Raw genomic sequence first — 56,739 nt, 5'->3', positions numbered from 1 at the left:
CCACCAACATTTCCCACCCTTCGGCAAGCCGGGCCAAGACCCGCGCTTCCCCGCCCCATTTCGCCAGTGCGGCAAGCAACGGCTCACCGCTCGGCCGATCATCAGCGGGCTTGTCCAGAACCTCTCGCCACCATGTCAGCCGCATCTGCGCCAGCATCGGTTCGCTTGCGGTTGCGACGATATGCGCGAATCGGCGATCCAGCGCGAAGAATCCGCCCCAGAATGAACGCGATGCGGCAGGTGCGAAGGTCAGCGAAAGGCGCATCGGCGGCGGAAACGATGCCAGCGTCTCCTCCCAAAACCCCCGATTGTCAGGCGTATCGCTCACTAACATTGCGTTAACCATGTTCCTTCAAGGGGTGATTACCAGAAACCGCCTAGATTCAGGGTGAAACTATCATTTCAGGCGTGCGCCAAAGGCACATCTGGACCTTAATTTGCAAGGGAGCAATCGATGGTCCTCCAAGCTTCGACCCGCAAGGCCAAGACATTTCTTAAGCGTTTTCGCAAGGATACAAGCGCCAATGCGCTGATCCTGATGGCCTTCGGTGCTCCGATGATCGTCGGCGGCGGCGGCTTTGCCATCGACTTTACCCAAATGTACCTGTGGCAAAGAGAGCTTCAGTACGCAGCCGACCAAGCCGCGCTGGCCGGGGCATGGGAACTTGCTGAAGACCCCAACAGCCTGGAGTTCCAAGCACGCGGCCTTCGCGAGTTTCAGGCGAACGAGGCGGTGACCAAGGGCATCAGCACCAACCCCAACATTTTCATGTCGGATTATGCCGGGGAAACGAACAACGCGGTGACGGTCGAAGTCAGCGCGACCCGGATGCTTCCTTTCACCAGCTATTTCACCGGCAGGGCAAGCACCGTATCGGTGCGCAGCCAGGCAGCCTTCAGCGGCGGCCTTGTCTGGACCGAATGCCTGAAGGCTGTCGACCCCGAAGCTGCGGGCGCGATTACGTTCAACGGTAACGCCCTTTTCACCGCGGGTTGCGGCATCGCCGCGCTTTCGACTTCTGCGCGCATCTGCGCCAATCAGGACGATGGATCGACCGGCTACATCGACGGCGAATGCATCACCTATTGGTACGGCGAAGACGCCATTGAAGCGAACGGCACGCCGACCATTCAGGCCGGTACCATCGTCGCCGCAGGGACCATCGATGACGAGATCGAGGAACTGAGTGACGACGAAATCGTCGAGAACTTCGACGGCCTGTACGATCAATTTGCCGACCTTGTGCCGCCGATCGAAGCCGTGGGCGACACTCCGGGAAGTTATACCTGCAAGACCACCGGCAAGGGTAAGAAGAACGACAACGGAAACGCGCCGCAAATCGGCGTGGCCACACCGGGCGTCTATCCGGGCGGCATTACCGTTAGATGCGATACGGTGTTCGAAGCTGGCATCTATGTAATCGACGGCGGCGAACTCTCGATCGGCGGCAACTACAGCACACTGGCGAACGGCGTTCTGTTCATCCTGACCAATGAGGCCGGCCTGAAAATCAACGGCACATCCCAGAATGGCGAAAGCAACGACATCAACCTTCAAGGCATCACAAAAGATACCCTGATGGGTCAGCCCTACAACCTCAGCGAAGAGTATGCCGGCAGGCTCGAAGGCATGTTGATCTATGAAGATCCGGAATCGGAAGGGAACAATCCTACCGGCGAAGGCAACGGCAACATGATGAACGGCACGTCCGACACATGGGTCAGCGGCACGATCTATATGCCGAAAAGCACGCTGTCGCTGGGCGGAACCGCGCAGGTCGCGAACATCTGCCTGACGATCATCGCCAACAAGATCAAGCTGTCGGGCACCACCGACCTTACCAGCTTCTGCCCGAATGACGGCCCGACGCACGGCGAGTTCGTGTTCCAGGGCTCCGTAAAGCTGGTTGCGTGAGGCTTGCCATGAAGTTCCTCAAACGCCTTTGCCGCGATGAACGCGCATCGACGCTGATCGAAACCGCGTTCGTGGCGCCCGTACTCGTCGCGATGACGCTTGGCGGGGTAGAGATCAGCTCGATGGTGGCGCGCCAGACCGAGCTGCAGACGATTTCCGCCAATGCCATGGAAATCATCATGGCCTCTGCTCCGACAAACCAGGTAGAGGCCGATCAAACCATGGCGGAGGTCAAGGCCTATATCGCCCAACGCAGCGGCCTGACCGCGTCTAACGCGGGCCCCGAGATCGGCGAAGGGCAAGCGACCGTCTACATGCGCTGGCGCTGCGGCAACAACAGTGAACGCCAGGCCGAAAAGGGATGCGCGAACGAGGCGCAGACCGAAAGCGTGTTCCTCGTCATCTATATGCGCGACAGTTACTCGCCCGTGTGGACCGAATACGGCATCGGCAGCAATTTCGAGTATAAAGTCAAACGATCGGTGCAAATCGGATGAGCAAGCAAGGCTTCCTGAACCGCTGGCGCAAGGACGAAACCGGCACGACCATTATAGAAGTCGCGATCCTGTTTCCCGTGTTGATCTCTATGCTGATCGGCGTGTTTCAGGTCGGCCTCTATCTTCAGGCGCAGAATTCGGTGCGCAGCCTGGCTGGCGAGATGAGCCGGTATATGGCCGTCGAAGCGCAGAAGAACAACGTGCTGACCGACTCGCAGATCGAGATCAAGGCCTTCACGCTCGCCGTTACGGCACCCTATATGCTGCAGGCGGACCGCTTGCAGGTTTATATCGACGATTCTCCGACCCAGGACATGGATCGCGTGCGCAAGATCGACGTCAACATGATCTATGACGTGCCCAGCCTGCTCGGCTTTTCAAAGGTTCCGGTCCTGACACTGGACTATACGCGGACGGTCTTCGTGCCCGCTCCGCCACCGCCCGAGGATGAAGCCGTTGGAACCGGCGACGGCACAGATGGCGGTGTCGATGGAACGCCGGACAATCCCATCGGCACCTGACACAAAAAAGGGCGGGAATTCCCCGCCCTTTTTCATTGGCAAATCACTTCCGCTCAATCGCGGTAGCAGACCTTTTTCACCGCCTCGATAATGCGCGGCGTATCGATCAACGCCGCCTTTTCGAGATTCGCGGCATAAGGCAGCGGCACGTCTTCGTTGTTTACCCGCATCACCGGCGCGTCGAGGTCGTCGAAGCCCTGCTCCATGCAGATCGCGACGATTTCGCTGGCGATAGAACACGTCGGCCAGCCTTCTTCGGCCACGACCAGACGGTTCGTCTTCTTCAGGCTGGCCAACACGGTTTCCGCATCGAGCGGGCGCAGCGTGCGCAAGTCGATCACTTCGGCATCGATCCCCTCACCCGCCAGGGTCTCGGCGGCTTCCAGCGCAAGACCGACACCGATCGAGTAGGACACGATCGTGACATCGCTACCTTCGCGCATGATCCGCGCCTTGCCGATGGGCAGAACCCAATCGTCAACCTCGGGCACGTCGAAGCTCTTGCCATAAAGCAGCTCGTTCTCAAGGAAGACCACCGGGTCCTCGCTCCGGATCGCGGCCTTCAGCAAGCCCTTACCGTCCGCCGCATCATAGGGCGCAATCACGACAAGACCGGGAACGCTGGCGTACCACGGGCCATAGTTCTGCGAGTGCTGCGCACCGACCCGGCTGGCCGCGCCGTTGGGTCCGCGAAACACCACCGGACAGCGCATCTGGCCGCCCGACATATAATTCGTCTTCGCCGCAGAGTTGATGATGTGGTCGATCGCCTGCATCGCGAAGTTGAAAGTCATGAACTCGACAACCGGGCGCAGACCGCCCATCGCCGCACCGGTGCCGATACCGGCAAAGCCGTACTCGGTAATCGGCGTATCGATCACGCGCTTCGGCCCGAATTCATCGAGCAGGCCCTGCGTCACCTTGTAGGCACCTTGGTATTCGGCCACTTCCTCGCCCATTACGAAGACACGGTCGTCGGCGCGCATTTCCTCTGCCATCGCATCGCGCAGGGCTTCGCGGACGGAGGTCGACTTCATCGCCGTGCCTTCGCGCACTTCGGGATCCTTGGCGATCTTTGGCGCGGCCTTGGCGGGATTCGCTGGCTCTGTCGGCGGCGTTTCCTTGTCTTCCGCCTTGGCCTCGGCTGGCGCATCTGAAACGTCGCCGCCATCGCCGTTCAGCACCGCGATGACGGTGCCGACCTTCACGTTTTCGCTACCCTCGGGCACCATGATTTTCCCGACAGTGCCTTCGTCGATGGATTCGAATTCCATCGTGGCCTTGTCGGTCTCGATCTCCGCAATGACGTCGCCGGGCGAGATTTCGTCGCCTTCCTTGACCATCCACTTGGCCAAGGTGCCTTCCTCCATCGTCGGGGAAAGTGCGGGCATTTTCAGTTCGATCGCCATCAGTAGCTCTCCACCAATACGTCGGTGTAGAGTTCGGACAGCCGCGGTTCGGGCGAGCTTTCCGCAAAGTCTGCCGCTTCGCCAACTTCGGCGCGGATCGCCTTGTCCATGTCCTTCAACTTGCCCTCGTCAACGCCGCGCTTGACCAGTTCGGCCTTCGCCGCCTCGATCGGGTCGTGCTTGTCGCGCATTTCCTTGACCTCTTCCCGGCTGCGATACTTCGCCGGGTCGGACATGGAGTGGCCGCGATAGCGGTAGGTGTTCATTTCCATCAACACGGGGCCGCCGCCGCCGCGCACGTGTTCCAGCGCGACTTGCGCAGCGCTGCGCACCGCAAGCACATCCATGCCGTCGACATCCATGCCGGGAATGCGGAACGCGGTGCCGCGACGGTGGAATTCGGTTTCCGCACTGGACCGCGCGGTGCTGGTGCCCATTGCATACTGGTTGTTTTCGATGACGAAGATGATGGGCAACTGCCACAGCGCAGCCATGTTGAAGGTCTCGTAGACCTGCCCCTGGTTCGCCGCACCGTCGCCGAAATAGGCGAGGCACACGCCGCCGTCTTCGCGATACTTGTGCGCGAAGGCGAGGCCTGCACCCAGCGGAACCTGCGCACCGACGATGCCGTGGCCGCCGTAGAACGCGTGTTCGGTGCTGAACATGTGCATCGAACCGCCCTTGCCGTGGCTGATTCCGGCTTCGCGCCCGGTCAGTTCGGCCATGATCACTTTCGGATCGATACCATAGGCCAACATGTGCCCGTGGTCGCGATAGCCTGTGATGACGCTATCCTTACCCTCGGCCAGCGCGGACTGAAGCCCGACGGCAACCGCTTCCTGCCCGATATAAAGGTGGCAGAAGCCGCCGATCAGACCGAGGCCGTAGAGCTGACCCGCCCGTTCCTCGAAACGCCGGATAAGCAGCATCGTTTTATAGAATTCGAGAAGTTCATCGTCCGAGGCCTTATACGGCCCAACTTTCTCATACTTTTCCTGCAACGAACGCAGGGCGAAATCGGGATCATCCGCAGGCGAAGCGACAGCGGCCCGCGCCGGGCCGCTCTTCGATTTCCGTGTAACCAATCGAGCACCTCAAAATCTTGGTTTCGCGTGCCGAAGAGGGAGAGTGCACGCGTTCCGTAACGACGACTACAAGACCAGTTGCCATTTCTGCAAGCGCGAATGGCGCGAATGCAGATGCATTTCGCTCAATCGTCTCGCGAAACGACCACCTCGTCCGGGTGCGCCACATTCAGGTTGCTGCGCAGCAATTCGCCGACAAGGTCGGGGTCGGCGTTGTTGGGATCAAGCAATTCGACCCGGTTGGCGATCCGCTCCCGCTCTGCCCGAAGCTGCGCCAGTTCGGCATTGCGCTTTTCGAGCACGGTCGCGGATTCGCTCCACGCGCGCAGTCCGGTCGGCCCGACAAGAGCCATCGCGCCAAGAAAGATCAGCGCGCCAACAGCCACGACCCGCCCGAAGCGACGCTTCGGCAGGTGTGGACGGGCAACAACCCGCCGACGCTTTCCCAGCTGCAAGAAATGGTTTCCGGCCATTAAGGATGGGAATCATAAAACGCGGTTCGCCGCAAGTACGCGATGCACGAAATTCGTTACGGTGGATAAGAATTGCGCTGTGTTGAGGCGGTTGGGCGGTTTTCGGACTGCCTTTGCTGGTTCCAGCTTGCCGACGACAGGATTGTCCTTCGCTTCACAACGGACGTCTCCGGCGCGTTGCGCCTTCACCTGCGAACCTGGGCCGATCCGTTATGACCCACCAAAAACTAAACCGCCCCCGGATGGAGACGGGTTTGCCCTTGGTGCGCCGAACCGGACAATAGTGGGCACTCAGATCTTTGGAGATTTTCAATTGCCCTGCCCCGTTGATGTCTGCTTTGCGCCATGTGTGGACGGCTCTCGGTTGGCAAGGGTTTGGTGAGCTTTTGCGGGGGCTGGCCGGTGCGGCCATGTGTCCGGCCCTCAGCCAGGTCCGGCGGCTGCCTTGCACGGCACTGCGGATAACTGCCATGGCGCCGGCGAACAGCGTCTGCTGCAGATAGTGGTTGCCGGCCTTGGCGACCGAGACCATCCGCCACGCCAGCATCCAAGCCAATAACCTCAACTTCCGCCATGACACTTCTCGTCCGAACAAAGCGGAGCAGATCACATCTGACTCCACCGGGGGTGAAGATTGCTCCAGTGCATCAATCTCGGACGTTCGACACAGTCTTGGAAGATGCTGGAAACAGGGTTTTCTTTCTCGATCGCGGCGCACGCTACAATGAATCTGCGACAGCGGTAACGTGGTCAAGGTTTCAGGATTAACGGCAATCCCGCTACAATCATGACTACTTCGTCGGCGCTGGCAGCTATCTGTTGGTTTAGCCGTCCAGCTTCGTCTCGAAAACGGCGGGCAAGACTGTTCTCAGGTACGATACCGCAACCGACTTCGTTAGAGACCAGCGCCACCGGGCGCCTTGATTGTGAGATGGCTTCGCATAGCTCCCTTGCCGGAACCGGCCTGTCGGTCAGGATCAGGTTTGAAAGCCATAAGGTCACGCAATCGACGAGGATTGCGTCGGCGTGCCGATCCGCATCAGCGATTGCATTCACCAGGTCGATAGGAGCATCGATGGTATGCCAGCGGGGCCCCCTGTCACATTGGTGACGCTCTATGCGTTGTTTCATTTCGGTATCGAGCGGTTGCGCCGTCGCGATAAAGGCGAGCTCGCCGGCATTTCTTTCGATGCGTTGCTGGGCGTACCGGCTTTTGCCCGATCGTGCGCCGCCAAGGACAAGCAGACTGCTCACGCGCCTGGACCCCGTGCCAAGGCGATCAGCCCGTCGATATCGAGCGAATTCTCAAGGACCTCAGCAATGACGTTCAACGCCGTGTCGACCCGACTGCCGTGTTCGCCGCCGTGGGATCGCGCACCGATCCATGCCAGCAGAACCTGCCGCAATGCGCCCGAAGCCAACATGCCGTGACAATAGGTTCCGATTACCGTTCCATCGGCGCTCTGCGCACCGTCGGGGCGCCCATTGCCCAGCATGGCGAAATGTCGGGCGGTATCGGGACCCGTGGTGCGGCCCATGTGTATCTCGTAACCGTCGAAAGTCGCATCGAAAGCCTTGCCGCTAACCTGCATGACGCGCTTTTCTGCGCAGAGGACGGTCTCGACGTCCAGAAGCCCAATTCCATCGGCATCGGCCACGCACCCCTCGACCCCGTCGGGATCGCTGATCTTGCGGCCCAACATCTGGTAACCTCCGCATATTCCCAGGATTGCGCCGCCACGCCGGTGGTGGGCGATGATATCGATGTCCCAACCCTGATCGCGGATGAAGGCGAGGTCGGCGATCGTGGCCTTGGATCCGGGCAGAACAATCAGGTCGGCGACAGGAATCGCAGTTCCGGGCGGGATCATTGTCAATTCGACCCCGGGTTCGGATTTCAGAGGATCGAGGTCGTCGAAATTCGCGATACGCGGCAGGATCGGGCAAGCTATACGCTTTCGTCTGGGGGTTGGCCCTGCCGCGCGCTCTAATACCACCGCATCCTCACTGGGCAGGTGATGTGCCCTGTCGAGCCACGGAACCACGCCGTAACCTCGCCAGCGCGTCAGTTCCTCTATGGCGGCATAGCCATCGTTGAATAGCGCCGGATCGCCGCGGAACTTGTTGATGATGAAGCCGCGTATCATTGCTTCGTCTTCAGGCGCGATCACGGCCTTCGTTCCGGCCAATGCGGCGATTACTCCGCCGCGATCAATGTCGCCCACCAGAACGACGGGAACACCTGCTTTTCGCGCAAAACCCATGTTGGCGATGTCGCCTGCGCGCAGGTTGATCTCTGCCGGTGAACCTGCACCTTCGACGATTACCAGATCGCAGCGCGCGCAAAGGCGGGCATGACTTTCCATTACAGCGCCCAGCAGATGCCCGCGCGCTTCGCGAAATGACGAAGAGCCCAAGGTGCCGCGCACCTGCCCATGCACCACGACTTGCGATGTTCGGTCTGCCTGCGGCTTCAGCAGGACGGGATTCATGTCGACATGTGGCTTAACGCGCGCGGCGAACGCCTGCAGCGCCTGTGCGCGTCCGATCTCTCCCCCCTCGGGCGTCACTGCGGCGTTGTTGGACATGTTTTGCGGTTTGAACGGTAGGACCGATATTCCGCGATTGGCCAAGGCCCGGCATAGCCCCGCGACCAGCACCGTTTTCCCGACATCGGACCCCGTGCCCTGCAACATCAACCCGGCCATGCCGATACTCCTGCGATGATCCAGAGCAGCGCACATGCCCTGACATAGATACCGATTGCCTTACGCAGATGCCGGGCGCCTGCCTGCAAGCCTTGGCCTATGACGGGCCTCTCGTAGCGGACGCCGTCGTAGCTGATCGGCCCGGCCAGCGTTATGCCCAGCGCTCCCGCCATGGCCGCTTCGGGCCATCCGGCGTTGGGCGATGCGTGCTTGCCACGATCGCGGTGCATTATGCGCCAGCCGCCGCCACCGCCCAGACAGATGAGGGCGCCTGCGATGCGGGCAGGCAGCCAGTTTGCCAGATCGTCGCACTTTGCCGCGGCCCAGCCGAAGTCACGCCACGGTTCCTCGATATGTCCGATGAGGCTGTCTGCGGTGCTGAGGGCCTTGAAAGCCCAGATGCCCGGCAGTCCCAGCAACGCCAGCCAGATCAGGGGCGCGACCACACCATCGCAAAAGCTTTCGGCAAGGCTTTCGATTGCGGCACGCGATACGGCCGCCTCGTCCAGTTCGGCGGTGTCACGCCCCACGATATTCGCGACGGCACACCGTGCTCGCTCAAGGTCGCCGTTCTCAAGCGCGACAAGAACAAGCCGGACATGATCCAGCAGGCTGCGTTGTGCGATTGCCGGAAAGACGAGGATCGCAGTAGCGAGCCAACTGTAGGAACCTAAAATGTATGCTGCGATCAGTTCGGATACCCATGCTCCGGCGCCTGCAAACCCCATGACCAGCACGAGCGTCGCTGCACCGCCGATGCGGCGCATGTTTGGCGTGCCATGCGGCTTGTTCCATCGACGCGCCCCCGCGTCGATCACGCGGGCAAATGCTCCCACCGGATGGCCTATGCGCCGATAGAGCCATGCGGGCCACCCTAATGCTGCATCAAGCGCCATTGCCGTGAATGCCACCGGTTCAGCCATGGGCCAGCACCGTGTGGACACGATCCAGAGCCGTGCGATCGGCAGGGATGCCGAAGCGGAGCCAATGATCGTTATCGCAAAACGGGCGGGTCAGAATCTGGTGGCGCGCAAACCGTTCGAACAGCTCGCCGGCCCGTTCCGTTTCGACCAGTCTGAATAGCGGAGAGCCGCCAGTCGGCACAAGCCCGTGTGCCAACAGGACTTCGTCCAGAGCCCTTGCTCGCAGCGGAAGATTTGCACGTGTCGCGGCGATCCAACCACGATCCGCATAAGCCTTGGTCCCTATCTCGATCGCGGGAGCCGAGATCGGCCATTCTCCCAGAAGGTGCCGAAGCACGGCGGTAATAGGCGGAGGCGCGATGGCGAAGCCAAGCCGGACGCCAGCAAGCCCGAAAAACTTGCCGAACGAACGCATGACGACAAGATTTCGCTCATTGCTCACGAGACCGGCCACGCTCGTATCCGGTGCAGGGTCGGCAAATGCCTCGTCAACGATGAGCCATCCGGCCATTGCCTCCTGATCGCCGAGCCATTTGCGCAGCGTCTCGTGCTCCACGACGCGACCGTCCGGATTGTTGGGATTGGCTGTCAGCAGGGCGTCTGCCTTGCTCTCGCAATGGCCGATCTGGCCCGGTTTGCTGACTGCAAAGACTTCTGCATGGGTGCGATAGCAAGGCGGCAGATATCGGCCCGGAAGATCGATAAGGTTTCCAAGCAGGCGCAAGCCGATTTCGCTGCCCGGAACCGCGCAGCACAGCGCCGGATCAACGCCGAAGTACCGGGCCGCGACCTCCTCCAGTCGGGCGAGAGACGATGGTGCGGGCAAGGCCTGCCAATCGAACCGCAGAGGCTCTGGCATTGGCCAGGCTACGGGATTGATCCCGGTCGACAGATCGAGCCACGGCAGGTCGCCATCCCCAAATTGCGCACGCGCGTCATCAAGCCTGCCACCGTGCCAGCGGAACCCATCGTTCATGACATTGCCACCCATGCCAGCAGCAGGGTCGTCTCCACAATCTCGATCCCAGCGCCGTGGCTATCGCCCGAGATGCCACCAAGGCGGGATCGGCACCACAATGCCCAAGCTCCGATGGCGGGAATTGCGACCACCAGCGAAGGTAGATACCAAGCCATTGCCGCGGCAAGTACGCTCCAGATAGCAAGGTGATGCCAACCTGTGGCGGCGGCGAACATCGTGCCCATTCCCTTGTGAAGAGGCGGCAGCAGCAGTGCCCAGGCGAGCGGACCGATCCTTGCCGCGCAGCAGATCGCGGGCAGAACCCAAAGGCCGCCGCGTTCGGCAATCAGGGACAGCAGGATCAGCTTGGCCACAAGCTGCATTGTGATGGCAACGACACCGAAGCTGCCGACATGCGGATCGGCCATGACAGCCGACAGGCGCGTCGGGTCCTTGTGCGAGGCCCCGGCCGCGTCGGCCACGTCAGCCAGACCGTCCAGATGCAGCGAGCCGGTGATCGCGGCCCACGCGGCAACTCCCAGAAGAGCGGCAAGCAACGGTTCGACCGACTGGCCCGCGAAAGCTGCGCCCCAGACGACTGCGCCGATGACCGCGCCCGTCACAGGAAACCACCGCATTGCAGCGCCGGCGTCATGGGTATTCGCACTGACCGCGGGCAGCGGTATGCGGGTCATGAACTGAAAGGCGATGACGAGAGATTTCACGTTCGCAGTCCCGTCACCTGTCCCGACAGCGGCGCGCCCGCGTCATCTTCGCGCCAGATTCGCGCCAGATACGCAGGGAGACGACGGCACCGTATGGCAGGTCGAACGCCCATACACCGCGATGATCAAGGCCCGTCAGAACCGATATGGCCGCTCGCATGGCACCGCCATGCGTGACCACGAGGGTCGATCCGCCGATCGCGGAAATCGCGGAAGAAACCCTCTCTTTGAGCTCGCCCCATCTCTCTCCGCTGGGCGGCGGGTTGGCATCGGGGTCGGACCAAAAGCTTTGCAACTGGCCCTGTTCAATCGCGGCCGGATCCAGCCCGTCCCACGCACCGAAGTGGAGCTCGCGCCAGCGCGGATCCAATGCGAACGCGATGCCGCGGGCTCGTGCGATGGCAGCTGCTCCGGCTTTGGCCCTTTCGAGATCGGAGGTTGCGACCGCATCGAAGTGCAGCGCCTTCGACCGGGAAACCAAAAATGCCTGGGAGCCGGGCACGGCCGGTTCGTCGCCATGACCAAGCAAAAGCCCCGGTCGCAGCGGCGGACCGTGGCGCATGAGATGAAGTTTAAGCGAAGTCATGGCACACCGGCCACGGCCGCCTCGGCAAAAGTCGCCATCCGGTCATGCGCCGAAAGCGCGGATCTTACGATCTGGGCGGCAACCGCTGCACCGGATCCTTCGCCCAGCCGCATGTCCAGCGCGAGCAGGGGTTGGAGGCGCAAGGCAGCAAGCAAGCGGCCATGCGCACCTTCGCCGGATTGATGTGCGGCAAGGCAATGATCGACGATCCCCGGTACTTCGCGTGCCAACGGGGCAATGGCCGAACATGCAATGAACCCGTCAAGCATGACCGGAATCCGCTTCTGTCGCGCGGCCAGCATAGCACCGGCCATGGCCACGATCTCGCGTCCTCCCAACCGCCGCAGAGCTTCGAAAGCGCTGGTGCAATGCTGCTCGTGCAGGACCAGCGCTCTGGCCACCAGATGCCGTTTGCGAGCAAACGTAGCGTCGTCGACGCCCGTGCCCCTCCCGACCCAGGATGCCGCGCCGCCGCCGAAACTGGCCGCGCAAAGCGCCGCGGCGGGAGTCGTGTTGCCGATGCCCATTTCGCCGGGCAAAAGCAGATCGCATTCACCGGAAACGGCTGCCGCGCCGCTGTTCAGCGCATCCAGGCATTCCCCTTCGGACATCGCCGGACCATACGAGATGTCAGCCGTGGGGCGGTTAAGATCGAGCGCGATGACGTCTAGGCTCGCGCCGCAGGCGTGGGTCAGCGCATTGATTGCAGCCCCTCCGTCTCTGAAGTTGGCTACCATTTGCTCGGTGACTTCTGGCGGAAAGGCGCTGATCCCCTGCACGGCGCAGCCATGGTTGCCCGCGAATATCACCGCTGCGATCCGGTCGGCCCTGGGGCGCGGATTGCCCTGCCACTGCGCCATGAAAACGGCGATCTCTTCCAGCCGACCCAGCGAACCGGCGGGCTTAGTCAGTTGCGCCTGCCGCGCTTCTGCAGCGGCACTGGCGGACAGGTCCGGCGCGGGCAGGCTGTGAAGGGCATCGGTAAAGGCGTCGGCAGTGGCGAAGAAGGTCATGTCACGATTCCCCCTTCGGGAGGAACGCGCACGATGAAGTGTCCCTTCACGCCCTCGGGCCAGTCGGCATAGCGCACCTGCCCTTCGGCGCTGGCGTCGTGGTTCAGGGCATAGTCCAGAATTGCCCGCGCGCTTTCGCCGTCTGGTGCGAAATCGCCAAGCACGTAACCGATCTTGCCGGGCGCGCGAACATGTATGGTGCAATGGCGCGAACAGGCGAAGAGGCAGGCCATTTCCTCGATCGCGATGCGGGCGTAGCGGCTTTCCGCTATTTGCAATTCTCGCAATTGCGCGGCCAGCAATGCACCGCCGCGCTGCCCGCCGTCGTCGTCCCGCCGGTCGGCAGACAGGCGGCACGTGCTGCAAACCACGACCGATGGCCCGTTGCTGGTACGCGCAAGCATCAGAAACGGGCCCTTGCGCCGAGATAGGCGCTGCGGCCCAGCGCGGCGTACCCGCTTGCCGTCGCGTAATCGGTATCGAAAAGGTTCTCGACCCGCCCATAGAGCGAAAGGCTCTCTGCCAATGTCACTTCGGCGCGTAGATCCGTCAGCCAGTAATCGCCGAGCATGATCCCGCCCGACCGGTCGAGGCTCTTGCCCGCGTAACGAAGGGCAAGGGACAACGAATGCCCTGCAGACGCTGCGTAGCCGAGCGCTGCGTTGGCAAGATAGCGCGGAACGCGGGGCAGTTGTTCGCCCTCGCTCGCTCCCACGCTCCGGTCTTCCGCGTCGATCCAGCTGACATTGCCGTTTGCGAAGACCGGGCCGAACTGCGCGGAACCGGCTACTTCCACGCCACGGGCACGGCTGCGGTCGATGTTGGCGTAGTATCCGAACCGTTCCACCTCGGTCCCGGGAATGAAGCACTGCACGGGCGGGGTGCCGGTGGTGGGGCAATAGGCAAAATCGATGAGGTTTTCGCTTTTCCGCTCAAAATAGGTGACGGAAACGAAGGCGCGGTCATTGGCCAGACGCTGCTCGATCCCGGCTTCCCACCCCTTTGCGCGTTCAGGTTGCAGATCCTCCGATCCGTATTGCGTGAACAACTGGTAGAGCGAAGGCGCCTTGAACCCTTCCGAATAATTGCTGCGCACGACGGTGCCACCATCTCCGGGCGCGAAGCTGGCGCCAAGGCTGACAACCGTATTGCCGCCAAACAGCGAATGGTCGTCGTGACGAACGCCGCCTTCGGCCGTGAACCCTTGCGCCGGTGTCACGCGCGCCTGTGCATAGATGCTGTCGATATCGGCTTGTGCACGCGTTGCGCTGACCGGATCGGTAGTATTGCGGGGCGATGCGGTTCGCATCCGCTGTTCCTCCCGCTCCGCTCCGAATGCCACGTCGATGGCATCGGAAATGTCCAGTCCGCCCTGATACTCGTAACGCCGCGTTCGGCCCTGCGCATCGAAGGTTTGTGCGCGGACCGTGCGATCGGGATCGAAATTGTCGCGATCCGTCCGGTTTTCGATGAAGGCGAAGCGGTTGTTGAAGCGCCCGTCCAGAAAGGCCGCTTTCAGCCCGGAATAGGCAGACCATACTTCGGTCAGTCCGTAGGCTCGGCTGTCGCCTGAGAATCCGTCGAAATCATTGCGCCCGCTCGCATAGTATCCGCGCAGGTCGAGCGAAAGGTTCGGCGTGAGCCTTGCCGTCAACGTGCCGCTGCCCGATTGGCGACGGTATCCGTCGCGCTCTGTTCCCGTGTCGCGGGCGGAAATGCCGTCGGTGGTGAACGTGCTGCCCGCGATGCGCCAGTCGATAGCCTTGCTGCGGCCGCCTGCTCCGGCACGGGCGCTCAGCGTATTGCGTGATCCGCCTTCGATCGCAACGCGCCCTTCCAGCGGCGCGTCGGGACGGGCGCTGACGACGTTAACGACGCCCCCGATGGCATTGCTTCCCCACAGTACCGACTGCGGACCGCGCAGGATTTCTATCCGTTCGATGTCGTCGGCAAAAAGGCCGCCGAAATCGGCGCCGCCGTCCGTGGTGGAGGCATCGGAAAGGCGCATGCCGTCGATGACCAGAACGCTGTGCCCCGCATCGGCACCGCGCACGCGCAGTGACGTGGCCGCACCATAGCCGCCGTTGCGGGACATGCTGATGCCGGGGGTGCGGACCAGAATGTCGGTAATGGAAATTGGCTGTTCAGCCTCGATCTCATCAAGGTCGAGCACGGTTACAGACGATGCGACACGGTCGATTTCCACCGGCATGCGAAGCGCGGCTACGACGATTTCGTCCGAAGCCGTGTCTGCCTGAGCGGCAGGTGTAATCGAAAGTCCGGCGGCGATGGCCGGGATGGTCAGGAAACGGTATTCGGGCATGAACAATCCCCACAAGTGACAAGACGCCACGCGCGGATCGCACCGGGGGAACAGCCTTTACGCAGCACGCACAGGCCATCCCGCCCGGCACGCGCCGCGCGAGGCAATGGCTGTCGTTTCGCGAGGGAACTTCCCCGTTCGGCCGGCACACCCTGTCCGGACGAAGAACGACGGCGTCAGGCAGGTCTCCTGGCTTGCGGGTCGATGCCGGTTCGGCCGCCTTCTCGGGGCTTTTGAAACCCCAATGGCATGAAGGCCGATGGCTCTCCGCTCACAGTTGCAGGGGCAGCCGCGGTCTTGAACCGCGTTCCCTTTGAATCCCCTTGCGGGGAACCTGTCGCTTGGCGCGGCGGGTAGGCGAGCGAATGCGATATGACAAGCCACTTATGCTTGCATGGCGCGCGCGCCGCGCCTATCGACAGGCGCGTAACGGGTGCCCGCAAGGGCTTAATCGGGAAGTCCGGCAGGGTGGTTCAGGTCATCCGCATCCGGCACTGCTCCCGCAACTGTGACTGGTGAGCGTTTCGCCATTATGCCATTGGAAAGAAGCATTTCTTTCCGAGAAGGCGGTGATTTCGCGTTGAACCGGTAAGTCAGGAAACCGGCCCGTTGCCGTCGTTCTTCGCCCGGGCGGGATGTACCGGACGAACTAGGGGCCGATCCCTTGCTGGACGACACGTGTGTGTGCGTTGAAAGGGAGGGCCGCGTCATTCGGCACTCGCAAAGAATGTTGCGCGCCACGATTTGTCGTCGTGGCCTTTCCGTCCCGTCGCTTTGCGCGGCGGGCAACGCATCGTTGTATCCGAAATGGAGATCGATGATGACTGCCTTGCTTACCCAATCCGCGCCGCGCCCTGCCATCCGGCGGTTCGATGCGATACTGTTCGCCGTCCTCGCCACCGTGATGCTGGCGACGCGGCCCCATTCGCTCAGCGAATATATCCACCTTCCAGAGACCAGTCTCGCAAGCTTTCTTGTGGCTGGTTTCTACATTCGCTCGCACCTTGCTTTCCCCGCGCTCTTCGCACTGGGTTTCGCGATCGACGTCGTGACGATCAACCTGATGGGCGGTTCGGACTTCTGCTTTACCGCTGCCTACTGGATGCTGCTGCCCGCTTATGGCGTAATGTGGATGGCCGGCCGGTTCGGCGCCGCTCGCATCGGCATTACCCCGGCTCGCTTGCCTGCGCTGATTGCAATCCTGTGCGGTGCGGCGCTGATATCCAACGCGTTTTCCAGCGGCGGTTTCTATGCGTTGAGCGGCCACTTCCCCGATGCAACCATCGCAGGCTGGCTGCCGCGGCTAGAGCGGTATTTCCCCGGCACGCTTATTGCCACGCTGAGCTGGGCGGGCATCGCGGCGGTCGCGCACATCATGGCCGAGAGGCTGGCTGGATGGACCGTTCCGGACAGCAGCCGGTGACCGGCGCCGACAAGAACGCGATCAACCTCCGTCACAAGACCCGCACCGCAAAACACAAGCAGGTCGTGGACAAGCGAATCGCCGCAGCCAAGGTCGACAAGGGCTTGCTCCTCGTCATCACCGGGAACGGAAAGGGCAAGTCATCCTCTGCGTTCGGCATGGTGGCCCGCACTTTAGGCTATGGCCTCAAGGCCGCGGTGTTCCAGTTCATCAAGGGCAAGGAGGAAGTGGGCGAGCGCGCATACTTCGTCCGTGATCCGAACATGCGCTGGGAACGCTGCGGTGAAGGATTCACCTGGGAAACGCAGGATCGGGACCGCGACATCAGCGCCGCACGAGCCGGTTGGGAAAAGGCGAAAGAGGCTCTGGCCGATCCGACAGTCCATCTCGTCGTGCTCGACGAACAGACCTACCTGGTGAATTACCGCTACCTATCCTTGGAAGAGATCATGCCCGCGATAGAGGCGCGCCCGGCGATGCAGCATGTCGTCATCACCGGGCGCGCCGCGCATGACGTGTTCGTCGAAGCCGCCGATACGGTCAGCGCAATCCGCGATGTGAAGCACGCCTTCCGGGCAGGAGTAAAAGCCCAGCAGGGCATCGATCTGTGAGCGGGGCGGTGCAATGTCCTGCACTGCTGGTCGCGGCAACAGCATCAGGTCAGGGCAAGACGACGGTCACCGCTGCGTTGGCCCGTCGTTATCGCAATGCCGGGCTGCGGGTGCGCGTCTTCAAATGCGGGCCTGATTTTCTGGACCCCAAGATTCTTGAGCAGGCTAGCGGACACGCTGTCTACCAGCTCGACCTCTTTATGGTTGGCGAGGATGAGTGCCGACGCCTCCTATTCGAAGCGGCGAACGAGGCCGATATCCTTCTGGTCGAAGGGGTCATGGGCCTATTCGACGGTGATCCATCGAGTGCGGATATCGCCGCGCGCTTCGGCTTGCCAGTTCTGGCCGTCATCGACGCTTCGGCCATGGCTCAGACTTTCGGTGCAATCGTACACGGGTTGAGCGAATACCGCGACGACGTCCACGTCCATGCCGTGATTGCCAACAAGGTGGCAGGCAGCAGACATGCCGATATGCTCCGAGAGAGCATGTCGAAGACTGTGCAGTGGTTGGGCGCGATAGAACGCGACGCCGTCCCTGTCGTGCCATCCCGGCATCTGGGACTTCTGATGCCACGTGAGATCGAAGATATCGACCAACGCCTAGACGATTGCGCCGAAGCGTTACCGGCGAGCGTAGATACTCTTCCACCGCCTGCGACATTCGAGGGCGGTCTATCCCACAGTTGGTTCGGCAACGAGTTAAAGGGGGTGCGCATCGCTATCGCCCGCGACGCATGTTTTGCCTTTATCTACCCCGACAACGTGAACCTACTGGTTGAGTTGGGGGCGGATTTATACTTCTTTTCTCCGCTGGCGGACGACAGGGTGCCAGAGTGCGATGCAATCTGGCTGCCCGGCGGGTATCCGGAATTGCATGGCGAAACCTTGTCGGCAAATCACGGATGGCAACGTGATCTTCAGCGACACCATGCGCAGGGAAAGCCGATCTTGGCTGAATGCGGCGGCATGATAGTCTGCACTGAGGAACTGGTGACCGTGGAGGGGACCAAGCATCCGATGATTGGCATCATGCCGGGCCGTGCAATTATGCAGAGGCGGCTGAGCGGTCTAGGCCTTCAGGAACTCACGCTACCCCATGCCAAGCTTCGCGGGCACAGCTTTCACTATTCGCGGCTAAAGACAAATCTTGATCCCTTCACTCATTCGCGCAATCCGAACGGTGGTCGTGACGAGGCAGTGTACCGCCATGGGTCGCTTTTAAGCAGCTATATTCATCTTTATTTCCGATCCGATCCGGCGGTGATGGCTGAGATGTTCTCCGGGCGCTTTTGCGCCCCATGATCTCGCACGTTCCTTGGTCGAAATCCATGCCCGAAAGCTGCCGTTCGTTCACGATTGAGCTGGTGGCAATTTTGCGCCTCCACTCCGGTTGTTCTGCCTCGCGGCCCATTTTCTGAAAGGCGGACATCAGGTTCGCTGAGCCTTGAGCACCGGCGCAGATAGCTTGTCCGGGCTGATCCGGGGCAGCTAGCAACCTGCCTTCGCCTACTCGCCCAATTTTCCCCAAAGAGGTGCGTTGTCGGCATAGCCAGCGGAGCCGAGCGGTGAGGATTCCCTCTCGGCGACACTGTGAGAGGCGGTCCTCATGCGCGATGTCCTGGCCGAAGAAGAATTTTCAAACTGGTTTGCACGGTTCCTTCCGGATCCCTTTGCCCGCCATCTCGCGTGTTTGCACACGCCGGCGGATTTGAGCGATCGAACCGATGGGCGGCTGGCGCATCTGGATGGTCTCAACCTGTCGCGAGCATTGGCTGGCGACATTCGCCCGCCTGGCATTGGAGCTTGACGATGAGGCCCCTTTACCCAGCGATAGTCGTGGCAACTTGAATTCGCCAAGATCGCGAGCCAGAATGCGCTTGCCGGCTTGGCACTTCTGAAAGGGACGGGATGCGACCGCTTGATCGGGCTACGAAATGAGCGGACCGCCATCAGTAAGTGACGGCGAGTCCGTGCGGCGGCTTAATATCAATCTTCTATATCCGCTCGATGCAATCCTCCATGCCCCGACTTTAACAGAAGCCGGCCGCCGCGTACGGCTTAGCCAGTCGGCGATGAGCCATGCGCTCCGCCGCCTGCGAGAACATTTCAGCGACGACCTTGTCATCCATGCGGGCGGCGAACAGCAACTCACCCCGCTTGGCCTCGCGCTCAAAGGTGAGGTACGACGAGTGCTACGAGACGTAGATGGGGTATTCAATTACGCGCTGTCCTTCGATCCGCTAACAAGTTTGGGCACTGTCACCGTTGCCGCTTCGGATGTCGTGGAGCAGATGTTGTTAGGGCCGGTCGTCCGACGGCTGCTGGCCGCTGCCCCCGGTCTTTCGGTCGACGTCATTCCACTCGATTTGTCGGCACCCCATCAAGCGCTCAATCGAGGGGCCGACCTGCTTCTGCTACCACAAGACGTTGCATTGGCGGAACTCGAAACCTTGCCCATCCTGACGGAACATGTGTCCTGCATGATTTGGACCGGCCATTCCTCGCTGGCCGGACAGTACGAGATTGATGACGCAGAATACCGTGCCGCACGCCATGTTGTGGCTCGTGACGAAAGGACGCCGGTTCTCACCGTCAACCCGCACACAGTCGAATTGCTGAACGCGCGCCGTATCGCCATGCGCACCAGTTCGCAGGCCGCATTGCCCGCCATCGTCATCGGCAGCGATCTCGTCGCTACTGGCAGCGTCTGGCTTTTTCAGCACTTTGCCGAAACAATGCCGGTGAAAGTGCTTTCGGCTCCTTTCGAAAGGGAGGTAACATTGATCGTCGCGCAGTGGGCCGCGCACCGGCGGCGCGATCCGATGGTGGCGTGGTTTGTCGAACAGATTGAAAGCTATGTTGCGCTCTTCACCAACACCGCCAGGAAACAAGGTGATCGATCGCGTTCATGACGTCCATGAGCACTTCGAATTTGCCTGCACCTCGAACGCTGCATAGCCTTTCCACGACGGCACGATCCCGCTGGTAAGCCAAAGTCGGGCCACAGCTATAATAACGCCGTCGTTCAGGGGGGCGCGGCTGCGGTCGCACCCGAATTGAGAAGCGACTGCCTTTTCTGCCGCAAGGCAGCATCGTCCAGTAACCGGTGTTCCGCTTTGGCGGGCGGGTGCTTGCACTCGCACGGGGCTGTCGTTTGGCTATCAAGGAGGTCTATCCATGTTGCATATGACTGCCAGAATCCACTCTCTGCTCGGGGCCGCAAGCCTTGGCATCATGGCTGCGGCCGCCACCGCGCCGACGTCCGCCATGGCGCAACAGGCCGCGTCAATCGACTTGCCCGCCATGCCCCTGGCCGATGCGCTGCGCACGATTGGCGAACGGACCAACACCCCGGTGGATTTCGATCCCGACGCGGTTCGCGGCGTGACCTCGCAGCCCGTCAGCGGCGCCATAGGCGCAAATGCCGCGGTACGCGCCGCCATCCGAGCCACGAATCTTGCTGTGCTCCCCGATGACAATGGTGGATTGACCGTCGTCAACGGCATTGTAGTCAGGGCACGCCGTGACGAGGCCGAAACGAGCATCCTCGTGCGCCAGACCTCCACCTCGGACCGCAACGGCCTCAGCCTGCGCGATCAGCCGCGCAACACGCAGGTCATCTCCGCCAAGACGATCGAGGAGCAGCAGGCGCTCAACATTACCGACATCCTGCGCAACGCGGGCGGCGTGTCGGCGCAGTTGAACAACCCGAACAGCGGCGCGTCGTACACCGTGCGCGGCTTTGCCGCCTCTGGCCTCGTCAACGGCCTGTCGACCGGGTCGCAGTATGGCGTAAACGCGGGCGCGGACCAACCGATTGCCAATATCGAGCGGGTTGAAGTCCTGAAAGGTCCCGATGCCCTTCTGGCCGGGTTCGACAACCTGGGCGGCAACGTCAACGTGGTGACCAAGAAGCCGAGCGCCGACCCGCGGCTCGCGGTCAGCCTCGACGTCGGCTCCTTCGGGCTGGTGCGCGGCGTGATCGATGGCAACACCGCAATCACCGACAATGGCAAGCTTTCGGCCCGCGTCATTGCCAGCAAGCAGACGATGGATCACAATTATGGCGGCTACACTGGTAACGATGACGCCTTGTTTGCCCCGACGCTGCGTTTCAAGGACCGGCTGACCGATATAATCTTGGGCGCAAGCCTTTCCGAATCAGAGACGGGGATCGGGGCATATACCCTGTTCGACCGCACCACGGGCGAAATCGTCGAGCGCGATCCTTCGATCCCGATCTATTCGCCCGACGCCGATCTGGAGGCGAAAACCGCACGCTTTTATTTCGACCTGACGCGCCAGATCGTCCCCGGCATCGAGATCGTCGCGCGCGGATTGCACGACGACGTCACGCTTTTGGCGCAAGCGCCGTCGCTGGGGTACGGTCGCAACGGGCTGACCTTGGCGTACAGCGGCTCTCAGCAAAAAGGCAAAACGGATTCCTTCGATGGGTTCGTCCGGGTCACGGCGGATATCGGAGATTTCCTGAACGCAAAGTTCAACGTCGGATACAATTACAGCTCCGGCACGACCGTACAGCGCAGCGGCAGCGACTATATTCAAATCGTCAATCCGCCGCTTGGCGAGAATACCACTGTTCCGGTGATTCCCTTCCCACCACTGGGTGATCCTCTCTTCGAGAGCAAGGGCAAGCAGGAAGCGGTCTACGGCCAGGCACTGCTCGATTTCGGGATGGTCAAGCTGATCGGCGGCCTGCGCAAGAACTGGTTCGAAACGTCGATCACGTTCCTGATCCCCGGCATCCCGCCGGGCGTTCCGCAAAAAGAGAACGGCATTACGCCCAATGCGGGTATTATCTTCGACGCGACTGATTGGTTGTCGCTTTACGCCAACTATTCGCGCGGCGAACAGGCGGTATTCACGCAAAGCCTGAATGGCGACATCCTGCCGAATATCGAGACGACCAACAAGGAAGCGGGCGTCAAGCTTGACCTGTTTGGCGAAAGGGCGACGATCAACGCGTCCTACTTCGATATCCAGCAGGACAACACGATAGACTTTAGAGGACCCGCGATCGGCTTCGTATCCGCCCCTGGTCAGCGCGGGCGCGGTTTCGACGTCAATGTCGCCGGACAGATCCTGCCGGGCTGGACCGTTCTGGGCTCTTATACGCACACTAATTTCAAGTTGCTGACGGTAACGTCCTTCCAGACGGACGTGGCGCGCCAGCCGCAGGATACCTACAGCCTCTACACGACCTACCGCACCCGCCTGTCGGACGATATCAGTGGCGGGTTCGCAGCGGGGCTTTACGGTCGGTCAAGTTCCTATGCCGATCGGCTGGGACAGTATGTCGTGCCGGCGGCGCGGCAGGTCGACCTGAACGCTTTCGTCACCGTTGCCGGGTTCGACGTGAACCTGGGCGTGCGCAATGTGTTCGATCGGCGCAACTACAACACCACTTCCACCGATACCTACGTTCCTGTGGACGAGCCGCGCAACGTTCGGCTTTCCGTTACCAAGCGCCTCTTCTGATCGGGTATACCTGACGGATGATGCCGCAACCTGCCAATGTCGAGGAGACCCGCCGCGAGGCGGTGACGTGACCCCCAGCTTTCCCCCAGCTGGGATTAGAGCCGGGCGGTTGTTTTGCGCATAAGCGCGGTTGAAGCAATGGCCTGCGTAGCGGAGCCCGTAGGGCGTAGCGAAGCAGGCCATTGCTTATTCAGTTCGGCGGCGAACGCCGCCGGTGTTGCGTAGCCAAGCGATGAGTGCGGTCGCTCCCGGTTGTAATCATCCACCCAGGCAGCGATCTCGACACGGGCATGGGCCATGCTCAAGAACAGCGTCTCGTTGAGCAGTTCGTCCCGCATGCGACCGTTGAAGCTCTCGACATAGCCGTTCTGCATCGGCCTTCCGGGCGCGATATAATGCCACTCGACGCCGATCTCGCCGCACCATGCCAGCACGGCGTTGCTGGTGAGCTCGGTTCCGTTGTCGCTGACGATCATGCCGGGCTTGCCACGCTGGGCGATCAGCTCGGTCAGCTCGCGAACGACACGGCGACCAGAGATCGACGTGTCCGGCACCGCTGCCAGGCACTCCCGGGTCACGTCATCGACCACGTTGAGCACACGGAACCTCCTGCCCGACGCCATCTGGTCGTGCACGAAGTCGAGGCTCCAGCGCTGGTTCGGCAGGGCCAGAACCGGAGCAGGAGATCTGGTCCCGACAGCACGCCTGCGGCTGCGTCGCCGCCTCACCGCCAGACCCTCCTCCTTGTAGAGCCGCTGGGTCTTCTTCCGGTTGATCATGATCCCCTCACGGCGCAGCAGGATATGCAGACGGCGATAGCCGAACCGGCGGCGCTGGTTGGCCAGCTCGCGCAGCTTCTCACGCAGACCCGCATCATCGTCCCGGGTGGAACGGTAACGCACGCTCTTGCGATCGGCATCGATGACACGGCACGCCCGCCGTTCGCTCATCCCGTGGCAGGCCCGGAGATGAGCCACAGCTTCCCGCATGGCGGCGGGCGTCAGAACTTTTTTGCCAGCAGATCCTTCAACGCCACGTTGTCCAGCATCGTGTCGGCCAGCAGCCGCTTGAGCTTCGCGTTCTCGCTCTCAAGCTCCCTCAGCCGCCGGGCCTCGGACACCTCCAGCCCGCCATACTTCGACTTCCAGTTGTAGATCGTCGCTTCCGACACCCCGTGCTGCCGGGCCAGGTCAGCGGTCTTCGCGCCAGCCTCGGCCTCCTTCAGCACGCCGATGATCTGCTCTTCTGTAAACCTCGTTCGCTTCATCTCGTCCGTCCTTCTGTCAGGGCCGGACTCTAATCGAGACTGGAGGAAAATCAGGGGGTCACGTCACCGATAGCATCGTTTCGGCCAGCATCATGAAGCGAGGCGTAATGCCCGCTCCTGAAAGCGTCAGGCTCTGCGATCCCGTGGCGGTCTGACTGTCTATCACCCCAGCCTTAGCAGAAGCGTGGCCCCCGAAATTCATGGCGATGTATCCGACGTACCCCCCGCACTGTCCGTATCCGATACCGTGAAACTGGTGTCGTTGGCAGCAGAAACCGTCACTCGGTAATAGGCTGGAGATGCCGAACTGGCTGGCTATACAATAGCCCCGGTGGAGGAAAGAACGCCCACTTTCTCGACCGGATTGACGTTGTTAAACGCCCTGTGCCCGCTTCCGCATTGGCTTATCGTCGACCCGTCATAAGATGCATACACCCGTGAAGCGGAGCAAGCCAAGATGGCTGAACTGGCTAGCCAGTATTTGGCTAACGCTGCGAATCCTGTTTTGGCTAACAAAGCAAAAGGCACTGATAATGCGCCATAAATTAGGCATTGTGGTGCGCCCGACAGGATTCGAACCTGTGGCCCCCAGATTAGGAATCTGGTGCTCTATCCTGCTGAGCTACGGGCGCCCCGCAAGCGCGTTTAGTCTGCGCGTGTCAGCCTGACAACCAGTTGTATTGCAGGCTTCAGTTTACCGCGTCGGGCGGGGTCAGCGGGAATAGCAGCGGAGCGATCTCGACGCCCTCGTCGATCAGGTCCTCCACCTCTTCGCGCGTAGCTTGGCCGTGGATCGCTTCCGCATCGCGCTCTCCATAATGGATCGCACGCGCCTCCTCGGCAAATTCACCGCCCACCCAGCGGGATTTTTCCAGCGCCGCCTTCTGCACTTCGGCCAGTTTGGCAAAAACCTCGCGCACTTCGGGCGTGATATTGGCGACCGGTGCGGGCGGCGATCCCGTCATGGGCACGGATTGCGAATCCGGTGCCGGATCGGGCCGTCTGATCGGGGCCTCTACAACCTGATTGCCTTTACGCCCGACTGCAGGGGCCATCACAGCCTTGCCGACATTGGGCGAGCCGCATTCTGGGCAGCAGAGCAGGCCCATTTCGTCCTGACGCGCGAAATCGTCCGAAGAGCGAAACCACGCCTCGAATCGATGGCCGCCATCGCGGCAAGAAAGATCGAATACGATCATGATGCCTGCGACTTAGGGATTTCGCGGCGGTTGGCAAGACTGGGAAGCTGGCGACGCACTTCGGCGATCCGGGACGGGTCGATCCGGGCAAAGCCGACGGCCGGCCCATTGCCGCCCATGTCCAGCACAACCGTACCCCAAGGATCGACGACCATCGAATGCCCATAGGTCTCGCGCCCGTCTTCGTGCCGCCCGACCTGCGCGGCGGCGATAACATAGGCGCTGGCCTCAACCGCGCGGGCGCGGAGCATCAGTTCCCAATGTGCCTTGCCGGTAGGCACGGTAAACGCAGCAGGCAGAGCGATTGCATCGCACCGCGCATCGCCCAGCGCGGCAAACAGCGCGGGAAAGCGAATGTCATAACAGACCGCGAGGCCCAATCGGCCGATCGGCGTCTGCGCCGTGACCACCGCCTTACCGGGTTCGTAGGCGTTCGATTCGCGCCAGCTTTCGCCGGTATCCAGATCCACATCGAACATGTGGATCTTGTCATACCGCGCGGCGATTTTGCCTTCGGGCGTCACGAGAAACGAACGATTGGCGAAACGCTCCCCTTCGCCGCGCACGGCTAGCGATCCGATGGCGACCCAAATCCCCGCCGCTTTTGCAGCATCGCTTACAGCCGCAAGAACAGGATCGGCGTTCTCGTCTACGATATGCTGGCTGCCCCGCTTACGGTCACGATCCAGCAATCCCGACATCTCTGGCGTGAACAGCATCTGCGCCCCACCCGCCTTTGCCTCTTGGATCGCAGCGACAAGCGCCTGCGCATTGGCGGCAGGGTCGATCCCGGTATTCGCCTGATACAGCGCAATCGTGACAGGTGCGTCGGCCATCGCCCGGGTCAGAGCCCCAGCAGCGGATCGAGCTCGCCCGCCCGATCCAGCGCGGCCAGATCGTCGCTGCCGCCAATTGCCTTGTCATCGATAAAGATCTGCGGAACCGTGCGGGCACCCGGCTTTCGCTCGACCATCTCGGCACGCTTGGCGCGGTCCATCGTGGTGTCGTATTCGGTGAATTCAACGCCCTTGTTCTTCAATAGCGCGATGGCGCGGTGGCAATATGGGCACCCGAACTGGGTATAGATCTCGATCTTTGGGGCACCTTCGGTTGCGGCCACGCTGGGTCCTTTCTGCAATTAATTTCCTGGGCTCTTGCGGGTTTCAAAACCCTCTTGAACCGATCTGTTCCTGACACCACATGATCATCGGCAGGGCACGCCGCAAGGGTGCTTTTGCCAGTTCGCAGCCGATTGGCCGGATGCCCACGGGGTCTGGCGACACGATCGGCAAACCAGTGAATTGCTTCTGTTGGAGGATTTGCAAGATGAACCGTTTTGATTTCACCCCCTATCGCCGCACCACCGTCGGGTTCGACCGGCTGTTCGACCTGCTCGAGAATACGGGCCGGGCCAGCCAGGGCGACAACTATCCGCCGTTCAACATCGAACGTCGCGGCGAAGATACCTATCGCATCACCCTCGCCCTCGCCGGCTTCAAGCCAGAGGATATCGAGATTACCGCACAGCAGAACCTGCTCGTCGTCCAAGGTCGCAAGGCCGAGGAGGCCGAACAGGGCGAGTTCCTGCATGTCGGCATCGCACAGCGCGCATTCGAACGCCGCTTCGAGCTGGCCGATTTCGTGCTGGTAAAGGACGCGCAACTGGCCGACGGCTTGCTGGTGATCGACCTTGAACGCGAAGTGCCAGAGGCGATGAAGCCCAAGACCATCGCGATCAACGGCACCAAGCCGCTGAAGGTCGTCGACGGCAACAAGGGCGAAGACAAGGCCGCCTGAGCCTGTCCATCCTTACGTAAACAAGAGGGCGCGGCCATTGCGGTCGCGCCCTTTTTCTTTGGCGATTGATGTAAAGCGCGTGCCCGCAAAGAAATGGGGGCGGATCCGAAGATCGCGCCCCCGCGACGTCACCGCCGCCTTGCCCCTCAGAATGACTATCCGGGTCGCAGAAAGACAGTCACCCCGGGGAAGCAAGCCCTTATAACACTCTTACCATTCTTCCGCGATATCTATCAGCGCTTCGCGGTCCAGAATGGTAACTCTGCCCTGATTTAGGGCAACTATGCCGCAATCGACCCATGCCGAAAGCTGGCGATTGATCTGTTCGCGGGACATACCCGCAAAGTTGCCAAGCTCGCCTTGACTTAGCGCAAGTCGCAAACGCGCGCCCCCGTCTGCGGATTGCCCATCTTCGGCCCCGCCGATCATCAGCCGCAGCAGAAACCGGGCAAGACGCGGACCGGAGGTATAGGCCCGCTCCGCCTCGATCGTCAGGTTCGTCTGGCGGAGCCTGCGCGCCAGTGCCTGCATCAAGCGCATTGCCATTTGCGGATGCCGCTCGGTCAATTCCGCAAAAGCCCCGCGCGTCAGGCGCAGCGCCTCGCACTCGGTGAACGCGTGGACGCTGGCCGTGCGCAGTCCGCCGTCGATCATCGCGATCTCGCCCAGAACCTCACCCGCCTCGGCATAATCCAGCACGATTTCGCGCCCATTGGCGGCCAACACGCTGACCCGCGCCGTGCCCGACAGCAGGATGAACAGGGCATCGCCCTCCTCCCCCTGTGCCATGATTTCCTTACCAGCGGGGAACTGGCGCACTTGTCCACGCGCGACGATCTCGCCCAGCTCTTCATCAGAGCAATCGGCGAACAGGCTGCCTTGCGGCAGCAGGTCGCCCAAGCGACTGATATCGACCGTCTGCATCGGTGTGACGCGCCCCGTTGTCCGTCCCGAGGGGATCGGAAAATCCCGAAACCTGCGCGAGCCGATCCGTCCTGCCCGCCAGATTAACATTTCTTGTAAGGAAGGGGCTACTCAATCAGACGGGCGCTTCGCAAGTGTTTTCCGAAAAAACCGCAGAATTACGCGAAATCTAAGGGAAATTACACAAGTCGCGACTGTTCCAGCGCCGCGCCGATAAACCCTGCGAACAGGGGATGCGGATCGAACGGGCGGCTCTTGTACTCTGGGTGGAACTGCACGCCGACGAACCACGGGTGGTCGGGACGCTCGACGATTTCAGGCAGCAATCCGTCGGGTGACATGCCGGAAAAGATCAGGCCGCCGTCTTCGAGGCGGTCCTTGTAGGCCACGTTGACTTCGTAACGATGGCGATGGCGTTCGGAGATATCGCCGGAGCCATAGATCGAGGCCGCCTGGCTGTTGCCAGAAAGTTTCGCCGGATAGGCACCAAGCCGCATCGTGCCGCCAAGGTCACCGTCGGCGGCGCGCTGTTCAAGACCCTCTGCAGTCATCCACTCGGTGATGATGCCGACCACGGGTTCGGAAGTCTCGCCAAATTCGGTCGACGAAGCACCCACGATCCCGGCGGTGTTCCGCGCGCCTTCGACACAGGCCATCTGCATGCCGAGGCAGATACCAAAGAACGGCACGTTGCGTTCGCGGGCAAAGCGTACGCTCTCGATCTTGCCCTCGCTGCCGCGCGTGCCGAAACCGCCGGGGACGAGGATGCCATGCATCGGTTCAAGCTGGGCGATGATGTCGCTGTCGTCCTGTTCGAACAGCTCGGCATCGATCCAGTTGATCTTCACCTTCACCCGGTTGGCCATGCCGCCGTGAATCAGCGCCTCGTTCAATGACTTGTAGGCGTCGGGCAGGCCGACATATTTGCCGACGACCGCGATGGTCACTTCGCTTTCCGGGTTTTCATAGCGATCGACAATGTCGTGCCACGTTGCCAGCTCGGGGCTTGGGGCGGTCATGCGGAAATGGCGTAGCACCTCGTCGTCCAAACCCTCGGCATGGTATTGCAGCGGGACAGCATAGATGCTGCTGGCGTCCAGCGCGGGGATGACCGCCTCTGGCCGGACGTTACAGAATTGCGCGATCTTGCGGCGCTCACCCTCTGGCAGCGGTTGTTCGCAACGACAGAGCAGCACGTCGGGTTGCACGCCTAGAGACGTCAATTCGCGCACCGAGTGCTGCGTCGGCTTCGTCTTCAGTTCGCCTGCCGCCTTGATATAAGGCACCAGCGTCACGTGGATCGCGCAAGTATCCTCACGCGGAAGCTCGTTGCGCAGCTGGCGGATCGCCTCGATGAAGGGCAGCCCCTCGATATCGCCGACGGTGCCGCCGAATTCGCAGAGCACGAAGTCCAGCCCTTCGGTATCGGCCAACGCGAATTCCTTGATCGCATCGGTGACGTGCGGAATCACCTGCACCGTCGCACCCAGATAATCGCCGCGCCGTTCCTTGGCGATGATCGACTGGTAAATCCGGCCAGACGTAATGTTATCGCCCTGATGCGCCGAAACGCCGGTGAAGCGTTCATAGTGCCCCAGGTCGAGGTCGGTCTCCGCTCCATCGTCGGTCACGAAAACCTCGCCGTGCTGATAGGGGCTCATCGTCCCCGGATCGACGTTCAGATATGGATCGAACTTGCGGATGCGAACCTTGTACCCGCGCGCCTGCAGCAGCGCTGCGAGGCTTGCCGCCATGAGACCTTTGCCGAGCGAGGAGACCACGCCGCCGGTGATAAATATGTACCGCGCCATGGGAGTCGGGCCTTAATCAATAGGCGCGCCTCGCCGCAAGCGATGCGGACGCCGGTTTGCACAAAAAATCGGAAAAACGCGTTAGCAGGGGCCTTCGCGCCGGAATTATTCGCTGGCAGCACCCGCAAGCGGATCGTCGGAAGCCGGTGCCGCGCTCTCAACCGGAGCCGGAGCGACGGAGTCGCCCGCCGCCGGAGCCAGCGGATCATTGATCGGCAAGCTACGATCGAGCGAGGTGTCGACGTCGCCACCCGAAGTCGTTTCCACCGAGACTGCGGCCAATGCGATCGACAGGATCACGAAAATCGTCGCCAGTATCGTCGTCGCGCGGGTCATGAAGTCCGCCGCGCCGCGCGCGCTCATCAGGCCCGACGGGCTGCCGCCGACGCCTAGGCCGCCACCCTCCGAACGCTGCGCAAGAACGACGCCGACCAGTCCCGCGCCAACCAGCGCCTGGACCACGGTGAGAAACAGGAAAAGCGACATTACGGATAAACCTGACAGAAAATCGGATGTATTGCCGCCGCCCTTACCCCCTGCGATCAGGCGGTGCAAGCCGTGCGGGCGTCAGCTTTGTGCCTCAGTCCTGTTCGGACGCGGCGACGACGATCGGGACGAAACCGTCCGCCGTCAGGCTGGCCCCGCCGACAAGCGCACCGCCGACTTCGGGCACGGCCAGCAATTCGGCAGCATTCTCGCCCTTTACCGAACCGCCATAGAGGATGCGAACCTCGGCCCCTTCCTCGTCGCCATACTTTTCGACCAGCACTTCGCGCAGGCGCCTGTGCATCTTGGCGACATCGCCAGTCTGCGGCACGCGGCCGGTGCCGATGGCCCAGATCGGTTCATAGGCGACCGACAGACGCTGTGCGTTATCGGGCAATGATGCGGCCAGCTGGCGCGCGACGATTTCCTCGGCCTCGCCCGAATCACGTTCGGCTTCGGATTCGCCGACGCAGAGAATCACGCCCATGTCGACACCCTGCGCCGCTTCGGCCTTGGCCTTGACCATCTCGTTGGTCTCGTTGTGGTCGGCCCGCCGTTCGGAGTGACCGACGATCACGAAATCGGCCCCGCCCTCACGCAGCATGGACGCGGCCAGATCGCCGGTATGTGCGCCCTTTTCGGCGTGGTGGCAGTTCTGCGCGCCGACGCCGATACCGTTCAGGCTTTCCCGCATGGCGGCGATAAGGGTGACCGGCGGGGCAAGGGCAACCTCCACCTTTGGCAGGCGCTGGGCAGCCCGGTCGATCGCGCGCGCCTCTGACAAGGCGGCCCGCATCCCGTTCATCTTCCAATTGCCTACGATGTAGTAGCGCTGGCTCATGTGCCCCTTCCGTGAAACCTGCCTGAAACCTGTTAAGCCCCCTGCCCCCGAACATCGAGGGCGGGGGTGGCGGCTAGCCCAAGCAGGTCGCTCTGTCAAAGCACCATCGCGCGATCGGTTGCAGCGCCGCGACCAGCGGTCTAGAGCGGCGCGCAACAACGGCGGCAGCAATGCCGCGCCTTACTCGGTTCGACGGATTCAGGACGCATGATCCAGACATTTCGCAAGATTTTCCAATCACCTCTGGGATTGGTGCTGACCCTTGGCTTCGTGGGCCTGATCGCGCTGGCCTTTGCCAGTGCCGATATCACCGGCTCGAGCTTTGGCGGCATCGCGGGTGGCGAGAAGGTTTCCACGGTCGGCGATCAGCGTATTTCCACAAGTACCTATCGCGAAACGCTGAATGGCGCGTTCGAACGGGCGCGGCAGGAAAATCCCACGCTCACGATGGCTGAATTTCTGGACGGCGGCGCGGCCGAAGGCGTGCTGGACCAGATGGAGGAACGGCTCGCGATATATGCCTTTGCGCTGGATAACGGCGTCCGCATAGGCGATTCGCTGGTGGGTAGCGAGATCAAGGACATCCCCGCATTCCAGGGCCCGGACGGCAAGTTCAGCCAAGAGGCCTACATCGCCGCCCTGCAACAGCGGGGAATCAGCGAAAAGCTGCTGCGCGAAGATCTGGAGCAGGGCCTGTCCGCCCGCATGATGCTTTTGCCCGCGCAGATCGGTTCGCGGATGCCCGAAAAGCTGGCGATGCAATATGCACGGCTGTTGAACGAAACGCGCAAGGGGTCGGTCGCCTTTATCCCTTCGGCTGCCTATGCCGCAGATGTTCAGGTGACGGACGCGAAATTGCAGTCCTATCTTTCGGCCAATCGTGCGCGATTCTCGCTGCCCGAACGGCGGACGGTGCGCTATGCCGTGCTGGACGATGCGGTGCTGGGCGATATGGCGGCGACCGATGCGGAGATCGCCGCGCGTTATGAGCAGGATCGCGACCAGTATCGCGGCAAGGAAGGGCGCACGCTGACACAGCTGGTCCTGCCGACCGAGGCCGCGGCGAACGCGGTTCTGGCCGAAGTCTCCAATCCCTCGCAGCTGGGGGCGGTGGCGCAGGCCAAGGGGCTTTCGACGGCGATCGTAGAGGCGGAAGATCGCGCCGATCTAGCCTCCAAGACCTCTGCCGCCGTGACGCAGGCCACCTACGATGCCGCGAACGGCGCCATTGCCGGTCCGGTACGCGGTCCGCTTGGTTGGTACCTGATGCGCGTCGACGCGGTGAACGTCAGCGGCGACCGCTCGCTGGATCAGGTGCGCGGAGAGATCGCCACAAAAGTGACCGAGGAAAAACGCCGGGCCGCACTGGCAGAGCGCGCTTCGGACATCGAATCGCAGCTGAACGGTGGCGCGAATATTAGCGAAGTGGCGAAGTCGTTCGGTGGCGAAGTCCGCACGACCGATCCGCTGCTGGCCGATGGGCAGCCATTCGGCAACGGCACGGCCCCCGATGCCACTGTTCAGCGCGTCGTCCCGGCAGTTTACGCAATGTCGGAAGGCAGCGATCCGCAGATCGCGGTTGCCGCCGACGGCCAGTCTTACATCGTCTTCGCCCCTGGCAAGATCACGCCCAGCGCCCCGCCGCCTTTTGCAGAGCTGAAGCCCACGCTGGAGCGTGTCTATCGGCTTGAGCAAGGGTCCAAGCAGGCAGAGGCCGCCGCGAACAAAATGCTCGCCGCCGTGAAGAAAGGTACGGCCCCGGCCAAAGCGCTGGCCGATGTCGGCAAGCCCACGCCGCCACTCGACCCGATTTCGCTATCGCGCCAGCAACTGATGAGCAGCGGCCAGCAGGTACCCCCGGCCCTCGCCCTGATGTTCACGATGGCCAAGGGTTCGACCAAGAAACTGGAAGCGCCGCGCAATATGGGCTGGTTCATCATCGACCTGGATGAAATCGAAACGCCGGATATCAAGGCCGACGATCCGCTGGTGCTCGCCACGCGTCGTCAGCTAGGCCCCGTCACCGGTGGCGAGCTGGGTGAGCAGCTGACCCGCGCGATCCGCGACGACATGGGCGTGACGCGCAACGAAACGGCGATCAAAGCCGTGACCGACCAGTTGACCGGCAACCGCTGATCCAAGGTAATGGCAGGCCCGATGACCGACCGCGATTGGGACCAACATGCGCTCGCCGAACTGGTGGCGGGGCGGCCGGGCGTCGTCTGGCGGAAGGTTGTGGCCGATTGCGACACGCCGGTTGCGGCGGCGGTCAAACTGATTGAGCCAGGCCGCGGTGATTTTCTATTGGAATCGGTGGAAGGCGGCGAGGTTCGCGGTCGCTACAGCCTGTTGGGCCTCGACCCCGATCTCGTTTTCCGCGCCCGCGTCGACAAGGCCGAGGTCAATCGGGAATGGCGGCATGATCGCGAGGCCTTTGCACCGCTCGATGCCGATCCGCTGACCGCGCTGCGTGCACTGGCCGAGGAATGCCGATTCGACGTGCCAGACCCGCTGCCGGGGGCGCTGGCCTGTCTGGTCGGCTATTTCGGGTACGAGACGATTGCACTTGTCGAGCCGACGATCACCCGCCCGGCGGAGAGCGATCTCGACGTTCCCGATATGCTGTTCGCGCGCCCGACGCTGGTGCTGGTGTTCGACCGGTTGCAGGACGCGCTGTTCTGCATCGCGCCGATCTGGCCAAGCGAGCGCGAGCCCTATGCCGAAGTGGATCATGCCCGCGATCGGATAGACGAGTGCCTGGCAAAACTGGCCGCCGCCCGCGTTCCGGCACAGCCCTGCCCCGACGATGTACCCGAACCCACGCTCAACCCAATCTTGCCTGCGGGCCGTTATCGCGAGATGGTGCTGGCCGCCAAGGACTACATCACGGCGGGCGATATATTTCAGGTCGTGCTGGCCCAGCGGTTCACCACGCCCTTCCCGCTGCCGCCGCTCTCGCTCTATCGCGCATTGCGGCGGATCAATCCTTCACCGTTCCTCTACTTCCTCGACCTGCCGGGCTTTGCCCTGATCGGGTCGAGCCCGGAGATTCTGGTACGCGTGCGCGATGGCGAGGTCACGATCCGGCCCATCGCCGGAACGCGCCCGCGCGGCAAAGATGCGGTAGAAGATCGCGCAAATCGCGACAGCCTGCTGGCTGATCCGAAGGAACGGGCCGAGCACCTGATGCTGCTCGATCTGGGCCGCAACGACGTCGGCCGGGTGGCCAGCAAGGGCAGCGTTCGCGTGACCGACAGCTACATGGTCGAAAACTACAGCCACGTGATGCACATCGTCTCGAACGTAGTGGGCCAGTTGGACCCGTCGCACGACGCGGTCGACGCCCTCTTCGCGGGTTTCCCGGCGGGCACCGTCAGCGGCGCGCCGAAGGTTCGCGCGTGTCAGGTCATCGCCGAGCTGGAGAGCGAAACGCGCGGGGCCTATGCGGGCGGTGTCGGCTATTTTTCGCCAGACGGATCGGTGGACAGTTGCATCGTCCTGCGCACCGCGTTGGTGAAGGACGGCACGATGCACATGCAGGCGGGTGCGGGCATCGTCGCCGACAGCGATCCCGACTATGAGCAGCGCGAGTGCGAGGCGAAGTCCCGCGCTTTGGTCGCCGCTGCAAAGGAAGCCCTGCGCGTCGCGCGCGAAGGCGGTTACGGGCAGTGAGGCTGTTTGCGGCGGCGGTATTGCTGCTTGCCGCGTGTTCGGACGATTCCGGCAAACAGGCAAAGGGCGATCCGATCTGCAAGGCGGAGGTCTTCGAGGGAAGCCGCTTCACGCACTGCACCGTAGATCCGGCGAAAGCGCGGATCGAGCTGGTACTGAACGGTGCGGACCGCAAACCGCTGCGCAGTTTCGCGAAGCTGGAGGCCGAAGCCCCAGTGGATACCGTCCACCTCGCGATGAACGCCGGGATGTTCGACGATGACGGCCAGCCCATCGGTCTGCTCGCAATCGATGGCAAGGAAGTTCACGCCCTGAACGGCAACGATGGCCCCGGCAATTTCCATATGCTGCCGAACGGCGTATTCTGGGGTGGCGACCAAACCTGGCATGTCGACACCAGCGATCATTTTGCATCGCTGGAGATGGCTGCGCCCCCGCCCTATGCCACGCAGTCCGGCCCTATGCTGGTAATCGACGGCGAACTGCATCCCGACTTCGCCGGGAACGGCGCATCAAAGCATTTCCGCAACGGCGCCGGCGTGGACGATCAAGGTCACGTCCACTTCGTCATCAGCGACGATCTCGTCAGTTTCGGACGCTTCGCACGGTTCTTTCGGGATGAAGCCAAAACGCCGAACGCGCTTTATCTGGATGGCGCGGTTTCCGCCTTGTGGTATCCTGAAGAAGCGCGAAAGGACGGGGCACCGCCGCTTGGCCCCTTGATCGTCGTGCATAAATCGCCAAAGGCAGGCGCATGAGCCGCATTCTCGTCATCGACAACTACGACAGCTTCACCTGGAACCTTGTCCATTACCTGATGGAAATGGGGGCAACCGTCGATGTCGTGCGCAACGACGCGATGTCGGCGGCAGAGGCGATCCGCAGCGATGCGAGCGGCTTCCTGATCTCGCCCGGCCCTTGTACCCCGACTGAGGCAGGCATCAGCCTCGACCTCGTCGCCGCGTGCGCCGACGCGGGCAAGCCATTGTTGGGCGTATGCCTTGGCCACCAGTCCATCGGACAGCATTTCGGCGGGCGGGTCGTGCGGGGCGGGTTGATGCATGGCAAGACCAGCCCGGTCGATCATGACGGGAGCGGTGTCTTCGCGGGGCTGCCCTCGCCCTTCATCGCGACGCGCTATCACTCGCTGGTGGTGGAGGACATTCCCGAAAGCCTCGTTGTAAACGCCACCACGCCGCGCCCGGGCGAGGACGGCACCCATGCGATGGGCTTTCGCCATGCCGAACTGCCGATCCACGGCGTGCAGTTTCATCCCGAGAGCATCGCCACCGAACACGGTCATGCGCTGCTGGCTAACTTCCTGACGATCTGCGGGATCGAGGCTAAGGCCCCCGACAAGGCGGCCCTTGCATGAGTTATTCGATGGCGGAGACAGAGGCGCTGTTCGGCCAGATGCTCGATGGGCAGATGGTCGACGATGCGATTGCCGACCTGTTGGTTGAGATGGCTGATCGCGGCGAGACTGCAGAGGAAGTCGCCGGCGCAGTTCGCGCGATGCGTGCGCGGATGCTTACCGTTGCCGCACCCGACAACGCCATCGACGTCTGCGGCACAGGCGGCGATGGGCAGCACTCGCTGAACGTTTCGACCGCCGTCGCCCTTGTGGTCGCCGCTTGCGGCGTGCCCGTGGCGAAACACGGCAACCGCGCGGCCTCGAGCAAGGCTGGCGGTGCGGATACGCTGGAAACGCTGGGTCTGGACCTTGCCCGCGCAGGACATCAGGCTGAGGCAACCTTGCCCGATCTGGGCATCGCCTTCCTGTTCGCACAGGCGCACCATCCGGCGCTGGCCCGCATCGCACCGATCCGCAAGGCCTTGGGCCGGCGCACGATCTTCAACCTGACTGGTCCTCTGGCTAATCCGGCAAGCGTCCGCCACCAGCTGGTCGGCGTTGCGCACCCCGATATCGTACCGCTTTATGCCGAAGCGATGCGTTTGCTGGGCACAGACCGCGCACTGGTGGTTTCGGGAATGGAAGGTCTGGACGAACTCTCGATCGCCGGGCCGAGTCGGGTCGAAGGCGTCGGATTCGATGCGCCCGCCGAATTGGTGCCAGAGGATGCAGGACTTGCCCGTCATCCACTCGACACGATCAAGGGTGGCGATCCCGATTATAACGCATTGGCACTGCGCCGTCTGTTACAAGGCGAATCCGGTGCCTATCGCGATGCGGTCGTGCTGAATGCCGCCGCCGCGCTTTGGGTTGCGGGGGAAGCGGACAACTTACCCGCCGGGGCGGAGGAAGCAGCCGAAGCCATCGACAAGGGGCTGGCCAACGCGCTGCTCAATTGCTGGATCGATACGGTAAAGGCATGACGAACAAACTGATCGAAATCTGCGACACCAAACGCGCAGAGGTCAAAGAGCGAAAGGCCTCGCTTACGCTGGCCGACCTCGATGCAGAGGCGCTGACCCGCGAACCGGTCCGCGGGTTCGAGGCGCGCCTGCGCGAGGCTGCCGCCGACGGGTTCGCCCTGATCGCAGAAGTGAAGAAAGCTTCTCCGTCCAAAGGCCTCATAAGGAAAGATTTCAGCCCCGAAGATCATGCGCGCGATTATGCCGCCGGTGGCGCAACCTGCCTCTCGGTTCTGACTGACGCGCCCTTTTTTCAGGGGCATGAGGATTACCTGATCGCTGCGCGCAAGGCCTGCACCCTGCCGGTGCTGCGCAAGGATTTCATGGTCGATCCGTGGCAAGTGGCCGAGGCCCGCTCGATCGGGGCCGACGCAATCCTGATCATCGTTGCCGCGCTGTCCGATGCGCAGATGGGGGAAATCGAGATGGCCGCGATGGAACGCGAAATGGACGTTCTGGTCGAAGTCCATGACGAGGCGGAGATGGAACGCGCGGCTCAGCTCAAATCTCGTCTGATCGGCATCAACAACCGCGACCTGCGCACCTTCGTCACCGATCTGGCGAACACCGAGCGACTCGCCCCGCTAGCCCCCGAAGGATCGCTATTGGTCGGTGAAAGTGGAATTAGCAGCCAGACCGATTGCCTGCGGCTGTCGCATTCCGGCGTGCGCACGTTCCTCGTGGGCGAGAGCCTGATGCGGCAAGCCGATGTCGAAACGGCGACCCGCACCTTGATGACAGGCGCGGCGTGAGCGGGCTTACCCACCTCGACGATCAGGGCAACGCCCGCATGGTCGACGTGGGCGGCAAGGCCGAAACGCGCCGTGTAGCCGTTGCCAGCGGACGGATTCGCATGTCGACAGAAGCGCTCGCCGCGATCCGCGACGGTGCGGTAAAGAAGGGCGATGTGCTGGCCACGGCGCGGATCGCCGGGATCATGGCGGCGAAGCGGACGGGCGAATTGATCCCGCTGTGCCATCCGATCGGGCTGGATTCGGTGACGGTCGATTTTGCGTTCGAGGATGATGCGCTTCGGGTGACTGCAATGGCCGCGATTTCCGCCAGGACTGGTGTGGAAATGGAAGCGATGACAGCCACTTGTGTCGCACTCCTTACAATCTACGACATGGCCAAGGCCTTGGACAAAGGCATGGTCCTGGAAGAGGTCCGCCTGATCGCAAAAGATGGCGGCAAATCCGGCCGCTGGCGCGCGGAGGGTCATCAGGACCTGGAGCTTTGAAAGCCCTGCTCAGCCTTGAGGAAGCACAGCGGCGTCTGCTGGACCTCGCCAAGCTAACACCTAGCGAACAGCTTCCGGTGGAAGCGACGCTTGGTCGATACCTTGCGGCACCAGTGAAGGCCCTACGGACTCAACCCGCCTCGCCGCTATCGGCGATGGACGGCTGGGCGATAAGAGCCCACGACATGCCGGGGCCATGGCGGATCGTCGGCGAAAGCGCCGCTGGGCATCCATACAAGGGCACGGTCGCACCGACCCAAACAGTCCGCATTTCAACCGGCGCCCTTTTGCCCGACGACGCGGATGCCGTTCTGGTGCAAGAGGATTGCACGGCGGACGGCGATACCTTGCGTTTCGCAGGTGAGCCGCCGGAGCCGCTCGACCGTCATGTGCGGAAGGCGGGTCTCGATTTTTCGAAAGCGGAGCAACTGCTTGGCAGCGGATCGCGCATGTCACCCGCCCGCATGGCCTTGGCAATCAGCGGAGGGCACGCCACCGTCAGCGTGCATCGGCAGCCACAAGTGGCGGTGATCGACAGCGGCGACGAACTGGCTCTGCCCGGCACAGCACTCGCGCCCGGCGCGATCCCCGCCAGCAACGGTCCGATGCTGGCCGCACTCTGCGCCCAGCTGACTGGCAACATCCGGCGCATCGGCCCCGTGCCGGACCGGATCGAGGCGCTGTCCGAGGCGATGGAACAGGCACGCGATGCCGATATCCTGATCACCAGCGGCGGCGCGTCGGTCGGCGATCACGATCTGCTTGCGCCCGCGCTCAAGACCATCGGCGCGGACGTCGACTTCTGGCGCGTCGCGATCAAGCCCGGCAAACCGATCATGGTGGCGACGCGCGGGCCCCAAGTCGTGCTGGGCCTGCCCGGCAATCCCGTTTCCGCATTCGTAACCGCTCATCTGTTCGCCCTGCCTTTGCTTCGCGCCATGCAGGGTGCAGGCAACGCCTTGCCGGTAGGGGAGAGTTGGCCAAGCAGCTCCGCCCTACCCGCCACGGGCAAGCGCGCCGAATTTCTGCGCGGCCGGTTCGGACCCGATGGCGTTGCGCCAGTCTCGGTACAGGACAGCGGGGCCCTCGTTCCATTGGCGAATGCCGATTGCCTGATCGTGCGACCGGCAGCGTCTGCACCGGTTGCCTCAGGGGAACCGGTCTCGGTTATCCGCATATAGGCGCTGACCGCTTGACGATACCGATTTTGTTTCTTAATTGTTCCTTATTCGTTCGCATTTGAACGACGGATAGGGGAATGACGATGCTGACCCGTAAACAGCATGAACTGCTCAATTTTATCCAGCACAAGCTGGAAGAGACCGGGATTTCGCCTTCTTTCGAGGAGATGAAGGAAGCGCTCGACCTGAAATCGAAGTCGGGTGTGCACCGGTTGATCTCTGCCCTCGAAGAACGTGGGTTCATCCGTCGCCTGCCGAACCGCGCCCGTGCGCTGGAGATCTTGCGGCAGCCTGACGATGTGACCGGGACCGCACGGCAAAAGACGCCGTCGAATGTGGTGGAGATGCCGAAGGCCAAGGCTCCTGCGCCCTCGCCCGCCAACGATGTTATCGAGATCCCGCTGCATGGCCGGATCGCCGCGGGCGTTCCGATCGAGGCGATGGAAGATTCGCAGACCCTTCCCGTGCCTGCGGCCCTTTTGGGTGCTGGCGAGCATTATGCGCTGGAAGTTTCGGGCGATTCGATGATCGAAGCCGGGATTTTCGACGGTGATTTCGCGCTGGTCCGCAAGACCGATGTTGCCCGCGATGGCGAGATCATTGTGGCGCTGGTGCGCGGCGAAGAGGCGACGTTGAAGTACTTGCGTCGCGAAAACGGCATGGTACGCCTCGATCCTGCCAATGCATCGTACGAAGCGCAGATCTATGCGCCGAGTGAGGTTCAGGTGCAGGGTCGCCTGGCCGGACTGCTGCGGCGCTACCACTAAGCACCGCTTCACCAACCGTGCCGGTCGCCGACCGGACGGACATATCGGACGGTGCGGCTTTTGAAATCGAGAGCCGCACCACCGCGACGCGACAATTCCCGACCATCCAGTTTCAGCCAACGCGGGCGGCAGATGTCCGGCCATGCATTCTCGGCAATCACAATGTCGCTTTGCGCGCAGGCGGCGGCAAGGCTCTTTGCCTCAGGTCGTACAAAGCCCTTGGCAATCAGGATCGTGGTGCCGTCTTGGGCTGCCAATCCACAGAAATTCTCGTCGCATCGCGCGTCGGGCCAATCCGACAGCGGATGCGATACGGCGGCAAGCTCTTCCGGATCGTGCCCCGACACTTCGGCAAGGGCATCGCGCGCAAAGGTTCCGTCTGGGCGAAGCAGGTACAGGCCATCATTTCCGGCCAGCGCGACATGACGGCCGTCTTCTGAAACCAGCAAATCAGGCGGACGGAACGTGAGCAGGGCAATCAGCCCAACCGCCACGGGCGCAAGGCCCCAAAGCCGAAGCCGCCCGCTCCAGATCGCCATCCAGAAGCCACCCGCCGCAATCATCACCACGATCCATGCAGGGATCAACGGGGCCAGTCCGACCGAACCGGGCGCGGCAGATACCTCTCGCGCCAAGCTCAACAGCACCCCGATTGCCTGCGCCGCGAGCCACCAGAACGGCGCGGCCAACCCAACCGCCTCTGCCAGCATCGCCACGCCGAGCAGCGGCATAATGGCAAGGGTGGTCAACGGAATGGCGACAAGATTGGCGACCGCGCCGTAAAGCCCGGCCCGGTGGAAATGGAACAGGACGAGCGGCGTCAACGCAATCTCGATCACCAATCCGGTCAGGAACAGCAGGACAAAGCCCCGCGCAGTTCGACTTAACCAAGACCGCCGCTGTGCGCCCTCGCGATAGGCGGCGACGGGCTTCGCGGTATGCAATGCGACGATCGCGACTACGGCGGCAAAGCTCATCTGGAAGCTGGGGCCGATCGCCGCTTCGGGCCAGAACGACATGATCGCAATCGCGCCAAGCGCGATTATGCGAAGCGAGAGCGCCTGCCGTCCTAAAGACAGCGCCACCAGTATCAAAAGCGCAGCCAGGCAGGCGCGAACGGTCGGCAATGCCGCGCCTGTCAGGATCGTATAGCCAACCCCGGCCAAGGCCCCAACGGCGGACGCGACAAGCGGCAGCGGCACGCGCAGCGCCAGCCACGGCCAGAGCGCCAGTGTACGCATCGCACAAAACCAGACGATGGCGATCACCGCACCGACATGCAGCCCGCTGATCGACAAGAGGTGGGACAGCCCGGCATCGCGCATCGCCTGCGCATCGGCACTGGTCATTCCTGTGCGATCTCCGGCCAGCAATGTCGCCGCAATAGCCGCCGCAGAGGGGGCCGCTCCCGCCTCCGCCATCCTCTCCCGAACCCGGCCCGACAGGCGGTCCCGCACGGAACGGGGGGCCTTGTCACGGCCCGTGATCAGAACTTCAGGTTGACTCAGTACCGATCCCGTCGCCGCAATCCCGTCGAACCACGCACGGCGGGCATAGTCGTAAGCGCCGGGAACCAAGGCTCGACTTGGCGGAACGAGGCGCAGCCGCGCCTCTGCCGTAGCCCCTTCGACCAGTTGCGACGCGTCGAACCGATCCGGCACCGAAATACGCGCCCGCACCGGAGCATCGCTGGACATTTGCGCCAAAACGACCAGACGGACGCGGTTTCTTGCCGGATCATCCTCTCGTTCCAGAATGCGAAAAGCGGCCTGCTTCACCAAGGGCCGGCCCAGCGCAGGCGTGCCGACCAATTCCGATCGCGCCCAGATTATGCACATCCCGGCAATGAACGCGATGGCAAGGGCGGCAACCGCATTGCGCAAGAAAGGATAATCTCCACGGCGCAGCACAAGTTGAGAACTGCCCGGAAGAAATCCAAACAAACCTATGATAATAAACCATTCTGATGACGATGGTAAAGCAAACCAAGCGCCGATGCCCGCCAGCATTGCCACCGCGATCCACGGCATCCTTTCGAAAGGGCGGTCCGCCAGCGCAATTTCCGCCCGGTCCAGCCAAAGGTCCGGGCTGGACAAATTGCGAAAGCTTCCCCATTGCCGCAACCGCGAAGGCGCTGGCAAATTGCCCGACCCTCCGCCCGAGACTGGAACGGCGGCATTATCAGCCATCTGAATCTGCCTTTCCGTCTGCGGCCCACCCGATAGACGCATTGAAAGGAAGCGTACCCAGATGGCAAGCGGCACGGCAGCGACAGTCACCGACGCAAACGGCGTCGCGAAACCTGTCGTCACGCGTTTCGCCCCCTCGCCCACGGGCTTCCTGCATATCGGCGGCGCTCGCACGGCGCTGTTCAATTGGCTCTATGCACGCCATCACGGCGGCAAGGCGCTGCTGCGGATCGAGGATACCGACCGCGCGCGTTCGACCGAGGCAGCCATCGACGCCATCCTCGACGGGCTGGACTGGCTGGGCTTCGACTATGACGAGACACCGGTGTTCCAGTCCCAGCGGGCTGGGCGTCATGCTGCGGTCGCACATGCGTTGCTTGATGCGGGCCACGCCTACAAGTGTTTCGCCACTGCCGAAGAGCTTGAAGCGATGCGCGCCGAGCAGCGCGAGAAGAAGCTGCCCATGCGCTATGACGGGCGCTGGCGCGACCGCGATCCTTCCGAGGCACCGGAGGGTGCACCTTACGTCGTGCGCCTGAAAACGCCGACCGATGGCGAGACCGTCATCGAAGACGCGGTTCAGGGCAAGGTTCGCGTCAAGAATGCCGAGATCGACGATTACATCCTTCTGCGGTCGGATGGCACGCCGACCTATATGCTGGCGGTCGTGGTCGACGACCATGACATGGGTGTCACTCACGTCATCCGCGGTGACGACCACCTGAACAACGCTTTCCGCCAATTGCCGATCTATCGCGCGATGCAGGCCATCGAGGGCGGTTGGGACGAACCGGTCTATGCTCACATCCCCCTGATCCACGGGGCGGACGGGGCAAAGCTGTCCAAGCGCCACGGTGCGATGGGCGTCGACGCCTATCGCGACGAACTGGGCCTGCTGCCCGAAGCGGTGTTCAACTACCTGCTTCGTCTTGGCTGGGGCCACGGCGATCAGGAACTTTTCACGCGCGAAGAGGCGATCGCCGCCTTCGACCTGCCTGCCGTGGGCAAGAGCGCGTCGCGCTTCGATTTCAAGAAGCTGGCGAACATGAACGGCCTTTACATGCGCGATGCCGACGATGCGCGCCTTGCCGATCTGGCCGCACCGCGCATCGCGGCGCTGGAGACGGGGTTTGTCGCCGACAAGCATCGCGACCTGCTGATCGAGGCGATGCCGTCGCTTAAGGCGCGGGCCAAGAATCTGGACGAACTGGCCGCTGGCGCCTTGTTCCTGTTCCGCGAACGCCCGCTGCCCATGGACGAAAAGGCGCAGGGCCTGCTGACAAGCGATGCCCGATCCTTATTGCATGACATTCTTGCCGAGTTGAAAGTCTGTTCGGATTGGACTAGCGAGCAGCTCGAAGCCAGCCTCAAGGACATGGCAGAGCGTAAAGATCTCGGTCTTGGCAAGCTGGCACAGCCGCTGCGTGCGGCACTCACCGGCCAGGCAACGTCGCCTGGGATATTCGACGTGCTGGTTCTGCTTGGACGCGAAGAGAGTCTGGCGCGCATCGCCGCGCAGGCCGTCGACGTCCCGGCGGATGGCGCATCTGCGGATTCATGAATGGAGGGAACCCACGTGGCGGATAACAAGGCCAACCTGAATGTCGCTGGCAGCGACTATGATTTTCCGGTCAAAAGCGGAACGATCGGACCCGATGTGGTCGACATCGGCAAGATGTACGGTCGCACGGGCATGTTCACGTATGACCCGGGCTTTACCTCTACCGCCAGCTGCGATTCGGGCCTGACCTATATCGACGGCGAAGAAGGCGTCCTGCTCCACCGCGGCTACCCGATCGGTCAGCTGGCCGAAGATTCCAGCTTCATGGAAGTCTCTTACCTGCTGCTGAACGGCGAACTGCCGAGCCAGGAAGAGTATGAGAATTTCAAGTACACGATCAGCCGCCACACCATGCTGCACGATCAGCTGCGCGGTTTCTATCAGGGTTTCCGCCGCGACGCGCACCCGATGGCGATCATGTGCGGCGTGGTCGGCGCACTGTCCGCGTTCTATCACGACAGCACCGATATTTCGGACCCTGACCACCGCAAGATCAGCAGCCACCGCCTGATCGCCAAGATGCCGACGATCGCGGCCATGGCCTACAAGTACTCGATCGGTCAGCCATTCCTCTATCCGGATAACTCGCTGAGCTACACCGGCAACTTCCTGCGCATGACCTTTGGCGTACCCGCGGAAGAATATGAGGTGATCCCGGCTGTCGAAAAGGCGATGGACCGCATCTTCATTCTTCATGCCGATCACGAACAGAACGCCTCGACATCGACCGTGCGTCTTGCCGGTTCGTCGGGTGCGAACCCGTTCGCATGCATCGCGGCGGGCATCGCCTGCCTGTGGGGCCCGGCGCATGGCGGCGCGAACGAAGCCGCGCTCAACATGCTGAAAGAGATCGGCACGCCCGACAAGATTCCGCATTATATCGAGCGTGCGAAGGACAAGAACGATCCGTTCCGTCTGATGGGCTTCGGTCATCGCGTCTACAAGAACTACGACCCGCGCGCGACGGTCATGCAGAAGACCGTTCGCGAGGTGTTCGATGCGCTCAAGGTTACCGATCCCCTGTTCGAAACTGCCCTGCGGCTTGAGGAAATGGCGCTGAACGACGACTATTTCATCGAAAAGAAGCTCTTCCCGAACGTCGACTTCTACTCCGGCGTCATCCTCTCGGCCATCGGCTTCCCGACCACGATGTTCACCGCGCTCTTCGCACTGGCCCGCACCGTGGGCTGGGTTGCGCAGTGGAACGAAATGATTTCCGACCCCGGCCAGCGCATCGGCCGCCCGCGCCAGCTTTACACCGGGCCTGCAGCGCGCGACTATATACCGCTCAGCCAACGCTGATCGGGCATAGATAAAAGGAGTTAGGGCGATGCCGAGAGTTCTTATCAGGGTCTTCGGCGTCGCCCTTTTCCTTTCAGGCCTGCTCTGGACGCTGCAGGGCCTGGGCCTCGTGATGTGGCCCGCGAACAGCTTTATGCTGGGCGAAAAGGAATGGGCCGCCTATGGCGTTATCGCCGCGGCGGCAGGCGTGCTGATGGTCTGGGTCACTCGCAGGCGGAACGACCGCCCCTGATCAGGCGCCAGGGAGCGTGATCACAAAGCGGTTGCCGCGTTCGCCAGCGACCGTTGCCTCTATATCGCCGCCCATCGCGCGGGCCGTCATCAACGAGATGTAGAGGCCAAGGCCCGATCCGGTATCGCCGCTGCGGCCAAGCCGTTCGAACTGTTCGAACATGCGAATACGCTCTTCGGACGACAGCGGCTCGCCTTCATCGGAAATCGTGGTGATCGTGCGCCCGCCATCGCGCGCAACGTGGATTTCCACTTGCCCCTGCGCGGGCCCGTAATCGATGGCGTTGCCAACGATGTTCAGGAAAATCTGGAGCAAGCGCCGCCGATCCGCCCGCGCCGTGACCTCGTCACCGGCCAGCGTGATCGCCACGCCCCTTGCCTCGGCTCTACGTTGCAACAACCGCCAGGCGGCTTCTGCCGTATCGCGCAACGACACCGGCTCGGCCTGGATCTCCAGCGTGCCGAGCTCTATCGCCTCCGCATCGCCAAGTTCTTCGGCCAGTTCGCGTAAATGCGTTCCTGCGCTGACGATATCGCTTGCATATTCGCGATACTCGTCGGGCAGCGGCCCCGCCAGACGGTCGCGGATCGCCTCTCCCTGCTGCACGATGCGTGAAACCGGATCGACCAGCGCTGGCCCAAGCATCTCGCTAAGCAGGTTCTGCGGCAACAGATCGTCGCGGCGGTTCGCCGCCTCGATCTCGCCCAGTGGACGTAACAGCAGTTGAAAGCCCGACTGCGCCGGGGTCAGCAGAAGATGCCAGTCCCGCTCCGATCCGGCCACGCGCACCGTCATGCCGCCGCGCGCCTGCCACACCGGCGGCGTATCCGTCTCTCCGCCTGCAAAATCGAACAGGCGGGTCCAGTGCTGACCCCGCTCGCTCCGCGCCCGCCCCAGCATCGTTTCAAGATCGGCGGTCTGGCTCTCCATCGCCACGACGCGCTGGCCCGAATCGAGCCAGACCACGCCTTCCGCCAGCAGGTTTTCGATTGCGAGCCGCGTTTCAACACCGTCGGCCTGCTCCGCCTCGGTAAGCGTTTCCTGCCAGTCGGACAGTCGGATCGTGCACCCCTCGGCATCGGGCACGACATCGGCCCAACCCTCAAGCCTGCCCCCCGAATGGCGCATCGCCAGCGGACGACCGAGCCGCATTTCGAAAGACCGCGCCTTGCGCACCAGTTCCAGCAGGTCTGGCGCGGCGATCAACCCGGGAATGTCGCCGCCACAGGCCACCTGCATCGCGGCCAGCGGCTTGTCGGCCGAAACCAGACGGTCGGCCACGTCGCTGCGCGCGACGATCGGCTCCACGGCCGCCTCTTCGATGGCGGTTTCAGCCCCGGCCATCGTCCGAAACTCCCTGCCCGGTCAGCAGCGCGCGCGCATCGCCGCCCTGCAGGCGCCCAAAGCCCTCGGGAAGTGTAATGTCGGGGTGGATGGAATAAAACTCGCGCTCGATTTCTCGGTCTCCCAGCCCGGCGGCGCGTAAAGACAGCGCAAGGCGCGCGAGCTGGCTCTCGCTGGTGGCGACGGCGACGGTATCGCGCGAATCCCCGGTGGCGGAAGCCAGCGCGGACAAGAACACGGCCACGCCAGCATGCGTGATCGACAGCGCGGCAAAGGCCCCTGCCCCCAGCGCCGCGACAAGCCGATTGGCCAGCGCGATGCGGCACTGCGATTCGTCGTATTCCTCGCGGATGGCGTGTTCGGTGTTACGGGCATGCGCCTCGAAAGCGAGATCGCCGGCAACTGCGTGGCGCAGGGTTTCAAGCAAGGCGTAGAGCACTTCGGCCGGCAGTTCGGTAACAGGCAGGCTCATCCGCTGCTGGTGGCGCGCAAACGCGGCTTGCGAAGTCAGCAGGTCCATAGCCAGCGCCGAACTTGTCGGATCGTCCGCACCGATCAGCGCCTGAAGCAAAGGCGACAGCGCCGGATCGACCCCGGCTCGCCGCTGCATCGATTCGGTCAGCTGCCATTCCAGCGCGACCGAGTGGAGATGATCGACGATTGCCGGATCGTCGATCAGAGCACCGGCCAGCGGCTCGATAATCGAATCGGCCCATGCTCGCGGGTCTTTCTCGCCCGCCGCCTGCGCCAGCTTGAACCCGACCTGGCGGGCCAGATCCTCTGCCATGGCGCGCACGCGGGCGACGATGGCATCAGAGAACATCGAGCGGTCTTCGGTGGCGATCAGCTGGCGCAAAACGACGCCCCGTGCGCTCAGCACACGGTCGCCGCGCTTCAGCTCTACGCGCATTACAGACTGTAGGCCCGTGGCCTTTTCGAGTTCACCCATGTAACCGACCTATCACCCCATGGTTAAAGTCGCGTTAGTTTTCGACGCCATCGGCGCGGACCACGGTCAGCCCCGCCCAAGCGAGCAGGATCGCCATCCCGCCCAGCATCGCGACCGGCCCCAGAACGCCGCCCGCAATCGCGATGGCAAAGACAAGGCATTGACTGAAGCGATCCTCAAACCAAGGGCGCGCCATGGCGAATGGAAATCCCTCTGCCGCGATCCGTGTCACCGCGATCCACACCGTAGCGACAAACCACGGTCCCAGAACATCGAGGCTCTGGCCCCAATCCCACCCACTCAGCGCCAAGGCGAGCAATAGCAGAAGCAGGAGATCGAGCGCGATATGCGCAACCAACGGCTTGTGATCGGGCAAGGCTGACGCCAAGCGCCCCTGCCGCTCCGCATCCTGAAGAATGATCGCGCCCCGCACGGTCAGCCACGCCAGCCCCAAAGCGATCAGCGCGCTCGCAAACATGCCGAACGCGGCCAAGGCGACGGCAGCGGCAACCGGCACAAGGGCAAACCACCAAACGAGCACCGGCGACCGGTCCGCCTCGAACAGGCGATTGCCGAACCGCCCTACCAGCAATCCCGCAAGCCGCGAGCCCAAGGTTCGCCCCCGCGCCGCCTCCAGACTGTGACGCAACCGGTGTGCCTCTATCGCCAGTCCGTCGGCCTCGCTTTTCACGACTGCCCAGCGCTTCTCAGTCAGAGCCTCACCCGGCACCTGCCGCACCGTCACGCCCGCCATCAAGGCAATGCGCAGCAGGGACGAAGCGACGTCGCAATCGCGCGGCAACTGGCGCAAACGCTCGGCCAGAGCGCCGGGGATGACCAGCACCCCTGCCCACGCGTTCTCGGCGTCGATTCGCTCAAACCCGGCGGCAAGACCCGCCTCGATTGGCAAAACCGCCACACCGCTCGTCTGCAACAGCGGCAGCAACAGCACCGGATCGGCGATCAGCGCATCGCCCAGCACCATCAGCTCGTCGGCGGCAGTAACCTCAGAACACAAGGCCGGAGCATCGGCGATGATCCGCACCTCCATCCCCGCTTCGCTGGCCAGCGCCACCGCGTCGTCAAGCCCTACCGCGCGGCGATCCGCCAGCAAAAGCAGCCGCTTGGCACCCGCCGCGACCACCAGTTCCAGCTGCTGCTCGATCACCGATTCGCCGCCCACGCGCACGCCGGCACGGGTCAACAACCCGTCGACAGCCAGAGGCTCCAGCATGGAAAGTACGGCAATGCGCAAACCGTTTATCGCCCCACGCGCCCGAACTCGATGGCCGGCGCGAAATCTCGTGTCCGAAACCCGGTTCATGGGGCCCGCCGCGCCGCTGCGCAAGATGGCAGGAATCGATCGCCCGAAAACGACACGAAACTAAGGTCGGCTTGGGGGAAAACCGGTTAATTGTTTCGTGCGCGCGGGGGCAAACGGTGATAGTCGTCAATACCATGACAAGACGGCGGAACATCGTGCCCTTCGGGGAACAGGAAGAACAGGTCGCTGAAGGCGAACCGGCAACTGAAACCTACGCAAGTGAAGAGGCCACGGAATGGTACGAACCTGACGTTCCCGTCCGTCGCAACCTTGGCTGGATCGCACCTGCGGTCGGCGTTGTTGCCTTGCTGGCGTGGACGGCATTCTTCGGATGGGCCAACCAGTCGGCGATCATCGCACGCCCCACGCCTGCGGAATGGACCGTTCTGCTTGCGCAATGGTCAATGCCTGCCGCTTTCGTCATCGCACTGTGGCTGCTGGCCATGCGCAATAGCCGGGTGGAGGCGACGCGATTCGCCGATGCCGCCGCCAACTTGCGCGCCGAATCGCGCGCGCTGGAGGATCGGCTGACGCATGTGAACTCTGAACTGTCGATCGCGCGCGAATTCATTATCGCGCAGGGCCGCGATCTCGAAGCGCTGGGTCGCATCGCCAGCGAGCGGTTGAGCGAGAGTGCGGGCAAGCTCGAGCGCCTGATCGGCGACAATTCCGAACGCGTCGACCGGCTAGAGACCGTGAGCACCGCCGCGTTGGAGAACATGGAGAAGCTGCGCGGACAGCTTCCCGTCGTTACGAATGCAACCCGCGACCTGACCAATACCATCGGTCAGGCTGGCCAAGGCGCGAGCGAGCAGTTCGACCGTCTGTCCGAAGGGTTCCGCGAAATCGGTTCGGCCAGCGAGGAGAGCACCTTCAAAGTCGACGTAATGCGCGAGCGCGTGAACGAGGTGCTGGGCGACTTCAATCGCTGCGCCGACCAGCTGGGCCAAATTGCCACGGACCGCTTTGCGGCGCTTGATACCGAAAGCGCAGCCTTGCGCGAGCGCATGGAACAGCAGGAAATCGCCGCATTGTCCGCCGTAAGGTCGCGCGCCGACGAGCTTGAAGGTCTGCTTGAAACCACACGTGCCAAGCTGTCCGAGACCGAGGGCTATGCGCTGAACGCCCTGCGCGAACGTCTGCGCACGGTCGAAACCGCCGCGACCGACCTTACCGGCAAAATGCGCGAGGACGAGGGTGCTGCCCTTGCCGGTTGGCGCAACCGTATCGCAGGGATCGAGGCCGATGCCCGTGCGCTCTTCAGCCAAGTGGATGCCAATTCGACCGAAGCTTTGGATGCCGCCGGGGCGCGGATCGCGGCGCTTTCGGCAGAGATCAGCCGACTGCATGGCGACCTGCGCCGCCAGGGCGAAACGCTCGATGCCGAGATCGAGGAACGCTACGCCAAGAGCGAGGACGTGGGCCGCGGCTTGACTGAACGCCTGACCGCCCTAGTCGCCGGGCTGGACAGCGAGATCGAGGCGCGGCGCGTGCGCGGCGCACAGGCAAGCCGCGCTTTGGTCGAGGATCTGGCCGACACTTTCGCCAAAATGGATTCCGAACTCGAGGCACGCACCCTGCGCGGTGAAGAGATCGGGCAAGTCTACGCCGACAAGATCGCCGCCGCGCTTACCCGTCTCGATGCTGAGATCGACCAACGCGCCACGCGCGGGGAACAGCGCAGTCAGGCGGTCGCGGCACGCATCGCCTCGGCCATTGCCTCGCTCGACACGCAGATTGAAGAGCGTGCGCAGAAGGGCGAAGCGACCGGCCAGATGCTGACACGCGCGATTGGTCAGGCGCTCGAGAACCTCGACACCGACATCGAGGCACGCGCCGAAAAGGGCCGCGAATCAGCTTCGCTGATGTCCGAGAGCCTGCGCACAGCGCTCGATGCGCTGGACAGCGAGATCGAACGTCGCCGCAATTACAGCCGCAACGCCGCGCGCGAGTTGGCCGAGGGTTACGCCGACGAACTGGCCGCACTGGATCGGCAGCTGGAAGATCGTCGCAACCGTCACGAGGCAGCCGGTCGCGAATTGACCGAGAGTCTGCAGGGCCTGTTGATCGAGTTCGACCGCGGCTTTGTCGAACGTCGCCAGCGGCACGACAACGCGATGGCCGCGCTATCGCGTCATGCCGAGCAGATTTCCGCGCAGCTTGGCGAATATGGCGCCAAGATGGAAACCGTCGCAGGCCATGGCCGCGATGCTGAAGCCGCAATCGTTGCGGGCCTTGGCAACCTCTCGGCCAAGCTGGAAGCAAGCAGGGAGGCCTTGTCGGGCACCGATAGCGCGGTCATGCAACTGACCGACAGCTCGGTCCGCCTGCTCGAACTGATCGAGGCCAGTTCCCGCCACGCGCGCGAGGCTTTGCCGGGTGCGGTCGGTGAGGCTGAAGAACGCCTTGAAAACGTCGGCAGCCGGATTGAGGCGCTGCAAGGCGCTTTGGGCGACGCGGGCGAGCGCGGCACGGCGCTTACGCAAGCGCTGGACGCTGCACGCGAAAGCACCGGGGCCGCACTGGGCGAGATCGAGAAGCTGCACGACACGCTGCGCGAGCGCGGGTCGGAGCATGCCGATCAACTGGGCGAACTGCGTGCCACGCTTTCGCAGGCACGCAGCGACAGCGAGGCGATGGCCAGCGCGGCGGAAGCCACGCTGAACGGTGCCATCGCACGCCTTGCCGAAGCAAGCCGAGAGGCGGTTGCGAACATCGAGGGCACATCGTCCGACGCAGTTCGCTCCATCGCCGAAAAGTTGGCGACCGAGAGCGGCATCGTCGTTACGCAGGCCCTGCGCGAGAGCACGAGCGATGCCTTGGAAGGACTGGACAAGGCCGTCAGCCGCGCGACCGTCGCAGCCCGCGAAGCCGCGACCGAACTGCGCGACCAACTGGGCCGCGTCGACGAGATCACCGGCCATCTGGAGGCGCGCATCAACGCCGCCCGCCAGCGCGCCGAAGAAGACATCGACGAACACTTCGCCAAGCGGGTTTCCCAGATCACCGAATCGCTGAACTCGACCGCCATCGACATCGACAAGGTGCTGTCGGCGGAAGTCAGCGAAGCGTCGTGGCAGGCCTATCTGAAGGGCGAAAGGGGTATCTTTACCCGCCGCGCCGTGCGGCTGATCGATTCAGGCGAAGCGCGCCGGATTGTCGATCATTACGAGGCCGAGGACGAATTCCGTGAGCATGTGAACCGCTACATCCACGACTTCGAGGCTATGCTGCGCAACCTCCTTGCCACACGCGACGGGAATTCGCTGGCGGTGACGATGCTGTCGTCGGACATGGGCAAACTCTACGTCGCGCTGGCCCAGGCGATCGAGCGTCTGCGGCGCTGATTGCCAACGCAGGACCGATCGTGCGGCCTTTGCCGCCGATCGGTCAGCGGTTGCTTGCTGCGCGGAGTAGTTCCTGTTCTTTCACGATGTCTGCGGGCGGCGAGATGAAGTTGATGTCACTCGCCGTGATCCAGCCCTGCTCATAATTGAAATAGAACGCAGCGCAGAGAATGGCCGCAAGGATCGAAGCGCGAACGGCGACGCGACCGGGACGAAAATTCGCAGGCGCGCTGTCTGCCTGTCCGGCGATCAATTCCTCGCCGGTTTCCCGGTGCGTTCGGATGCCGAAGGGCATCACCAGAAATGCCGACATGACCCAGAACAACAGGTAGATCGCAAGGACGGAAGTCCACTGCATGGTCGCGCGCTCCTTCAGGCGTCGTAGTAGTCGATCACGGTAACTTGCGGGTTCTTGCCCGACCAGCGTCGCGCTGCCCGACGGGCCGCAAGCCGCGCCGCTTCCTGCACGGCAGCACGGTCTTTCGTCTTGCCGCCTTTCAGCTTGGCAACGGCAGACCGGATATCGTCCTGCGCCTCGGCCAGAAAGTCCGCCTCGTCCTCGTCCAGCGGCAGCCCGATGGGTTGCAGCAAGGGCGCGGCCTTCGACCCCTTGGGCGGCAGGATGACGGTCACGTGGCCATTGGCCGCCAGTCTGCGTCGCTCGACAATCGTCTCGCCATCAGCGGGAACGATGATGTCCCCGTCCAGCACGAGCCTTCCCGTGCGCGTCTCGCCGATCTTGCCCGGCTTGCCGGGGGCGAGGCGCACGATGTCGCCGTTCATCTGGAAGACCTGTGCCGGAATGCCCGCCGCCTTGCCGACGCGCGCCTGCTCTCGCATATGCCGCGCCTCACCGTGCACGGGGACAAGGATTTGGGGGCGCAGCCAACCGTACAATTCTTCAAGTTCGGGGCGTCCCGGATGGCCCGATACGTGAATCAACTCGTGCCGGTCCGTCACCACGGTGATTTGGCGCTGGGCCAACTGGTTCATGATCCGCCCGATCTGAAGCTCGTTCCCCGGAATCTGACGGCTGGAAAACAGAACGACGTCGCCCTTCTGCAACTCGATCGGATGACTCTCCGAAGCGATGCGGGCCAGTGCCGCGCGCGGCTCGCCCTGCCCACCCGTCGCAATGATCAGGACTTCGCCGCGCGGCAGGCGCATCGCGGTATCGAAATCGACAGTGTCGGGGAAATCGGCGAGATACCCGTTCGCCTGCGCCGCATCGATGATCCGGTCCAGCGAACGCCCGGCAACGCAAAGCTGCCGTCCGGTGTCCTTCGCCGCCTGTCCCAATGTCTGAAGCCGCGCGACATTCGACGCAAAGGTCGTGACGACAACGCGCTTGCCTTCATGCTTCGCGATCTCGGCATCGAGCGCCTTACGCACGGCGCCTTCAGATCCCGACGGCTGCGGATTGAACACGTTGGTCGAATCGCAGACCAGCGCCAGCACGCCCTCATCGCCGATCTCGGTCAGTTCTTCCGGGGTCGATGGCTCGCCGATCTGCGGGTCGTCGTCCAGCTTCCAGTCGCCGGTATGGAACACCCGGCCATAGGGCGTTTCGACCAGAACCGCGTTGCCCTCTGCAATCGAGTGCGCCAGCGGCAGGTAACGGACCGAAAACGGCCCTGTGCCGCCCGGCGTGAACGCATCGAGGTGATCGATAATGTTCAACTCGACCTCACCGACAAGATCGGCCTCTTCCAGCTTGCGGCGAACGAGGTCTGCGGTGAACGGCGTTGCATAAAGCGGCACGCCAAGATCGGCGGCGAAATACGGCACCGCACCGATATGATCTTCATGCGCGTGGGTCAGGACGATGCCGACAAGATCCTCGGCCCGTTCCTCGATAAATTCGAGGTCGGCGAAGACCAGATCGACGCCCGGATAACCCGGATCGGCAAAGCTCATGCCAAGGTCGACCATCAGCCATTTGCCGTCGGCACCATAGAGATTGACGTTCATGCCAATCTCGCCCGACCCGCCGAGCGCGAGGAAAAGCAGTTCTTTTTGAGGAGTCATCGCGAGGGCTTAGACGCCCTTTCGGCCAGGATGGCCAGCCCCTTAAGCGTAAGATCGACATCGACCGCGTCGAAAATGTCGGTGTGCTTGTCGAACAACAGCGCCAGACCGCCCGTAGCGATCACTTTCGCCGGGCGACCGATTTCGGCCTGCAACCGCGCGACGAGCCCTTCGATCAACGCGATATAGCCCCAGAACACGCCGATATGCATCTGCGCCTCTGTATTCCGCCCGATCAGAGAGGTCGTTTCGGTGGGCGCTTCGATGGCGATGCGCGGCAGTTTCGCCGCCGCATTGACCAGCGCGTCGAGCGATAGATTGATGCCCGGCGCGATGATCCCGCCCTTGTACGCACCGTTGAAGTCGACGACGTCGAGCGTGGTCGCGGTGCCGAAATCGATGACGATCAGGTCTTCCGGGTGATCCTGATGCGCGGCGATGGCGTTGACCGCACGGTCCGCGCCGAGCGATTTGGGTTCCTCGACATCGATGCCGATCCCCCAGCCTTCCGGCCCCTCGCCTGCGAAAACCGGGGCTTTCCCGAAATACTTCTCGCCCAGCACGGCAAGGTTGTGCCGTGCGCGCGGCACGACGGTCGAGACGATGACCATGTCGACCGCATCGAAGGACAGGCCCTCCAAGGCGAACAACTGCATCAGCCAGACCGCATATTCGTCCGCCGTGCGGCGCGCGTCGGTGGCGATGCGCCAGCGGGTGCGGACTTCCCGCCCATCCATCAGCGCGAAGACGATGTTGGTGTTTCCAACGTCACAGGCGAGCAGCATGGTGGCTCAGTCTCCCTCGGTTTCCGGCAAGGTCACCTCGCCAGCGTGAACAGTGCGGATCGTGCCGTTGGCAAGGCGCAACTGCAACGCCCCATCATGGGCGAGCCCGGCAAACCCGCCCGATGCGTCATTACCCGTGACCCCGGCCACACGCACGGCTGCACCGATGTGCGGCCCTCGGATGCCCCAGCGGTCGATAGTGTGAGCGAGACCGTCCTTGCGCCAGGTGCGCAGTTCGATGCTCATCCGTTCCGCGAGTCGGTCGGCAAAGTCGTCACGGTCGATGCGCAACCCATGCGTGGCCACGGCGGTCGTTGCCTTGTCCGGCAGGTCTGGCGCCGCAGCAAGATTGACGCCGATCCCGACGACAACCGTTTCTTTCGAACGCTCCAGCAAGATCCCCGCCAACTTTGCACCGTCGAGCAGGACATCGTTCGGCCATTTGAGCAGCAAGCCCTGTGCATTGCCGAGGAATTTCGCGATCGTGTCGAACAAAGCGACACCCGCGACCAGCGCAATCGTCTGCGCCGGTGGATCGTCACTGCGAAGCTGGACTGCGGTGGAGCCCATGAAGTTCCCGGCCCCGTCGAACCACGTCCGACCGAGCCGCCCACGTCCCGCGCTCTGGCGATCGGCGATCAGCCACGCGCCTTCGGCTAGGTTTTCGCCCTTGCCAAGCCGCGCGAGGAGCTCGCCGCTGGTCGAGCCGATCTCTTCGACCCGTTCGATGCGATGGCCGCCGATCATGCGGCGCCCCGCCCTAACCTACGAAGAACAGCGCAGCGGCTGCCTTGTCCGCCAGATCGCCCAGCCACGGCGTTGCCAGATAGCCGAGCGGCGAGATCACGAGGCAGGAGACGAGCAACAGGATCTTGTGCGCCAGACCATCAACTCCGCCTTCGCCTTCAGCCGCGACGACATTCGCCGGTTCGTCGAAGAACGCGATCTTGACGACCTTCAGGTAATAGAACGCACCGATTACGCTGGCCGCGATGCCAAGAGCGGCAAGCGCGATCAGGTCGGCATTCACCGCTGCCTGAAATACGACGAACTTGCCCCAGAACCCGAACAGTGGTGGAATGCCCGCAAGACTGAACATGACAGCCGCCAAGGCCCAGGCCAAGGCCGGACGCGTGCGCGACAGGCCCGCCATGTCGGAAATCGCCTCAACCGGGTTGCCATCCGCATCGCGCAGCATCAGCACCACGACGAAGCCAGCCACGCTCATCGCGACATAGATCGCGAGATAGACGAGCATAGCCGCCGCACCTTCCTGAGTTGCGGCGGCAAGGCCGATCAGCAGAAAACCGATGTTGTTGATCGACGAATAGGCCAGCAGGCGCTTGATATTCGCCTGCCCGATTGCGCCCAGCGCGCCGACCACGATGGAGGCGAGCGAAACAAAGATCACGATCTGCTGCCAGGCGCCAACCTGATTGCCGAAAG

At 62.6% G+C, this 56,739-nt stretch carries 55 protein-coding genes, 1 tRNA gene and 2 riboswitches (2 of these 58 cut by a window edge); of the genes, 23 read left to right on the top strand and 33 right to left on the bottom strand.

Features of this window, described 5'->3' with window-relative positions; all coding sequences use genetic code 11:
• A protein-coding gene (locus AB433_RS08390; protein ID WP_156170748.1) for a squalene/phytoene synthase family protein crosses the window boundary here: on the bottom strand, positions 1–328 show its 5' end (the start). It extends 341 nt beyond the left edge of the window; only the first 328 of its 669 coding nucleotides appear in the window; the start codon lies at positions 326–328; the stop codon falls past the left edge of the window.
• A 126-nt stretch (positions 329–454) separates the two neighbouring features.
• On the opposite strand from AB433_RS08390, the gene AB433_RS08385 reads away from it, so the two are divergent.
• The 3 genes from AB433_RS08385 to AB433_RS08375 are packed head-to-tail and all read left to right on the top strand — an operon-like array spanning position 455 to position 2,933.
• A complete protein-coding gene (locus AB433_RS08385) occupies positions 455–1,915 on the top strand; it encodes a pilus assembly protein TadG-related protein (protein ID WP_047820671.1) in 1,461 nt (486 codons plus the stop codon).
• Between the two features lie 8 nt (positions 1,916–1,923).
• Entirely contained in the window at positions 1,924–2,412 is a 489-nt protein-coding gene (locus tag AB433_RS08380) for a TadE/TadG family type IV pilus assembly protein (protein ID WP_047820670.1), read from the top strand.
• Positions 2,409–2,933 (top strand): TadE/TadG family type IV pilus assembly protein, encoded by a 525-nt coding sequence (locus AB433_RS08375; RefSeq protein WP_047820669.1) that lies wholly within the window; start codon positions 2,409–2,411, stop codon positions 2,931–2,933. Before AB433_RS08380 ends, AB433_RS08375 begins: the two co-directional genes overlap by 4 nt.
• Positions 2,934–2,986: 53 nt before the next feature.
• Here AB433_RS08375 and AB433_RS08370 read toward each other — a convergent pair whose 3' ends face one another.
• The 13 genes from AB433_RS08370 to AB433_RS08315 form a co-directional block, all read right to left on the bottom strand.
• Entirely contained in the window at positions 2,987–4,342 is a 1,356-nt protein-coding gene (locus AB433_RS08370) for a pyruvate dehydrogenase complex E1 component subunit beta (protein ID WP_047820668.1), read from the bottom strand.
• Positions 4,342–5,427 (bottom strand): pyruvate dehydrogenase (acetyl-transferring) E1 component subunit alpha, encoded by a 1,086-nt coding sequence (gene pdhA / locus AB433_RS08365; protein WP_047820667.1) that lies wholly within the window; start codon positions 5,425–5,427, stop codon positions 4,342–4,344. Before pdhA ends, AB433_RS08370 begins: the two co-directional genes overlap by 1 nt.
• Positions 5,428–5,552: 125 nt before the next feature.
• Positions 5,553–5,900, bottom strand: coding sequence for an FtsB family cell division protein (locus AB433_RS08360; protein WP_047820666.1), 348 nt, complete (start codon positions 5,898–5,900; stop codon positions 5,553–5,555).
• A 154-nt stretch (positions 5,901–6,054) separates the two neighbouring features.
• Positions 6,055–6,654: a hypothetical protein gene (locus tag AB433_RS21005; RefSeq protein WP_218916930.1), complete on the bottom strand. Its 600-nt coding sequence runs from the start codon at positions 6,652–6,654 to the stop codon at positions 6,055–6,057.
• Positions 6,651–7,154, bottom strand: coding sequence for a bifunctional adenosylcobinamide kinase/adenosylcobinamide-phosphate guanylyltransferase (gene cobU, locus AB433_RS08355; protein WP_179944964.1), 504 nt, complete (start codon positions 7,152–7,154; stop codon positions 6,651–6,653). The genes AB433_RS21005 and cobU overlap by 4 nt, the downstream gene beginning before the upstream one ends.
• Positions 7,151–8,608, bottom strand: a complete 1,458-nt coding sequence (locus tag AB433_RS08350; RefSeq protein WP_047820665.1) for a cobyric acid synthase — start codon at positions 8,606–8,608, stop codon at positions 7,151–7,153. Before AB433_RS08350 ends, cobU begins: the two co-directional genes overlap by 4 nt.
• Positions 8,596–9,531: an adenosylcobinamide-phosphate synthase CbiB gene (gene cbiB, locus AB433_RS08345; RefSeq protein WP_047820664.1), complete on the bottom strand. Its 936-nt coding sequence runs from the start codon at positions 9,529–9,531 to the stop codon at positions 8,596–8,598. Before cbiB ends, AB433_RS08350 begins: the two co-directional genes overlap by 13 nt.
• Positions 9,524–10,507 carry a threonine-phosphate decarboxylase gene (locus AB433_RS08340; protein WP_047823649.1) on the bottom strand — a complete coding sequence of 328 codons (984 nt, stop codon included), beginning with the start codon at positions 10,505–10,507 and terminating at the stop codon, positions 9,524–9,526. The genes cbiB and AB433_RS08340 overlap by 8 nt, the downstream gene beginning before the upstream one ends.
• Positions 10,504–11,214, bottom strand: a complete 711-nt coding sequence (gene cobS, locus AB433_RS08335) for an adenosylcobinamide-GDP ribazoletransferase (protein WP_047820663.1) — start codon at positions 11,212–11,214, stop codon at positions 10,504–10,506. Before cobS ends, AB433_RS08340 begins: the two co-directional genes overlap by 4 nt.
• Positions 11,215–11,227: 13 nt before the next feature.
• Positions 11,228–11,800, bottom strand: coding sequence for a histidine phosphatase family protein (locus AB433_RS08330; protein ID WP_047820662.1), 573 nt, complete (start codon positions 11,798–11,800; stop codon positions 11,228–11,230).
• Positions 11,797–12,813 (bottom strand): nicotinate-nucleotide--dimethylbenzimidazole phosphoribosyltransferase, encoded by a 1,017-nt coding sequence (gene cobT, locus AB433_RS08325; RefSeq protein ID WP_047820661.1) that lies wholly within the window; start codon positions 12,811–12,813, stop codon positions 11,797–11,799. The genes AB433_RS08330 and cobT overlap by 4 nt, the downstream gene beginning before the upstream one ends.
• A complete protein-coding gene (locus tag AB433_RS08320; RefSeq protein WP_047820660.1) occupies positions 12,810–13,217 on the bottom strand; it encodes a DUF1636 domain-containing protein in 408 nt (135 codons plus the stop codon). The genes cobT and AB433_RS08320 overlap by 4 nt, the downstream gene beginning before the upstream one ends.
• Positions 13,217–15,136 carry a TonB-dependent receptor plug domain-containing protein gene (locus tag AB433_RS08315; protein WP_047820659.1) on the bottom strand — a complete coding sequence of 640 codons (1,920 nt, stop codon included), beginning with the start codon at positions 15,134–15,136 and terminating at the stop codon, positions 13,217–13,219. The genes AB433_RS08320 and AB433_RS08315 overlap by 1 nt, the downstream gene beginning before the upstream one ends.
• Before the next feature lie 162 nt (positions 15,137–15,298).
• Positions 15,299–15,489: riboswitch (cobalamin riboswitch) on the bottom strand.
• 61 nt (positions 15,490–15,550) lie between these two features.
• Positions 15,551–15,760: riboswitch (cobalamin riboswitch) on the top strand.
• A gap of 196 nt (positions 15,761–15,956) precedes the next feature.
• On the opposite strand from AB433_RS08315, the gene AB433_RS08310 reads away from it, so the two are divergent.
• From AB433_RS08310 to AB433_RS08285, 6 genes are all read left to right on the top strand, one after another.
• The gene (locus AB433_RS08310) at positions 15,957–16,559 is read left to right on the top strand and encodes a hypothetical protein (protein ID WP_047823647.1); all 603 of its coding nucleotides are present in this window, start codon (positions 15,957–15,959) and stop codon (positions 16,557–16,559) included.
• Complete coding sequence (cobO, locus tag AB433_RS08305) at positions 16,532–17,170, top strand: cob(I)yrinic acid a,c-diamide adenosyltransferase (RefSeq protein WP_156170747.1); 639 nt, start codon at positions 16,532–16,534, stop codon at positions 17,168–17,170. The genes AB433_RS08310 and cobO overlap by 28 nt, the downstream gene beginning before the upstream one ends.
• Positions 17,167–18,474 carry a cobyrinic acid a,c-diamide synthase CobB gene (locus AB433_RS08300; RefSeq protein ID WP_047820658.1) on the top strand — a complete coding sequence of 436 codons (1,308 nt, stop codon included), beginning with the start codon at positions 17,167–17,169 and terminating at the stop codon, positions 18,472–18,474. Before cobO ends, AB433_RS08300 begins: the two co-directional genes overlap by 4 nt.
• A 304-nt stretch (positions 18,475–18,778) precedes the next feature.
• Complete coding sequence (locus AB433_RS08295) at positions 18,779–18,979, top strand: DUF2891 family protein (RefSeq protein WP_047820657.1); 201 nt, start codon at positions 18,779–18,781, stop codon at positions 18,977–18,979.
• Between the two features lie 127 nt (positions 18,980–19,106).
• Entirely contained in the window at positions 19,107–20,084 is a 978-nt protein-coding gene (locus AB433_RS19450) for a LysR family transcriptional regulator (protein ID WP_082134842.1), read from the top strand.
• A 265-nt stretch (positions 20,085–20,349) separates the two neighbouring features.
• On the top strand, positions 20,350–22,671 hold the full coding sequence (locus AB433_RS08285; RefSeq protein ID WP_047820656.1) for a TonB-dependent siderophore receptor: 2,322 nt from the start codon (positions 20,350–20,352) through the stop codon (positions 22,669–22,671).
• Positions 22,672–22,766: 95 nt separating this feature from the next.
• On the opposite strand, the gene AB433_RS08280 is transcribed toward AB433_RS08285, so the two are convergent.
• From AB433_RS08280 to grxC, 6 genes are all read right to left on the bottom strand, one after another.
• Positions 22,767–23,938 (bottom strand): IS3 family transposase gene (locus AB433_RS08280; RefSeq protein WP_156170746.1). Its coding sequence is split into 2 segments (ribosomal slippage): positions 22,767–23,686 and positions 23,686–23,938, totalling 1,173 coding nucleotides; the frame shifts between segments, so codons are not numbered across the junction.
• Positions 23,939–23,996: 58 nt separating this feature from the next.
• The gene (locus AB433_RS20475; protein WP_156170745.1) at positions 23,997–24,140 is read right to left on the bottom strand and encodes a hypothetical protein; all 144 of its coding nucleotides are present in this window, start codon (positions 24,138–24,140) and stop codon (positions 23,997–23,999) included.
• A gap of 353 nt (positions 24,141–24,493) precedes the next feature.
• Positions 24,494–24,570, bottom strand: a tRNA-Arg gene (locus AB433_RS08270).
• 57 nt (positions 24,571–24,627) lie between these two features.
• Positions 24,628–25,137 carry a DUF1178 family protein gene (locus AB433_RS08265; protein ID WP_047820653.1) on the bottom strand — a complete coding sequence of 170 codons (510 nt, stop codon included), beginning with the start codon at positions 25,135–25,137 and terminating at the stop codon, positions 24,628–24,630.
• Positions 25,134–25,973: a carbon-nitrogen hydrolase family protein gene (locus AB433_RS08260; protein ID WP_047820652.1), complete on the bottom strand. Its 840-nt coding sequence runs from the start codon at positions 25,971–25,973 to the stop codon at positions 25,134–25,136. Before AB433_RS08260 ends, AB433_RS08265 begins: the two co-directional genes overlap by 4 nt.
• Positions 25,974–25,981: 8 nt before the next feature.
• Complete coding sequence (gene grxC / locus AB433_RS08255; RefSeq protein WP_047820651.1) at positions 25,982–26,257, bottom strand: glutaredoxin 3; 276 nt, start codon at positions 26,255–26,257, stop codon at positions 25,982–25,984.
• 206 nt (positions 26,258–26,463) lie between these two features.
• Here grxC and AB433_RS08250 point away from each other — a divergent pair, with 206 nt between their 5' ends.
• The gene (locus tag AB433_RS08250) at positions 26,464–26,934 is read left to right on the top strand and encodes an Hsp20 family protein (protein WP_047823642.1); all 471 of its coding nucleotides are present in this window, start codon (positions 26,464–26,466) and stop codon (positions 26,932–26,934) included.
• Positions 26,935–27,144: 210 nt separating this feature from the next.
• On the opposite strand, the gene AB433_RS08245 is transcribed toward AB433_RS08250, so the two are convergent.
• From AB433_RS08245 to tpiA, 4 genes are all read right to left on the bottom strand, one after another.
• Positions 27,145–27,858, bottom strand: coding sequence for a Crp/Fnr family transcriptional regulator (locus AB433_RS08245; RefSeq protein ID WP_047820650.1), 714 nt, complete (start codon positions 27,856–27,858; stop codon positions 27,145–27,147).
• Positions 27,859–28,037: 179 nt separating this feature from the next.
• Complete coding sequence (locus tag AB433_RS08240; RefSeq protein ID WP_047820649.1) at positions 28,038–29,669, bottom strand: CTP synthase; 1,632 nt, start codon at positions 29,667–29,669, stop codon at positions 28,038–28,040.
• A 105-nt stretch (positions 29,670–29,774) separates the two neighbouring features.
• The gene (gene secG / locus AB433_RS08235) at positions 29,775–30,155 is read right to left on the bottom strand and encodes a preprotein translocase subunit SecG (RefSeq protein ID WP_047820648.1); all 381 of its coding nucleotides are present in this window, start codon (positions 30,153–30,155) and stop codon (positions 29,775–29,777) included.
• Between the two features lie 94 nt (positions 30,156–30,249).
• The gene (gene tpiA / locus AB433_RS08230; protein WP_047820647.1) at positions 30,250–30,996 is read right to left on the bottom strand and encodes a triose-phosphate isomerase; all 747 of its coding nucleotides are present in this window, start codon (positions 30,994–30,996) and stop codon (positions 30,250–30,252) included.
• 207 nt (positions 30,997–31,203) lie between these two features.
• Here tpiA and AB433_RS08225 point away from each other — a divergent pair, with 207 nt between their 5' ends.
• The 9 genes from AB433_RS08225 to lexA all read left to right on the top strand — a co-directional run bounded on the left by AB433_RS08225 (position 31,204) and on the right by lexA (position 40,232).
• On the top strand, positions 31,204–33,132 hold the full coding sequence (locus AB433_RS08225; RefSeq protein WP_047820646.1) for a SurA N-terminal domain-containing protein: 1,929 nt from the start codon (positions 31,204–31,206) through the stop codon (positions 33,130–33,132).
• Between the two features lie 21 nt (positions 33,133–33,153).
• The gene (locus tag AB433_RS08220) at positions 33,154–34,668 is read left to right on the top strand and encodes an anthranilate synthase component I family protein (RefSeq protein ID WP_047823640.1); all 1,515 of its coding nucleotides are present in this window, start codon (positions 33,154–33,156) and stop codon (positions 34,666–34,668) included.
• Positions 34,665–35,426: a phosphodiester glycosidase family protein gene (locus AB433_RS08215; protein ID WP_047820645.1), complete on the top strand. Its 762-nt coding sequence runs from the start codon at positions 34,665–34,667 to the stop codon at positions 35,424–35,426. The genes AB433_RS08220 and AB433_RS08215 overlap by 4 nt, the downstream gene beginning before the upstream one ends.
• Positions 35,423–36,043: an anthranilate synthase component II gene (locus AB433_RS08210; protein WP_047820644.1), complete on the top strand. Its 621-nt coding sequence runs from the start codon at positions 35,423–35,425 to the stop codon at positions 36,041–36,043. Before AB433_RS08215 ends, AB433_RS08210 begins: the two co-directional genes overlap by 4 nt.
• On the top strand, positions 36,040–37,005 hold the full coding sequence (gene trpD, locus AB433_RS08205; RefSeq protein ID WP_047820643.1) for an anthranilate phosphoribosyltransferase: 966 nt from the start codon (positions 36,040–36,042) through the stop codon (positions 37,003–37,005). Before AB433_RS08210 ends, trpD begins: the two co-directional genes overlap by 4 nt.
• Positions 37,002–37,796: an indole-3-glycerol phosphate synthase TrpC gene (gene trpC, locus AB433_RS08200; RefSeq protein WP_047820642.1), complete on the top strand. Its 795-nt coding sequence runs from the start codon at positions 37,002–37,004 to the stop codon at positions 37,794–37,796. Before trpD ends, trpC begins: the two co-directional genes overlap by 4 nt.
• A complete protein-coding gene (gene moaC, locus AB433_RS08195; protein ID WP_047820641.1) occupies positions 37,793–38,284 on the top strand; it encodes a cyclic pyranopterin monophosphate synthase MoaC in 492 nt (163 codons plus the stop codon). The genes trpC and moaC overlap by 4 nt, the downstream gene beginning before the upstream one ends.
• Positions 38,281–39,465, top strand: a complete 1,185-nt coding sequence (locus AB433_RS08190) for a molybdopterin molybdotransferase MoeA (RefSeq protein WP_053059062.1) — start codon at positions 38,281–38,283, stop codon at positions 39,463–39,465. The genes moaC and AB433_RS08190 overlap by 4 nt, the downstream gene beginning before the upstream one ends.
• Before the next feature lie 83 nt (positions 39,466–39,548).
• Entirely contained in the window at positions 39,549–40,232 is a 684-nt protein-coding gene (gene lexA, locus AB433_RS08185) for a transcriptional repressor LexA (protein WP_047823636.1), read from the top strand.
• Positions 40,233–40,240: 8 nt separating this feature from the next.
• Here the strand turns inward: lexA and AB433_RS08180 are convergent, their stop codons facing one another.
• A complete protein-coding gene (locus AB433_RS08180; RefSeq protein ID WP_169749322.1) occupies positions 40,241–42,115 on the bottom strand; it encodes a ComEC/Rec2 family competence protein in 1,875 nt (624 codons plus the stop codon).
• 367 nt (positions 42,116–42,482) lie between these two features.
• Between AB433_RS08180 and gltX the strand changes: the two genes are divergently transcribed.
• From gltX to AB433_RS08165, 3 genes are read left to right on the top strand one after another with little or no spacing between them, the layout of a single operon-like run.
• Complete coding sequence (gltX, locus tag AB433_RS08175) at positions 42,483–43,982, top strand: glutamate--tRNA ligase (RefSeq protein WP_047820640.1); 1,500 nt, start codon at positions 42,483–42,485, stop codon at positions 43,980–43,982.
• On the top strand, positions 43,983–45,284 hold the full coding sequence (locus AB433_RS08170; protein WP_082134839.1) for a citrate synthase: 1,302 nt from the start codon (positions 43,983–43,985) through the stop codon (positions 45,282–45,284). It abuts the gene before it with no gap.
• Positions 45,285–45,312: 28 nt separating this feature from the next.
• Positions 45,313–45,516: a hypothetical protein gene (locus tag AB433_RS08165; protein WP_047820639.1), complete on the top strand. Its 204-nt coding sequence runs from the start codon at positions 45,313–45,315 to the stop codon at positions 45,514–45,516.
• On the opposite strand, the gene AB433_RS08160 is transcribed toward AB433_RS08165, so the two are convergent.
• From AB433_RS08160 to AB433_RS19445, 3 genes are read right to left on the bottom strand one after another with little or no spacing between them, the layout of a single operon-like run.
• Positions 45,517–46,860, bottom strand: a complete 1,344-nt coding sequence (locus AB433_RS08160) for a sensor histidine kinase (protein WP_047820638.1) — start codon at positions 46,858–46,860, stop codon at positions 45,517–45,519.
• A complete protein-coding gene (locus tag AB433_RS08155; protein WP_053059060.1) occupies positions 46,847–47,809 on the bottom strand; it encodes a hypothetical protein in 963 nt (320 codons plus the stop codon). The genes AB433_RS08160 and AB433_RS08155 overlap by 14 nt, the downstream gene beginning before the upstream one ends.
• A gap of 34 nt (positions 47,810–47,843) precedes the next feature.
• Positions 47,844–49,043: a hypothetical protein gene (locus AB433_RS19445; protein ID WP_053059059.1), complete on the bottom strand. Its 1,200-nt coding sequence runs from the start codon at positions 49,041–49,043 to the stop codon at positions 47,844–47,846.
• A gap of 224 nt (positions 49,044–49,267) precedes the next feature.
• Between AB433_RS19445 and AB433_RS08145 the strand changes: the two genes are divergently transcribed.
• The gene (locus AB433_RS08145; protein ID WP_156170743.1) at positions 49,268–52,480 is read left to right on the top strand and encodes a hypothetical protein; all 3,213 of its coding nucleotides are present in this window, start codon (positions 49,268–49,270) and stop codon (positions 52,478–52,480) included.
• Between the two features lie 43 nt (positions 52,481–52,523).
• Here AB433_RS08145 and AB433_RS08140 read toward each other — a convergent pair whose 3' ends face one another.
• The 5 genes in view from AB433_RS08140 to nuoN are tightly spaced (at most 14 nt apart) and all read right to left on the bottom strand, a layout consistent with a single transcriptional unit that may run on beyond the window.
• Positions 52,524–52,838, bottom strand: a complete 315-nt coding sequence (locus AB433_RS08140; protein ID WP_047820636.1) for a DUF1467 family protein — start codon at positions 52,836–52,838, stop codon at positions 52,524–52,526.
• Positions 52,839–52,852: 14 nt separating this feature from the next.
• Positions 52,853–54,508, bottom strand: coding sequence for a ribonuclease J (locus tag AB433_RS08135; protein ID WP_047820635.1), 1,656 nt, complete (start codon positions 54,506–54,508; stop codon positions 52,853–52,855).
• Positions 54,505–55,293 carry a type III pantothenate kinase gene (locus tag AB433_RS08130; RefSeq protein ID WP_047820634.1) on the bottom strand — a complete coding sequence of 263 codons (789 nt, stop codon included), beginning with the start codon at positions 55,291–55,293 and terminating at the stop codon, positions 54,505–54,507. Before AB433_RS08130 ends, AB433_RS08135 begins: the two co-directional genes overlap by 4 nt.
• Before the next feature lie 6 nt (positions 55,294–55,299).
• Positions 55,300–56,040 (bottom strand): biotin--[acetyl-CoA-carboxylase] ligase, encoded by a 741-nt coding sequence (locus tag AB433_RS08125; RefSeq protein WP_047820633.1) that lies wholly within the window; start codon positions 56,038–56,040, stop codon positions 55,300–55,302.
• 13 nt (positions 56,041–56,053) lie between these two features.
• Positions 56,054–56,739: the final stretch of an NADH-quinone oxidoreductase subunit NuoN gene (gene nuoN / locus AB433_RS08120; RefSeq protein WP_047820632.1), read on the bottom strand. The gene runs 811 nt beyond the window's last position; 686 of the gene's 1,497 nt are visible here — the last part of the coding sequence; the start codon falls outside the window, past its right edge — the gene reads right to left on this strand; the stop codon is at positions 56,054–56,056.

Source organism: Croceicoccus naphthovorans (assembly GCF_001028705.1).
GTDB classification, from domain to species: domain Bacteria; phylum Pseudomonadota; class Alphaproteobacteria; order Sphingomonadales; family Sphingomonadaceae; genus Croceicoccus; species Croceicoccus naphthovorans.
This window is presented reverse-complemented; position numbering and strand designations above follow the sequence as displayed.

Bases quoted from the DNA above. Each gene is read 5' to 3' on its own strand.
- secG (WP_047820648.1), bottom strand. From the start codon at position 30,155: ATGTCGCTTTTCCTGTTTCTCACCGTGGTCCAGGCGCTGGTTGGCGCG.
- trpD (WP_047820643.1), top strand. From the start codon at position 36,040: ATGAGTTATTCGATGGCGGAGACAGAGGCGCTGTTCGGCCAGATGCTC.
- AB433_RS08360 (WP_047820666.1), bottom strand. From the start codon at position 5,900: ATGGCCGGAAACCATTTCTTGCAGCTGGGAAAGCGTCGGCGGGTTGTT.
- AB433_RS08210 (WP_047820644.1), top strand. From the start codon at position 35,423: ATGAGCCGCATTCTCGTCATCGACAACTACGACAGCTTCACCTGGAAC.
- AB433_RS08125 (WP_047820633.1), bottom strand. From the start codon at position 56,040: ATGATCGGCGGCCATCGCATCGAACGGGTCGAAGAGATCGGCTCGACC.
- AB433_RS20475 (WP_156170745.1), bottom strand. From the start codon at position 24,140: ATGAATTTCGGGGGCCACGCTTCTGCTAAGGCTGGGGTGATAGACAGT.
- AB433_RS08265 (WP_047820653.1), bottom strand. From the start codon at position 25,137: ATGATCGTATTCGATCTTTCTTGCCGCGATGGCGGCCATCGATTCGAG.
- AB433_RS08285 (WP_047820656.1), top strand. From the start codon at position 20,350: ATGTTGCATATGACTGCCAGAATCCACTCTCTGCTCGGGGCCGCAAGC.
- AB433_RS08380 (WP_047820670.1), top strand. From the start codon at position 1,924: ATGAAGTTCCTCAAACGCCTTTGCCGCGATGAACGCGCATCGACGCTG.
- AB433_RS08220 (WP_047823640.1), top strand. From the start codon at position 33,154: ATGACCGACCGCGATTGGGACCAACATGCGCTCGCCGAACTGGTGGCG.
- AB433_RS19450 (WP_082134842.1), top strand. From the start codon at position 19,107: ATGAGCGGACCGCCATCAGTAAGTGACGGCGAGTCCGTGCGGCGGCTT.
- AB433_RS08370 (WP_047820668.1), bottom strand. From the start codon at position 4,342: ATGGCGATCGAACTGAAAATGCCCGCACTTTCCCCGACGATGGAGGAA.
- AB433_RS08320 (WP_047820660.1), bottom strand. From the start codon at position 13,217: ATGCTTGCGCGTACCAGCAACGGGCCATCGGTCGTGGTTTGCAGCACG.
- tpiA (WP_047820647.1), bottom strand. From the start codon at position 30,996: ATGAGCCAGCGCTACTACATCGTAGGCAATTGGAAGATGAACGGGATG.
- AB433_RS08385 (WP_047820671.1), top strand. From the start codon at position 455: ATGGTCCTCCAAGCTTCGACCCGCAAGGCCAAGACATTTCTTAAGCGT.
- AB433_RS08250 (WP_047823642.1), top strand. From the start codon at position 26,464: ATGAACCGTTTTGATTTCACCCCCTATCGCCGCACCACCGTCGGGTTC.
- AB433_RS08170 (WP_082134839.1), top strand. From the start codon at position 43,983: ATGGAGGGAACCCACGTGGCGGATAACAAGGCCAACCTGAATGTCGCT.
- AB433_RS08140 (WP_047820636.1), bottom strand. From the start codon at position 52,838: ATGCAGTGGACTTCCGTCCTTGCGATCTACCTGTTGTTCTGGGTCATG.
- gltX (WP_047820640.1), top strand. From the start codon at position 42,483: ATGGCAAGCGGCACGGCAGCGACAGTCACCGACGCAAACGGCGTCGCG.
- AB433_RS08315 (WP_047820659.1), bottom strand. From the start codon at position 15,136: ATGCCCGAATACCGTTTCCTGACCATCCCGGCCATCGCCGCCGGACTT.
- AB433_RS08260 (WP_047820652.1), bottom strand. From the start codon at position 25,973: ATGGCCGACGCACCTGTCACGATTGCGCTGTATCAGGCGAATACCGGG.
- AB433_RS08135 (WP_047820635.1), bottom strand. From the start codon at position 54,508: ATGACTCCTCAAAAAGAACTGCTTTTCCTCGCGCTCGGCGGGTCGGGC.
- cobT (WP_047820661.1), bottom strand. From the start codon at position 12,813: ATGACCTTCTTCGCCACTGCCGACGCCTTTACCGATGCCCTTCACAGC.
- AB433_RS08145 (WP_156170743.1), top strand. From the start codon at position 49,268: ATGACAAGACGGCGGAACATCGTGCCCTTCGGGGAACAGGAAGAACAG.
- AB433_RS08310 (WP_047823647.1), top strand. From the start codon at position 15,957: ATGACTGCCTTGCTTACCCAATCCGCGCCGCGCCCTGCCATCCGGCGG.
- AB433_RS08340 (WP_047823649.1), bottom strand. From the start codon at position 10,507: ATGAACGATGGGTTCCGCTGGCACGGTGGCAGGCTTGATGACGCGCGT.
- cbiB (WP_047820664.1), bottom strand. From the start codon at position 9,531: ATGGCTGAACCGGTGGCATTCACGGCAATGGCGCTTGATGCAGCATTA.
- AB433_RS08245 (WP_047820650.1), bottom strand. From the start codon at position 27,858: ATGCAGACGGTCGATATCAGTCGCTTGGGCGACCTGCTGCCGCAAGGC.
- AB433_RS08165 (WP_047820639.1), top strand. From the start codon at position 45,313: ATGCCGAGAGTTCTTATCAGGGTCTTCGGCGTCGCCCTTTTCCTTTCA.
- AB433_RS19445 (WP_053059059.1), bottom strand. From the start codon at position 49,043: ATGCTGGAGCCTCTGGCTGTCGACGGGTTGTTGACCCGTGCCGGCGTG.
- cobO (WP_156170747.1), top strand. From the start codon at position 16,532: ATGGACCGTTCCGGACAGCAGCCGGTGACCGGCGCCGACAAGAACGCG.
- AB433_RS08240 (WP_047820649.1), bottom strand. From the start codon at position 29,669: ATGGCGCGGTACATATTTATCACCGGCGGCGTGGTCTCCTCGCTCGGC.
- lexA (WP_047823636.1), top strand. From the start codon at position 39,549: ATGCTGACCCGTAAACAGCATGAACTGCTCAATTTTATCCAGCACAAG.
- AB433_RS08160 (WP_047820638.1), bottom strand. From the start codon at position 46,860: ATGGCCGGGGCTGAAACCGCCATCGAAGAGGCGGCCGTGGAGCCGATC.
- AB433_RS08350 (WP_047820665.1), bottom strand. From the start codon at position 8,608: ATGGCCGGGTTGATGTTGCAGGGCACGGGGTCCGATGTCGGGAAAACG.
- AB433_RS08375 (WP_047820669.1), top strand. From the start codon at position 2,409: ATGAGCAAGCAAGGCTTCCTGAACCGCTGGCGCAAGGACGAAACCGGC.
- AB433_RS08330 (WP_047820662.1), bottom strand. From the start codon at position 11,800: ATGACTTCGCTTAAACTTCATCTCATGCGCCACGGTCCGCCGCTGCGA.
- AB433_RS08155 (WP_053059060.1), bottom strand. From the start codon at position 47,809: ATGGGTGAACTCGAAAAGGCCACGGGCCTACAGTCTGTAATGCGCGTA.
- AB433_RS08130 (WP_047820634.1), bottom strand. From the start codon at position 55,293: ATGCTGCTCGCCTGTGACGTTGGAAACACCAACATCGTCTTCGCGCTG.
- AB433_RS08295 (WP_047820657.1), top strand. From the start codon at position 18,779: ATGCGCGATGTCCTGGCCGAAGAAGAATTTTCAAACTGGTTTGCACGG.
- AB433_RS08225 (WP_047820646.1), top strand. From the start codon at position 31,204: ATGATCCAGACATTTCGCAAGATTTTCCAATCACCTCTGGGATTGGTG.
- trpC (WP_047820642.1), top strand. From the start codon at position 37,002: ATGACGAACAAACTGATCGAAATCTGCGACACCAAACGCGCAGAGGTC.